Annotated in this window: 58 protein-coding genes (2 of these 58 running past the window's edge); 31 read left to right on the plus strand and 27 right to left on the minus strand. The window is 60.0% G+C overall.

Annotated features, from left to right (window positions below; all coding sequences use genetic code 11):
* Together QRN46_RS26280 and QRN46_RS26285 are read right to left on the minus strand one after the other, a co-directional pair.
* Window positions 1-1,185: the 5' portion of an FAD/NAD(P)-binding protein gene (locus tag QRN46_RS26280; protein ID WP_285358223.1), read on the minus strand. Its footprint begins 231 nt before the window's first position; only the first 1,185 of its 1,416 coding nucleotides appear in the window; its start codon is at window positions 1,183-1,185; its stop codon lies beyond the left edge, outside the window.
* Between the two features lie 124 nt (window positions 1,186-1,309).
* Window positions 1,310-1,873 carry a helix-turn-helix domain-containing protein gene (locus QRN46_RS26285; protein ID WP_221614493.1) on the minus strand — a complete coding sequence of 188 codons (564 nt, stop codon included), beginning with the start codon at window positions 1,871-1,873 and terminating at the stop codon, window positions 1,310-1,312.
* Between the two features lie 85 nt (window positions 1,874-1,958).
* On the opposite strand from QRN46_RS26285, the gene QRN46_RS26290 reads away from it, so the two are divergent.
* The 7 genes from QRN46_RS26290 to QRN46_RS26320 all read left to right on the plus strand — a co-directional run bounded on the left by QRN46_RS26290 (window position 1,959) and on the right by QRN46_RS26320 (window position 9,043).
* A complete protein-coding gene (locus QRN46_RS26290) occupies window positions 1,959-2,897 on the plus strand; it encodes a DMT family transporter (RefSeq protein WP_085602922.1) in 939 nt (312 codons plus the stop codon).
* 106 nt (window positions 2,898-3,003) lie between these two features.
* The gene (locus QRN46_RS26295; RefSeq protein ID WP_221614492.1) at window positions 3,004-5,904 is read left to right on the plus strand and encodes a monovalent cation/H+ antiporter subunit A; all 2,901 of its coding nucleotides are present in this window, start codon (window positions 3,004-3,006) and stop codon (window positions 5,902-5,904) included.
* Window positions 5,904-6,248: a Na+/H+ antiporter subunit C gene (locus tag QRN46_RS26300; RefSeq protein WP_003192163.1), complete on the plus strand. Its 345-nt coding sequence runs from the start codon at window positions 5,904-5,906 to the stop codon at window positions 6,246-6,248. Before QRN46_RS26295 ends, QRN46_RS26300 begins: the two co-directional genes overlap by 1 nt.
* Window positions 6,245-7,924: a monovalent cation/H+ antiporter subunit D gene (locus QRN46_RS26305; protein ID WP_201819153.1), complete on the plus strand. Its 1,680-nt coding sequence runs from the start codon at window positions 6,245-6,247 to the stop codon at window positions 7,922-7,924. The genes QRN46_RS26300 and QRN46_RS26305 overlap by 4 nt, the downstream gene beginning before the upstream one ends.
* Entirely contained in the window at window positions 7,921-8,409 is a 489-nt protein-coding gene (locus QRN46_RS26310; protein ID WP_201819151.1) for a Na+/H+ antiporter subunit E, read from the plus strand. Before QRN46_RS26305 ends, QRN46_RS26310 begins: the two co-directional genes overlap by 4 nt.
* Window positions 8,406-8,684, plus strand: a complete 279-nt coding sequence (locus QRN46_RS26315; RefSeq protein WP_011334688.1) for a K+/H+ antiporter subunit F — start codon at window positions 8,406-8,408, stop codon at window positions 8,682-8,684. Before QRN46_RS26310 ends, QRN46_RS26315 begins: the two co-directional genes overlap by 4 nt.
* Entirely contained in the window at window positions 8,681-9,043 is a 363-nt protein-coding gene (locus QRN46_RS26320; RefSeq protein WP_011334689.1) for a Na+/H+ antiporter subunit G, read from the plus strand. The genes QRN46_RS26315 and QRN46_RS26320 overlap by 4 nt, the downstream gene beginning before the upstream one ends.
* Here QRN46_RS26320 and QRN46_RS26325 read toward each other — a convergent pair.
* Window positions 9,040-9,480 carry a DUF3995 domain-containing protein gene (locus QRN46_RS26325; protein WP_007950535.1) on the minus strand — a complete coding sequence of 147 codons (441 nt, stop codon included), beginning with the start codon at window positions 9,478-9,480 and terminating at the stop codon, window positions 9,040-9,042. The two genes, QRN46_RS26320 and QRN46_RS26325, sit on opposite strands and share 4 nt — an antisense overlap.
* A 93-nt stretch (window positions 9,481-9,573) precedes the next feature.
* Here QRN46_RS26325 and QRN46_RS26330 point away from each other — a divergent pair, with 93 nt between their 5' ends.
* Window positions 9,574-9,960, plus strand: a complete 387-nt coding sequence (locus tag QRN46_RS26330; RefSeq protein WP_285358231.1) for a DUF2946 domain-containing protein — start codon at window positions 9,574-9,576, stop codon at window positions 9,958-9,960.
* A gap of 93 nt (window positions 9,961-10,053) precedes the next feature.
* Complete coding sequence (locus QRN46_RS26335; RefSeq protein ID WP_285358233.1) at window positions 10,054-12,186, plus strand: TonB-dependent receptor; 2,133 nt, start codon at window positions 10,054-10,056, stop codon at window positions 12,184-12,186.
* Window positions 12,187-12,222: 36 nt separating this feature from the next.
* Here QRN46_RS26335 and QRN46_RS26340 read toward each other — a convergent pair whose 3' ends face one another.
* From QRN46_RS26340 to QRN46_RS26350, 3 genes are all read right to left on the minus strand, one after another.
* A complete protein-coding gene (locus QRN46_RS26340; protein ID WP_285358235.1) occupies window positions 12,223-13,236 on the minus strand; it encodes an ABC transporter substrate-binding protein in 1,014 nt (337 codons plus the stop codon).
* A gap of 128 nt (window positions 13,237-13,364) precedes the next feature.
* Window positions 13,365-13,562, minus strand: a complete 198-nt coding sequence (locus QRN46_RS26345; RefSeq protein ID WP_011334693.1) for a hypothetical protein — start codon at window positions 13,560-13,562, stop codon at window positions 13,365-13,367.
* Window positions 13,559-14,029, minus strand: a complete 471-nt coding sequence (locus tag QRN46_RS26350; protein WP_011334694.1) for a hypothetical protein — start codon at window positions 14,027-14,029, stop codon at window positions 13,559-13,561. Before QRN46_RS26350 ends, QRN46_RS26345 begins: the two co-directional genes overlap by 4 nt.
* 407 nt (window positions 14,030-14,436) lie before the next feature.
* On the opposite strand from QRN46_RS26350, the gene QRN46_RS26355 reads away from it, so the two are divergent.
* Both QRN46_RS26355 and QRN46_RS26360 read left to right on the plus strand, forming a co-directional pair.
* Complete coding sequence (locus QRN46_RS26355) at window positions 14,437-14,700, plus strand: hypothetical protein (protein ID WP_011334696.1); 264 nt, start codon at window positions 14,437-14,439, stop codon at window positions 14,698-14,700.
* 39 nt (window positions 14,701-14,739) lie between these two features.
* Window positions 14,740-14,976: a DUF2789 family protein gene (locus QRN46_RS26360; protein ID WP_011334697.1), complete on the plus strand. Its 237-nt coding sequence runs from the start codon at window positions 14,740-14,742 to the stop codon at window positions 14,974-14,976.
* A gap of 6 nt (window positions 14,977-14,982) precedes the next feature.
* Here QRN46_RS26360 and QRN46_RS26365 read toward each other — a convergent pair whose 3' ends face one another.
* The 4 genes from QRN46_RS26365 to QRN46_RS26380 all read right to left on the minus strand — a co-directional run bounded on the left by QRN46_RS26365 (window position 14,983) and on the right by QRN46_RS26380 (window position 19,283).
* Window positions 14,983-15,186, minus strand: a complete 204-nt coding sequence (locus tag QRN46_RS26365; RefSeq protein ID WP_011334698.1) for a hypothetical protein — start codon at window positions 15,184-15,186, stop codon at window positions 14,983-14,985.
* A 113-nt stretch (window positions 15,187-15,299) separates the two neighbouring features.
* A complete protein-coding gene (locus tag QRN46_RS26370) occupies window positions 15,300-16,904 on the minus strand; it encodes a methyl-accepting chemotaxis protein (RefSeq protein WP_201819148.1) in 1,605 nt (534 codons plus the stop codon).
* Window positions 16,905-17,132: 228 nt separating this feature from the next.
* A complete protein-coding gene (locus tag QRN46_RS26375; RefSeq protein ID WP_011334700.1) occupies window positions 17,133-17,537 on the minus strand; it encodes a TraR/DksA family transcriptional regulator in 405 nt (134 codons plus the stop codon).
* 381 nt (window positions 17,538-17,918) lie between these two features.
* Window positions 17,919-19,283, minus strand: coding sequence for a hypothetical protein (locus tag QRN46_RS26380; RefSeq protein WP_285358241.1), 1,365 nt, complete (start codon window positions 19,281-19,283; stop codon window positions 17,919-17,921).
* Window positions 19,284-19,634: 351 nt separating this feature from the next.
* Between QRN46_RS26380 and QRN46_RS26385 the strand changes: the two genes are divergently transcribed.
* From QRN46_RS26385 to QRN46_RS26395, 3 genes are all read left to right on the plus strand, one after another.
* Window positions 19,635-20,240: a glutathione S-transferase gene (locus QRN46_RS26385; RefSeq protein ID WP_285358243.1), complete on the plus strand. Its 606-nt coding sequence runs from the start codon at window positions 19,635-19,637 to the stop codon at window positions 20,238-20,240.
* A 2-nt stretch (window positions 20,241-20,242) separates the two neighbouring features.
* A complete protein-coding gene (locus QRN46_RS26390; protein WP_285358246.1) occupies window positions 20,243-21,346 on the plus strand; it encodes a DNA alkylation repair protein in 1,104 nt (367 codons plus the stop codon).
* 72 nt (window positions 21,347-21,418) lie between these two features.
* Complete coding sequence (locus tag QRN46_RS26395) at window positions 21,419-21,658, plus strand: hypothetical protein (RefSeq protein WP_011334704.1); 240 nt, start codon at window positions 21,419-21,421, stop codon at window positions 21,656-21,658.
* 143 nt (window positions 21,659-21,801) lie between these two features.
* Here the strand turns inward: QRN46_RS26395 and QRN46_RS26400 are convergent, their stop codons facing one another.
* From QRN46_RS26400 to QRN46_RS26410, 3 genes are all read right to left on the minus strand, one after another.
* Window positions 21,802-22,116, minus strand: coding sequence for a hypothetical protein (locus QRN46_RS26400; protein ID WP_064597421.1), 315 nt, complete (start codon window positions 22,114-22,116; stop codon window positions 21,802-21,804).
* 133 nt (window positions 22,117-22,249) lie between these two features.
* The gene (locus QRN46_RS26405; protein WP_011334706.1) at window positions 22,250-22,903 is read right to left on the minus strand and encodes a DUF2931 family protein; all 654 of its coding nucleotides are present in this window, start codon (window positions 22,901-22,903) and stop codon (window positions 22,250-22,252) included.
* Window positions 22,903-24,444 (minus strand): phospholipase effector Tle1 domain-containing protein, encoded by a 1,542-nt coding sequence (locus QRN46_RS26410; protein ID WP_285358251.1) that lies wholly within the window; start codon window positions 24,442-24,444, stop codon window positions 22,903-22,905. Before QRN46_RS26410 ends, QRN46_RS26405 begins: the two co-directional genes overlap by 1 nt.
* 172 nt (window positions 24,445-24,616) lie before the next feature.
* Here QRN46_RS26410 and QRN46_RS26415 point away from each other — a divergent pair, with 172 nt between their 5' ends.
* Window positions 24,617-24,973, plus strand: a complete 357-nt coding sequence (locus tag QRN46_RS26415; RefSeq protein WP_285358253.1) for a hypothetical protein — start codon at window positions 24,617-24,619, stop codon at window positions 24,971-24,973.
* 69 nt (window positions 24,974-25,042) lie between these two features.
* On the opposite strand, the gene QRN46_RS26420 is transcribed toward QRN46_RS26415, so the two are convergent.
* The 5 genes from QRN46_RS26420 to QRN46_RS26440 form a co-directional block, all read right to left on the minus strand.
* Window positions 25,043-25,366 (minus strand): antibiotic biosynthesis monooxygenase family protein, encoded by a 324-nt coding sequence (locus tag QRN46_RS26420; protein ID WP_011334709.1) that lies wholly within the window; start codon window positions 25,364-25,366, stop codon window positions 25,043-25,045.
* On the minus strand, window positions 25,363-26,358 hold the full coding sequence (locus QRN46_RS26425; protein ID WP_221614480.1) for a zinc-dependent alcohol dehydrogenase family protein: 996 nt from the start codon (window positions 26,356-26,358) through the stop codon (window positions 25,363-25,365). Before QRN46_RS26425 ends, QRN46_RS26420 begins: the two co-directional genes overlap by 4 nt.
* Before the next feature lie 63 nt (window positions 26,359-26,421).
* Complete coding sequence (locus QRN46_RS26430) at window positions 26,422-26,724, minus strand: ArsR/SmtB family transcription factor (protein WP_007950555.1); 303 nt, start codon at window positions 26,722-26,724, stop codon at window positions 26,422-26,424.
* 89 nt (window positions 26,725-26,813) lie between these two features.
* Entirely contained in the window at window positions 26,814-27,698 is an 885-nt protein-coding gene (locus QRN46_RS26435; RefSeq protein WP_221614479.1) for a universal stress protein, read from the minus strand.
* Window positions 27,695-28,642 carry a universal stress protein gene (locus QRN46_RS26440; protein ID WP_011334712.1) on the minus strand — a complete coding sequence of 316 codons (948 nt, stop codon included), beginning with the start codon at window positions 28,640-28,642 and terminating at the stop codon, window positions 27,695-27,697. The genes QRN46_RS26435 and QRN46_RS26440 overlap by 4 nt, the downstream gene beginning before the upstream one ends.
* Before the next feature lie 204 nt (window positions 28,643-28,846).
* On the opposite strand from QRN46_RS26440, the gene QRN46_RS26445 reads away from it, so the two are divergent.
* A complete protein-coding gene (locus QRN46_RS26445; protein ID WP_285358263.1) occupies window positions 28,847-29,410 on the plus strand; it encodes a GNAT family N-acetyltransferase in 564 nt (187 codons plus the stop codon).
* Window positions 29,411-29,459: 49 nt separating this feature from the next.
* Here QRN46_RS26445 and QRN46_RS26450 read toward each other — a convergent pair whose 3' ends face one another.
* The 3 genes from QRN46_RS26450 to QRN46_RS26460 form a co-directional block, all read right to left on the minus strand.
* Window positions 29,460-30,377 (minus strand): universal stress protein, encoded by a 918-nt coding sequence (locus tag QRN46_RS26450; protein WP_285358265.1) that lies wholly within the window; start codon window positions 30,375-30,377, stop codon window positions 29,460-29,462.
* An 88-nt stretch (window positions 30,378-30,465) separates the two neighbouring features.
* A complete protein-coding gene (locus QRN46_RS26455) occupies window positions 30,466-31,716 on the minus strand; it encodes an MgtC/SapB family protein (protein WP_201819141.1) in 1,251 nt (416 codons plus the stop codon).
* A 189-nt stretch (window positions 31,717-31,905) separates the two neighbouring features.
* The gene (locus tag QRN46_RS26460) at window positions 31,906-32,826 is read right to left on the minus strand and encodes a universal stress protein (protein ID WP_201819140.1); all 921 of its coding nucleotides are present in this window, start codon (window positions 32,824-32,826) and stop codon (window positions 31,906-31,908) included.
* A 323-nt stretch (window positions 32,827-33,149) separates the two neighbouring features.
* Here QRN46_RS26460 and fnr point away from each other — a divergent pair, with 323 nt between their 5' ends.
* Window positions 33,150-33,893, plus strand: coding sequence for a fumarate/nitrate reduction transcriptional regulator Fnr (gene fnr / locus QRN46_RS26465; protein ID WP_011334717.1), 744 nt, complete (start codon window positions 33,150-33,152; stop codon window positions 33,891-33,893).
* A gap of 25 nt (window positions 33,894-33,918) precedes the next feature.
* On the opposite strand, the gene QRN46_RS26470 is transcribed toward fnr, so the two are convergent.
* Window positions 33,919-34,992: an NAD(P)-dependent alcohol dehydrogenase gene (locus QRN46_RS26470; protein ID WP_011334718.1), complete on the minus strand. Its 1,074-nt coding sequence runs from the start codon at window positions 34,990-34,992 to the stop codon at window positions 33,919-33,921.
* Between the two features lie 220 nt (window positions 34,993-35,212).
* Here QRN46_RS26470 and QRN46_RS26475 point away from each other — a divergent pair, with 220 nt between their 5' ends.
* Entirely contained in the window at window positions 35,213-36,136 is a 924-nt protein-coding gene (locus tag QRN46_RS26475) for a universal stress protein (RefSeq protein ID WP_011334719.1), read from the plus strand.
* Between the two features lie 15 nt (window positions 36,137-36,151).
* Here QRN46_RS26475 and QRN46_RS26480 read toward each other — a convergent pair whose 3' ends face one another.
* Entirely contained in the window at window positions 36,152-36,703 is a 552-nt protein-coding gene (locus QRN46_RS26480) for a cytochrome b (protein WP_011334720.1), read from the minus strand.
* A gap of 205 nt (window positions 36,704-36,908) precedes the next feature.
* Between QRN46_RS26480 and QRN46_RS26485 the strand changes: the two genes are divergently transcribed.
* The 7 genes from QRN46_RS26485 to QRN46_RS26515 are packed head-to-tail and all read left to right on the plus strand — an operon-like array spanning window position 36,909 to window position 43,203.
* Window positions 36,909-37,586, plus strand: a complete 678-nt coding sequence (locus QRN46_RS26485) for a thermostable hemolysin (protein WP_011334721.1) — start codon at window positions 36,909-36,911, stop codon at window positions 37,584-37,586.
* Window positions 37,576-39,057: an AMP-binding protein gene (locus QRN46_RS26490; RefSeq protein WP_221614476.1), complete on the plus strand. Its 1,482-nt coding sequence runs from the start codon at window positions 37,576-37,578 to the stop codon at window positions 39,055-39,057. The genes QRN46_RS26485 and QRN46_RS26490 overlap by 11 nt, the downstream gene beginning before the upstream one ends.
* On the plus strand, window positions 39,054-39,728 hold the full coding sequence (locus QRN46_RS26495) for an iron-containing redox enzyme family protein (RefSeq protein WP_039767068.1): 675 nt from the start codon (window positions 39,054-39,056) through the stop codon (window positions 39,726-39,728). The genes QRN46_RS26490 and QRN46_RS26495 overlap by 4 nt, the downstream gene beginning before the upstream one ends.
* Window positions 39,715-40,524: an SDR family oxidoreductase gene (locus QRN46_RS26500; protein ID WP_221614475.1), complete on the plus strand. Its 810-nt coding sequence runs from the start codon at window positions 39,715-39,717 to the stop codon at window positions 40,522-40,524. The genes QRN46_RS26495 and QRN46_RS26500 overlap by 14 nt, the downstream gene beginning before the upstream one ends.
* Window positions 40,521-41,165, plus strand: coding sequence for a tetratricopeptide repeat protein (locus QRN46_RS26505; protein ID WP_011334725.1), 645 nt, complete (start codon window positions 40,521-40,523; stop codon window positions 41,163-41,165). The genes QRN46_RS26500 and QRN46_RS26505 overlap by 4 nt, the downstream gene beginning before the upstream one ends.
* An 11-nt stretch (window positions 41,166-41,176) precedes the next feature.
* Window positions 41,177-41,839, plus strand: coding sequence for a response regulator (locus tag QRN46_RS26510; protein ID WP_011334726.1), 663 nt, complete (start codon window positions 41,177-41,179; stop codon window positions 41,837-41,839).
* Entirely contained in the window at window positions 41,836-43,203 is a 1,368-nt protein-coding gene (locus tag QRN46_RS26515) for an ATP-binding protein (protein ID WP_221614474.1), read from the plus strand. The genes QRN46_RS26510 and QRN46_RS26515 overlap by 4 nt, the downstream gene beginning before the upstream one ends.
* A gap of 21 nt (window positions 43,204-43,224) precedes the next feature.
* Here QRN46_RS26515 and QRN46_RS26520 read toward each other — a convergent pair whose 3' ends face one another.
* A complete protein-coding gene (locus QRN46_RS26520; RefSeq protein ID WP_285358276.1) occupies window positions 43,225-44,487 on the minus strand; it encodes an MFS transporter in 1,263 nt (420 codons plus the stop codon).
* A 98-nt stretch (window positions 44,488-44,585) separates the two neighbouring features.
* Window positions 44,586-45,473 (minus strand): LysR family transcriptional regulator, encoded by an 888-nt coding sequence (locus QRN46_RS26525; RefSeq protein ID WP_285358278.1) that lies wholly within the window; start codon window positions 45,471-45,473, stop codon window positions 44,586-44,588.
* A 133-nt stretch (window positions 45,474-45,606) separates the two neighbouring features.
* On the opposite strand from QRN46_RS26525, the gene QRN46_RS26530 reads away from it, so the two are divergent.
* From QRN46_RS26530 to QRN46_RS26540, 3 genes are all read left to right on the plus strand, one after another.
* Window positions 45,607-47,256, plus strand: a complete 1,650-nt coding sequence (locus QRN46_RS26530; protein WP_285358280.1) for a GMC family oxidoreductase — start codon at window positions 45,607-45,609, stop codon at window positions 47,254-47,256.
* 81 nt (window positions 47,257-47,337) lie between these two features.
* A complete protein-coding gene (locus QRN46_RS26535; protein WP_285358282.1) occupies window positions 47,338-48,960 on the plus strand; it encodes an MFS transporter in 1,623 nt (540 codons plus the stop codon).
* Between the two features lie 164 nt (window positions 48,961-49,124).
* On the plus strand, window positions 49,125-50,111 hold the full coding sequence (locus QRN46_RS26540; RefSeq protein WP_011334732.1) for a hypothetical protein: 987 nt from the start codon (window positions 49,125-49,127) through the stop codon (window positions 50,109-50,111).
* Window positions 50,112-50,219: 108 nt separating this feature from the next.
* Here the strand turns inward: QRN46_RS26540 and QRN46_RS26545 are convergent, their stop codons facing one another.
* Window positions 50,220-50,588, minus strand: a complete 369-nt coding sequence (locus QRN46_RS26545) for a DUF427 domain-containing protein (RefSeq protein ID WP_011334733.1) — start codon at window positions 50,586-50,588, stop codon at window positions 50,220-50,222.
* A 180-nt stretch (window positions 50,589-50,768) separates the two neighbouring features.
* Between QRN46_RS26545 and QRN46_RS26550 the strand changes: the two genes are divergently transcribed.
* Entirely contained in the window at window positions 50,769-51,983 is a 1,215-nt protein-coding gene (locus tag QRN46_RS26550; RefSeq protein WP_011334734.1) for an MFS transporter, read from the plus strand.
* 81 nt (window positions 51,984-52,064) lie between these two features.
* On the opposite strand, the gene QRN46_RS26555 is transcribed toward QRN46_RS26550, so the two are convergent.
* A complete protein-coding gene (locus tag QRN46_RS26555; RefSeq protein ID WP_285358286.1) occupies window positions 52,065-53,471 on the minus strand; it encodes a serralysin family metalloprotease in 1,407 nt (468 codons plus the stop codon).
* Window positions 53,472-53,749: 278 nt separating this feature from the next.
* Between QRN46_RS26555 and QRN46_RS26560 the strand changes: the two genes are divergently transcribed.
* Together QRN46_RS26560 and QRN46_RS26565 are read left to right on the plus strand one after the other, a co-directional pair.
* Window positions 53,750-55,690, plus strand: coding sequence for a DNA topoisomerase III (locus QRN46_RS26560; RefSeq protein WP_285358288.1), 1,941 nt, complete (start codon window positions 53,750-53,752; stop codon window positions 55,688-55,690).
* A 47-nt stretch (window positions 55,691-55,737) separates the two neighbouring features.
* Window positions 55,738-55,969, plus strand: the beginning of a protein-coding gene (locus tag QRN46_RS26565; RefSeq protein WP_221614466.1) for a GNAT family N-acetyltransferase. It continues 272 nt past the right edge of the window; 232 of the gene's 504 nt are visible here — the first part of the coding sequence; its start codon is at window positions 55,738-55,740; the stop codon falls past the right edge of the window.

Consider the following 55,969-nt stretch of genomic DNA (forward strand, 5'->3'; position numbering starts at 1 on the left):
CCGGCGCCAGTCGTATTCGATGCCGCTGGAATTGATCAACGCCGCGCCCTGCACCACGCGGGTTTCGGCCTCGCCGCGAGGGCGAATACGGATACTCACCCCGCCATCCGACGCCAATTCAAGACCCTTGTAGGACGCAGCATGAATGCGCAATCGCCCTTCCCGGTGCAGACGCTCGACCAGTTCCGCGCTCAGCGGCGGTGAACGATGGTGATGACTTTCCCACCACGGCCGCACATGCCGCACGAATTGCCGGCGCTGCAGATCGCTGGCCTGACTCCATAACCGACCGATGTGCGCACGCACGGTGTCGAGCGGCGCCTGCCAGTCGATGCCTTGGGCGATGGCGTCGCGGCAATGCCGGCGCAATTCGCGCAGTAACTGGCGCGGCGTGCGGATGCTGTGATCCTCGGCGAGGAAGTCCACCCACGCCGGCGGCTGCCGACGCACATGGGGCAACAGCCCGTGCCGGGAAAACACCTCGATCGGCCCGCGATGCCCGGCCTGCTGCAGCGACACCACGGCATCGACCATGGTCAGGCCGGAACCGATGATCAGCACCGTCGAGTGCGGATCGAGCTGGCGCATGGCCGCGACATCCCACGGATCCAGCGCCGCCGCGTTGAGGCCACTGGATTGTTTTTGCGGGGTGCGCGCCGCAGGGAACATCCCGGTCGCCAGCACTGCGAAAGCGCCTTGAAGTTGCTGGCCGTCACTCAAGGTGAGCTGCACGGAATCGCCGCAGTCCTGCAAATCGACCACTTCGGCGCGCACATGCTCGACCGTCGAACCGTGTTGCGCGCCCACCTGCTGTGCCTCCGCCAGACGCTGTTGCACGTACACACCGAACAAGCCTCGTGGCGGAAACAGTTCGCTGACCGGTACATGTTGCTGGTCCGACTCCGGCCAGCCACCGCCAGCGATGTGATCGGTGAGCCATTGGGTCAAGTCATCGGCATTGTCCGGATCGACGCTCATCCGCGCCGCATTGCCGTTGAGCGTGTGGCCCAGTTCCACCGCGCTGTACGCTTCGCCCCGACCCAGTTCGGCCCGGGACTCGATCACCAGAATCTTTCTGCGCCCCGGCAAACGCAGCAATTGCACCGCCAGCATCGTGCCGCTGAGGCCGCCGCCGACAATCAGGATGTCGGCGTGACGCAGTACGGTCGTATCGGTTTGAGTCATGCCGTTCTCGCAGCTGAGGATATGCCCGGGCCAGTGTCATTCAGACGCCGCGGAGGCGTCTAGATGGACGCCATTTTTTATCATGCCGATGCGACTTGCAGCGTGTTTCATTCCGTTGCGACTGTCAGATCACCACATTACGCACAAAACGCGCCGCCACTTCCCCATCATTGCGATAGGTGTGCGGCTGATTACTGGCGAACATGTAAAACTCCCCGGCGGCAATGTGCTGTGGCTGGTCGCCGAGCATCAACGTCAGGCAGCCTTCAAACACGAAAATCTGCTCGCTCCAGCCGTCGGCGTCCGGTTGCGAGGGATAGACCTCGCCCGGTTGCAGGCACCATTCCCACTGTTCCACCGCACGGGTGGCATTGGCCTTGGACAGTAAAACGGCTTTGCTGCCGGGGATGCTGCCAGCCCAGGCCAGTTCGTTGATACGGCCCGGATCGCGATTGTCCGGGGCCTGGATCAGATCGCTGAAGGCCACTTCGAGGGCTTCGGCGACGCGGTCGAGGGTGGTCAGGCTGACATTCTTCTCGCCGGCCTCGATGGCCACCAGCATTCGCCGGCTGACCCCGGACTTTTCCGCGAGGGCTGTCTGGCTCATGTCGGCGGCGTGGCGCAGGCGCCGAACGTTCTGGCTGACGTGTTGCAGGACCGAAGCCCGCTGAACAGAATCTTTGTGCACTATATTGCTCACTGGCTGGGGTTGGGCAGTATACTGCGCACCATTTGGCGCATTGTGCGTCTCCTTCTTAAAAGTGCGCAAGGTCATGACGTCAGCCAACTCCCCTCAAACTCCCCTGCGGTTTTCCCGGTTCAGCAAAGCCGAGTGCGTGCTGGTGTTGATCACCATGCTGTGGGGCGGCACCTTTTTGCTGGTGCAGCACGCCATGACCGTCAGCGGCCCGATGTTTTTCGTCGGCCTGCGCTTTGCCGCCGCAGCTGGCATTGTTGCGCTGTTCTCCTGGAAACACCTGCGGGAACTGACCCTGTTCGAATTAAAGGCTGGCGCCTTTATCGGCGTGGCGATCCTGCTCGGTTATGGCTTGCAGACCGTTGGGTTGCAGAGTATCCCAAGCAGTCAGTCGGCGTTCATAACCGCGCTGTACGTGCCGTTCGTGCCGCTGTTGCAATGGCTGGTGCTGGGCCGGCGCCCGGGTTTGATGCCGAGCATTGGCATCATGCTGGCGTTTACCGGGCTGATGCTGCTTTCCGGGCCTTCGGGGGCTTCGCTGAATTTCAGCCCCGGTGAAATCGCCACGCTGATCAGCGCCATTGCGATAGCGGCCGAAATCATCCTGATCAGCAACTATGCCGGGCAAGTCGATGTGCGCCGGGTAACCGTGGTGCAGCTGGCGACGACTTCGGTGCTGTCGTTTTTGATGGTAGTGCCGACCGGCGAGGCGATTCCGGACTTCTCGTGGCTGTTGCTGAGTACGGCTCTGGGCCTGGGCGCGATGAGTGCGGCGATTCAGGTGGCGATGAACTGGGCGCAGAAAAGTGTTTCGCCGACCCGAGCGACCTTGATCTACGCCGGTGAACCGGTGTGGGCCGGGATCGTCGGTCGTATTGCGGGTGAGCGCCTTCCGGCCATCGCATTGGTGGGTGCGGGACTGATCGTGGCGGCGGTGATCGTCAGTGAATTGAAGACCAAAGGCAAAGAGACACAAACGGTCACGGAAGAATTGGAGCACGAGACCGAAGGCTAAACGGGGGTTTTACGGCTACTTTGTAGGATTCAGAGACATCCTCGCGTTTGGCGATCCGGGAGCTGGCACGTATGATGCTTCACAAACTTCCGCAGATTAGAAGCCTATGTCCCTGATAGTTCTACTGCTTCTGCCTTTTCTGGGCAGTTGTCTGGCAGCCGTGCTGCCGCACAACGCACGTAACGCCGAATCCCTGCTCGCAGGTCTGGTCGCACTGATCGGCACTGTCTCGGTCGCGCTGCTGTACCCGCAGATCGCCCACGGCGGCGTGATTCGCGAAGAATTCACGTGGCTGCCCAGCCTGGGCCTGAACTTCGTCCTGCGCATGGACGGCTTCGCCTGGCTGTTCTCGATGCTGGTGCTGGGCATCGGCACCCTCGTTTCCTTATATGCCCGTTATTACATGTCGCCGGACGATCCGGTGCCGCGTTTCTTTGCGTTCTTTCTGGCGTTCATGGGCGCCATGCTGGGGCTGGTGATCTCCGGCAACCTGATCCAGATCGTGTTCTTCTGGGAGCTGACCAGCCTCTTCTCGTTCCTGTTGATCGGCTATTGGCACCACCGCCACGACGCGCGCCGCGGCGCCTACATGGCGTTGATGGTCACCGGTGCCGGGGGATTGTGCCTGCTGGCGGGGGTCATGATCCTCGGCCATGTGGTCGGCAGCTATGACCTGGACAAGGTCCTGGCCGCCGGCGATCAGATTCGCGCACATGCCCTCTACCCCATCCTGCTTCCCCTCATTCTTATCGGCGCCCTCAGCAAAAGCGCCCAGTTCCCCTTCCACTTCTGGCTGCCGCACGCCATGGCGGCGCCCACACCGGTTTCGGCGTACCTGCACTCGGCGACCATGGTCAAGGCCGGTGTTTTCCTGCTGGCCCGTCTGTGGCCGTCGCTGTCCGGCAGCGAAGAATGGTTCTACATCGTCAGCGGCGCCGGTGCCGCCACGCTGTTGCTCGGCGCGTACTGCGCGATGTTCCAGAACGATCTCAAGGGACTGCTGGCCTACTCGACCATCAGCCACCTCGGTCTGATCACGCTGCTGCTGGGCCTGAACAGTCCGCTCGCCGCTGTGGCGGCGGTGTTCCACATTCTCAACCACGCGACCTTCAAGGCCTCGCTGTTCATGGCCGCCGGGATCATCGACCACGAAAGCGGTACCCGCGATATCCGCAAGCTCAACGGTCTGTTCAAACTGATTCCCTTCACCGCCACCCTGGCGATGGTCGCCAGTGCCTCCATGGCCGGCGTGCCACTGCTCAACGGTTTCCTGTCCAAGGAAATGTTCTTCGCCGAAACCGTGTTCATCAACGCCACCGCGTGGGTTGAAACCAGCCTGCCGATCGTCGCGACCATTGCCGGTATGTTCAGCGTGGCCTATTCGCTGCGTTTCACCGTTGATGTGTTCTTCGGCCCGACTGCCACCGACCTGCCGCACACCCCGCACGAGCCCCCGCGCTGGATGCGTGCGCCGGTGGAACTGCTGGTGTTCACCTGCCTGCTGGTGGGGATTTTCCCGGCCCAGGTGGTCGGACCGTTGCTGGCCGCTGCCGCGTTGCCGGTGGTGGGTGGCGTGCTGCCGGAATACAGCCTGGCGATCTGGCACGGCCTCAATGCACCGATGATCATGAGCCTGATCGCCATGTCCGGCGGCATCGTGCTGTATCTGCTGCTGCGCAACCAGCTCAAGCGCGGCCGCTTCAAGTATCCGCCGCTGGCGGGCCGCCTCAACGGCAAGCGAATGTTCGAACGCAGTCTGGTGGCGATGATGCGTCTGGCCCGGCGGCTGGAGCGGAGGATCGGCACCAAGCGTCTGCAAACCCAGCTGTTCCTGATGGTGTTGGCGGCAGTGCTGGCCGGCCTGATCCCGATGCTGCACAGCAACCTGAGCTGGGGCGACCGGCCGAAGATCCCGGGCTCGATCGTGTTCGTGACCCTGTGGCTGCTGGCAATCGCCTGCGCCCTCGGCGCCGCGTGGCAGGCCAAGTATCACCGTCTCGCCGCCCTGACCATGGTCAGCGTCTGCGGGCTGATGACCTGCGTGACGTTCGTCTGGTTCTCGGCGCCGGATCTGGCCCTGACGCAGCTGGTGGTCGAAGTGGTGACCACGGTCCTGATCCTGCTCGGCCTGCGCTGGCTGCCACGGCGGATCGAAGAGGTTTCGCCGCTGCCAAGCAGCCTGCGCAAGGCGCGAGTACGCCGTCTGCGCGACCTGCTGCTGTCGATTGCCGTCGGCGGCGGCATGGCGCTGCTGTCCTACGCCATGCTGACCCGGCAGACGCCGAACGACATTTCCTCGTTCTACCTGAGCCGTGCTCTGCCCGAGGGCGGCGGCAGCAACGTGGTCAACGTGATGCTGGTGGATTTCCGTGGTTTCGACACCCTCGGCGAAATCACGGTGCTCGCCGCCGTGGCACTGACCGTATTCGCCCTGCTGCGTCGTTTCCGCCCACCGAAAGAAAGCCTGCAACTGCCGGCCCAGCAACGCCTGCTCGCCCCCGATGTGGTCACCGATCTGGTCAACCCGCGCTCGGCCAGCGACACCGCGCTCGGCTTCATGATGGTGCCGGCGGTGCTGGTGCGCCTGCTGCTGCCGATTGCGCTGGTGGTGTCGTTCTACCTGTTCATGCGCGGGCACAACCAGCCGGGTGGCGGCTTCGTCGCCGGTCTGGTGATGTCGGTGGCGTTCATCCTGCAATACATGGTCGCCGGCACCCAGTGGGTCGAGGCGCAAATGAGCCTGCGGCCGCTGCGCTGGATGGGCACCGGCCTGCTGTTCGCCACCGTCACCGGCCTCGGGGCAATGGCGGTCGGTTATCCGTTCCTGACCACCCACACCTGGCATTTCAGCTTGCCGCTGCTGGGTGACATCCATATCGCCAGCGCGCTGTTCTTCGATATCGGCGTCTACGCCGTGGTGGTCGGCTCGACCTTGCTGATCCTCACCGCCCTCGCCCACCAATCGGTCCGGGGCCACAAAACCGCTGCCGCCAAAGGAGCCGTCTGATGGAAGAAGTCATCGCAATCGCCATCGGCGTGCTCGCCGCCTCCGGGGTCTGGCTGATCCTGCGGCCACGGACGTTCCAGGTGGTGATGGGCCTGTGCCTGCTGTCCTACGGCGTCAACCTGTTCATCTTCAGCATGGGCAGCCTGTTCATCGGCAAGGAGCCGATCATCAAGGATGGCGTGCCGCAGGACCTGCTCAACTACACCGACCCGCTGCCCCAGGCGCTGGTGCTGACGGCCATCGTCATCAGCTTCGCCATGACCGCATTGTTCCTGGTGGTGTTGCTCGCCTCACGAGGCCTGACCGGTACCGACCACGTTGACGGAAGGGAGCCCAAGGAATGACGGCGATGACTCACCTGATCGCCGCACCGATCCTGCTGCCGCTGCTGACCGCCGCCATCATGCTGATGCTCGGCGAGAAGCACCGTCCGCTGAAGGCGAAAATCAACCTGTTCTCCAGCCTCCTCGGCCTCGGCATCTCGGTAATGCTGCTGCAATGGACCCAGACCACCGGCGTTCCCGGTTCGATTGGGGTTTATCTGCCGGGCAACTGGCAGGTGCCATTCGGCATCGTGCTGGTGGTCGATCGTCTGTCGGCATTGATGCTGGTGCTGACCGGGATCATCGGCGTCAGCGCCCTGCTGTTCGCCATGGCCCGCTGGGACGGCGCCGGGTCGAGCTTCCACGCGTTGTTCCAGATTCAGTTGATGGGACTCTATGGCGCGTTCCTGACGGCGGACCTGTTCAACCTGTTCGTGTTCTTCGAGGTGCTGCTCGCTGCGTCCTACGGCCTGCTGCTTCACGGTTCGGGCCGGGCGCGTGTGTCGTCGGGGCTGCATTACATCTCGATCAACCTGCTGGCCTCGTCGCTGTTTTTGATCGGCGCGGCATTGATCTACGGAGTGACCGGCACGCTGAACATGGCGGATCTGGCCCTGAAGATCCCGCTGGTGCCGGAGGCCGACCGTGGCCTGCTGCACGCCGGCGCGGGAATTCTGGCCGTGGCGTTCCTGGCCAAGGCCGGCATGTGGCCGCTGAACTTCTGGCTGGTACCGGCCTACTCGTCGGCCAGTGCGCCGGTAGCGGCGATGTTCGCGATTATGACTAAAGTCGGCGTCTACACCCTGCTGCGCCTGTGGACGCTGCTGTTCTCGGGCCAGGCCGGCGCTTCGGCGTATTTCGGCGGCGACTGGCTGATCTACGGCGGCATGGCCACCATGGCCGGCGCAGGTGTGGCGATCATCGCCGCGCAGCGCCTGGAACGCATGGCCAGCCTGAGCATTCTGGTGTCGGCGGGAATTCTGCTGTCGGCCGTGGGGTTCGCCCAGCCGAACCTGATCGGTGCGGCGCTGTTTTATCTGGTCAGCTCGACCCTGGCGCTGAGTGCGCTGTTCCTGCTGGCCGAGTTGATCGAACGTTCGCGCACCGCCATCGAAGTACCGCTGGAAGACGAGAACGAACTGCTGCCGCGTCCGCAGGAATGGCAACGCCCCGTCAAAGGCATCAACCTCGACGACGAGCAGAAAGCTGTGGTCGGCCAGGTGATCCCATGGACCATGGCGTTCCTTGGTCTGAGCTTCATTGCCTGCGCGCTGCTGATCATCGGCATGCCGCCGCTGTCCGGGTTCATCGGCAAGCTCAGCCTGATCGGCGCCCTGCTCAACCCGCTGGGACTCGGTGCCGGCGAACCGATCTCGAATGCTGCCTGGGCGTTGCTGGCCCTGCTGATCCTTACCGGCCTCGGCTCGTTGATGGCATTCTCGCGCCTGGGGATCCAGCGCTTCTGGTCGCCAGAGGAGCGCCCGTCGCCCGTGCTGCGCAAACTGGAATGCACGCCGATTTTCCTGCTGCTCGGCCTGAGCATCGCCCTGACCTTCAAGGCTGAACCGCTGCTGCGTTACACCCAGGCAGCGGCCGATGCCCTGAACAATCCGCAGCAATACGTAATGGCGGTGCTCGGCACCCGCGCCGTGCCGAGTCCGGAAGCCAAGGCTGCGCTGCTGGAGGTGCAACCATGAAGCGTCTGTTTCCTGCTCCTTGGCTGTCGCTTGCGCTGTGGTTGCTCTGGCTGGTGCTGAACCTGTCGGTCAGCCCGGGCAACCTGCTGCTGGGTGCCGTACTCGGTTTCTGCGCCCCGCTGATGATGCGCAAACTGCGCCCGCAACGGATTCGCATCCGCCGCCCGGGCACGATCCTGCGATTGTTTCTGCTGGTCGGGCGTGACGTGATCGTCTCGAACCTGCAGGTGGCCTGGGGCGTTCTCAACGCCGGTCGCCGGCCGCTTCGTTCACGTTTCATCAAGGTGCCGCTGGACCTGCGCGATGCCAACGGTCTGGCGGCGCTGTCGATGATCTGTACGGTCGTGCCCGGCACGGTGTGGTCGGAGCTGGCGCTGGATCGCAGCATTCTGTTGCTGCACGTCTGGGATCTGGATGACGAGGCGCAGTTCATCCAGCACTTCAAGGTCACTTACGAGCGGCCGTTGATGGAGATTTTCGAATGAGCCCGCTGCTGTCGAACGCGATACTGCTGACGCTGTTCCTGTTTTCCTTGGCCATGGTCCTTACGCTGGTGCGCCTGTTCAAAGGCCCGTCGGCACAGGACCGCGTACTGGCGCTGGATTACCTGTACATCGTCGCCATGCTGATGATGCTGACCCTGGGGATTCGTTATGCCAGTGACACCTACTTCGAAGCGGCGCTGCTGATCGCGCTGTTCGGCTTCGTCGGCTCGTTTGCCCTGGCGAAATTCCTCCTGCGTGGCGAGGTGATCGAGTGAACGCTGAACTGTCTCTCTGGGTGGAAATCCCGGTGGCGATCCTTTTGGTGCTCAGCGGCGTGTTCGCCCTGATCGGTGCCATCGGCCTGCTACGGATGAAAGATTATTTCCAGCGCATGCACCCACCGGCGCTGGCCTCGACCCTCGGTGCGTGGTGCGTGGCGCTGGCCTCGATCATCTGTTTTTCCGCGCTCAAGTCCGGGCCGGTGCTGCACGCATGGCTGATTCCGATTCTGCTGTCGATTACCGTGCCGGTGACTACCTTGCTGCTGGCGCGGGCGGCGCTGTTCCGCAAGCGCATGGCCGGGGATGATGTGCCGGCCGAGGTCAGCAGCCGGCGCACTGAAACCGGCAGTTAAATCCAGGCAACAGCCAACAGCCCGGCTCCCAATATCAGACACAGCGGCGAGTAAACCCAAGTGTCGAGCCGGGCGAACCGCGACCCCTTCACTTCCTTGAAAAAACCCACCAGTTCCGAATCGCCAATCGCCCGCGCAAACATCAGCAGCGCAATCGCGCTGATCACCCATTGCAGCGCCCAGTGATGCACGGCGGGCAGCCACCATCCCACTCGCATGCACACCAGTGCGGCAATCAGTAGCAGGGCTGCCGCCACCACCAGCGTGATCCAGCCTGACGGCTTGAACGCCGGCCTGAGTGTCAGCCCGCCGTTGTCCACCGGGACCTGCGGCACCACCGCCACGGCTGCCCATTGCCCACCCATCGCCCAATACACATGCATCAGGCTGATCACCGCAAATATCGTCACCAGCCATTGAGCCAACACAAAGGTCATGGTCGAGAATCCTTTAAAGGGATTTGAACAAAACATCCTAGTCGGCATTTTTCCATGTGCACGACCGGTCGGCGGTGCGGTAAAGTGCGCCCCATGAAATTCACCCGTACCGATCGTTCACTGCTGGCCTGGATGCTCTATTGCTGCGTCCTGTTCAACGTGTTCGCCTGCAGCATCGGTCACGGACAAATGGTCGGCATGCAGCTCAACGGTATCGGCGGCCAGTTCTGCGCCGTTGACCCGAGCACCCTGGCACCGCTCGCCTCGAATCCCGCCGAAGAAAAGCTGCCGACCCTGGCAAAAGCCTTCGGCTGCCCGCTGTGCTCCACCGGCGGCATGGGCCCGGCGTTCAACTCCAGCCTGACCCTGGCGATCCTGCCGGAACAACACAGCCCGCCGCTGCCGGTCATCGTCAGCGCCGACCTTCCTGCCCGCTTCATCTGGCCTTCGGCCAATCCTCGCGCCCCGCCGCGCGCCTGAGTGTCCTTGCCTTTTTGAATTGTCAGCCCACTGCGCCAACGCGCGGCGTTCGCCTGTGCGCTGACGCCTAGACAAGCATTCAGGATTCAAACGATGAAACAACTTACCTTGCTGGCGAGCCTGTGCGGCTGCCTGTCCGTCAACGTCTGGGCGCAATCCACCGTGGATCTGGCGCCGATTACCATTGACGGCGAATCCGGCGCCGAACCGGGCCTGAGCCTCGACCAGTCCAGTGGCATGGCCTCGCGCCTGGGCCTCAGCGTGCGCGACACCCCGGCTTCGGTGGCCATTGCCAACCGCAACGACATTGAACGTCACGGCTCGCAAAACTTTCAGGACGCGGCCAACACCTTGCCGGGGGTGAACGCCAGTGCGCCGCCCGGCTTTGGCGGGTTCGTCTCCTATCGCGGCTTCACCAGCAGCCAGATCACCCAGATGTTCAACGGGGTCAACGTTTCCGGCGGACTCGCACGCCCCGTGGATTCGTGGATTTATGACCGGGTGGAGCTGGTGGGCGGCCCGTCGTCACTGATCAACGGCGCCGGCTCGGTCGGTGGCTCGCTGAACTACGTTACCAAACTGGCCACCCACGACGAGCAAGCCATCGATGGCCGAGTCAGTTATGGCACCTACGACACCACCGAAACCGCATTCGGCCTCAATCACGCGCTGACCGAACCCGGCGTCGACGCGCAACATTACGCGCGCCTCGACGTCAGCCACAACACCAGCAACGGCTACATCGACCGGCAGGAACGCGATGCCTGGAGCGTGGCGTTCTCGCTGCTCAGCGATCTGACGCCGAACCTGTCGCACACCCTGGCCCTGGAATATCAGGACGAACACGAAGACAGCCCGTACTGGGGCACGCCGGTGCTCAACCCCAAGGCCGGCGAGTTGAAGATCGACAAGCACAACCGCTTCAACAACTACAACGTCGAGGACGGCCGCTACGAGCAGCGGACGATCTGGGTGCGCTCTATCATCGATTACCGGATCAACGAGAGCACCACCCTGCGCAACACCCTCTATCACCTCGACAGCCAGCGTGATTACCGCAACCTGGAAACCTATCAATACAACGCCGACAACAGCGCGGTGAACCGCTCCACCGCGTATCAGGTGCGGCACCAGGGCGAGCAGAACGGCAACCAGTTCGAACTGCGCCACGACAACACCCTGTTCGGCCTCGACACCACCTGGTCCGGCGGATTCGAGTACAAGGTCAACCAGACCACCAACTCGCCGCTGAACGTCAAAGGCGCCAGCGCGGTGAACCCGAACAACTACCGACCGGGGCATTTCTATGACATCCCCGGAACGATGCCGGGTTTTGTCAGCGACAAGACCAACGAAGTCACCACCAAAGCGCTGTTTGCCGAGAATCGCCTGGCACTGACCGACAAGCTTTCGCTGCTCACTGGTCTGCGCTATGACGACATCGACCTCGACGTGACCAACCATCGCACGGTAACGGCAAGCAACCCGCACCATCTGAAGCGCAGCTGGGATCCGGTCACCGGGCGCATCGGCCTGACCTATCAGTTCATTCCGTCAGCCAATGTATACGTGCAATACAGCACTGCCGCCGAGCAACCCAGTGGCACCCAGGACTTTGATGTCTCGACCGGCAAGCAATGGGAAATCGGCAGCAAGTTCGACTACCTGAACGGACGCGGTTCGGCAACGGTGGCCGCCTACACCATCGAGCGCAAGGACTTCGCGGTGACGGATCCACTGGACCCGACCAGCAGCATTCCGGTCGGCCAGCAGACGTCGAAGGGTATCGAGATTGCCAGCTCGTTGCGGATCACCGACAAGTTGCTGGCCGAAGGCAACTTCGCCTGGGTCGATGCGCAATACGATGAGTTCAACGAAAAGAACCCCGCCGGCGTGGTGGTTTCGCGCAAGGGCAACACACCGACCAACGTGCCGGACCGGGTCGGCAATCTGTGGCTGACCTACGATTTCTCGCCAAAATGGCAAGGCGGGGTCGATGCGCGGTACGTGGCGTCGGTGTTCGCCGATAATGCCAACACCATGACCGTGCCGTCGTACACGCTGTTTGGCAGCTTTCTCAGCTACAAGGTGGATTCGCACACCACTGTGACCGGACGGGTGCGCAACCTGACGAATGAGGTGTACGCCGAGTTCGCCCATGTATCGCCGGCGTATTACCTCGGCACACCGCGTACATTCGAGCTGGCTGTACAGACGCGGTTCTGATTCATCCTGGCGAGGGCCTCGCCCCTCGCCACTTCACTACAGACCTGCCTGAACCTTCTGCGCCACATCCTTCGGCAGCCACACCTGCCACACATCCGGATGCGCCTTCATGAACGCCACCGCCGCGTCCCGAGGCGCCGTGTGTTTCTCGCTCATTTCGGCCAGCGCCTTGTTCAGGTCATCAATCGGAAAATCGACCTTGCTGAAGAACTCGGCAATCTCCGGATGCTGTTTCTGGAACGGCGTAGACACACCGATCGACAGCTTCGAGGCCAGTGACCGGGTCGGTTTTGGATTGGGATTATCGGCGTCGGTCAGGGTCTTCCAGGCCTCGGCATCGAACGGCGGCTCTTCCAGTTGAATCAGCTTGAACTTGCCGAGCAATGGCGTCGGCGACCAGTAATAGAACAGCACCGGTTTACCGCGGCGGATCGATGAGCTGATTTCGGCATCGAGTGCCGCACCGGAGCCGCTGCGGAAATTGACGAAATCGTCCTGCAAGCCGTAAGCCGTCAGTTTCTGTTTGTTCACCACCTCCGACGTCCAGCCGATCGGGCTGTTGAGAAACCGTCCCTTGCTCGGGGTTTCCGGGTCCTTGAACACGTCCTTGTACTTCTTCAGATCGCTGACACTGCGCAGGTCCGGTGCCAATGGCTTGATGCCTTTGGCCGGATCGCCCTTGATCACGTATTCCGGTACCCACCAGCCTTCGGTGGCACCTTTGACCGTATCGCCCAGGCTCGCGACCTTGCCTTCGGCTTCGGCCTTGACCCAAACCGGACTGCGCCCGGCCCATTCTTCGCCGATGACCTGAATGTCATTGTTGGCCAATGCGGTCTCCAGCGTGATGGTGGTGCCCGGCAAAGTATCGGTCGGAAGCCCATAGCCCTTCTCGACAATGATCCGCAGGACATCGGTAATCAGGCTGCCGCTTTCCCAGTTCAGATCGGCGAAGTGGATCGGCGTCTGCGCCGCGCTCACCGCAGGCATCACCGTCATCAAACCGAATGTGGTCAACCCGGCGGCAAGCAACCGTCGAAATCCGTTCATGCTTTTGCACCTCGTGCTGTTCACAGCAATAGCAGGATGGCCTGACAGAAGACCGCAAGCCTCTGAATACTCAGTCAACTGACTGTAGACGAGGTTCCTGCTTTTTCAGGGGCATGACACGGACAAGGCTACTTTTCAGACATTTCCTGCAGGCTCTTCAGCTCGCGTCTGACCATGCTGGCGTATTCCGCAGGCTGCAAGGCGTAGATTTGCGAAGCGACCCAACCCAGCCACGCGCCCTTCAGTTCGGCCTTTGCAACGAACAACCGACGTGCTTCTTCGCGGGCACTGTCGAGGTTCTGCAAATGGAAATCGGCGCGACTCACTCGCTGGCCTTGAAGGTCACCAGCTCGCCCTTGCGCCACTTGGCGGCTTTGGCGGTGACGGCTTTCAGGGTCTTGGTCAGGCCTTCCTGCAACTGCTCGTTGGCTGCGAACACGGTGACCGCGCTGTGGCCTTCCTTGAACACGATGGCATGGCCGTCGCCCGTGCTGACAAACGCGTAGTCGCCCAGACCGTACACAGTCATTTTGATTTCGCGAAAGCGGATGTCCATCTTGCCGCCTTCTCGGCTGGGCAGCACCGACGCGCTGAAATGATCGCCGACCTTGAGCTTGAGGCCAGGTTTGTCATCGACCACCAAGGCGCTTTCGGTGTCGATCTCGGCAACGTAAATGCCTTCGGCGTTCTGCTCGGTGATGTAAACAAAACGCGATTGAAACTGCTTGACCAGCTTTGCCCGCAAATCACCCAGCACGAACAAAGCATGCATATCGAGGTTACTGACTGCCAAAGAAACATCCCCACACTTGAAAAGAGTGCCGTACGCGAAAAGCGCCCACGGCAGAAAAAGTCGGCCCGGCCGAAGTGTTGCGCGATGACTCGAATATACGCCTGAGCGAGCGAAGTGCTTATTCAACGCGAGTTGCACAAGACTACTGGAATGCCACTCGCGAAACCTGCAAAGACGTTCTCCAAATGTTGAAGGAAAATGCGTCACGCCCGCCCAGAGAAAGCTGATTACGAACTTTAGGGAAAAAACTCACCAAGAAAATCACTTTTCCGACATATCGCACGCAAAAAATTGCTTTAGATAGCGCCATGCCGTCGACAGGTGTTGGCGATTCTAGAGCAGCGATGCTGTTCTCGACTACCCGCAGTGGCCAGTAAATGCGGGTCAATCCATGAAAAGGACTTCATATGTGCACTTTGACGCATTTTGCCGTGGCCCACGAGCCCGCCTTTGTCTTGAACAATTCTGGTTTCGAGAATGTTCCTACAATGCAGCCTTGCACTCAGGAGCCGTTATTTCAGGTGATCCCTGCAGGCAATGCCTTTTTCCATATTAGAGAAAAGTCGACGGGCCTTGTCAGAGGATTCCGAGAGGATCACAACGCCGCCTGCGCCCTCGCCCGCTCACTGGAATCGCGAATCGAACTCCTGGCCAGCGCGCACCTCAGATAAAGAGAGTCATCGACCCCGCCATCCTTCAAGGAGCACACCATGGAACTGCCTGCCTACAACCTGACAACTCTGTTCGATCAATTAGGGCTGCCTTCGGAGGAAACAGCGATTGACGACTTCATCGAAGCCCATCCACTGGATGCCAACACTAAATTGATTGATGCCGAATTCTGGAGCCCGCAACAGGCGCAGTTGCTCAAGGAGTGGCTGCGTGCCGATGGCGAGGAAGCCGTGATGGTCGATGAGCTGAACGTGCGCCTGCACCGGGGCAAATGATTTCGATCAGTGCAGGCAGTCACTGGGTTCAGCGCTCAACTGCTCAAGCCACGCGGCCCTGCACTCTTCCGCTTCATTACGACTCGCGAAAGCGGTGCCACGGCGTTCGCCATTGAGCAGCACCACCCAGCAGACACTTTGCCCCATCGCGCGCAGCCCGGCGGGTACGCCGCTGCCGATCATCACCGCGACATCGACTCTGCATTGCATGCTGACCTCCCAACTTCATTAGCAACCTAACTATGTAGGCATGTTAATGATCTGGATCAGGATGAAACAGCTGCGCGTCTGTACAGCTTAATTGCAGTTCCGGCAACAATGCCTCAGCGCGGATTCTCCGGTTTGTAGCCCAGACGCAACCCGCCCCAGTGGCGGCCCTTGACCATGATCGGCACCGACAGATCGTGCATCAGCTCGCCGGTATCGCGGGTGTAGGTCTGCAACAGCACGGGTTGCTGATGGCTGCCGCAGCGGATACCGGTGCGGTCGGCGAATTTGCGTTTGGTGCGATTGTTGACGGTATCGACCTGCACATCCCCGGTCAGCGGCTGGCTGAATGCCTGATTGTGGGTCGGCACGTAACCCTGCTGCGTGCAGGCAATGGCGAACACCAGGCCTTCGTGGCGCGGCAACAACGGTTCCTGAATCGCCGGGAGTACCTGATCGGTGTAGCGGTCGAAACGGGTCTGGAACTTGGCAGGTTGTGTATCGGGAATCGGCTGATACTGGCGGTCAAACAGATCTTCAAGGCTGATGCGCCCTTGCTCGACATCGGCCTCGAACCGCGCGGCAATCTGGCTGGCGCCTTCGCGGGCAAGGTCGTAGATGCGTTGGTGATAGTCATCCAGCCCGACTTCGGCCAGGCGTTCGCTGATGGTTTCCGCCTGCCCTTCCATCTGTACGGCCGCGTCGGCCAGACGACGAGTCTGCTGGTCGCTGATAGCCAAATCGCTGCGCATCTGCTCGATGGCAGCGAACAGACTGTCGAGCTGTTCGCGATTGGTTTCCGCGCCTCGGGCGATTTCGCCCACCTGGCTTTCGACCCCGGCCGCCAGTCGCGCGATGTTTTCCAGGTGCTGACCGGTGTGCTCAACCTGCTCGACACCCGTGTGTAAATCGTCGGAGAGCTGGCGGATCTGCTCCACCACCTGCGCCGTGCGTTGCTGAATGTCGGCGACCATTTCCCCCACTTCACCGGTGGCCGTCGCGGTACGAGCCGCCAGGCCGCGCACTTCGTCCGCCACCACTGCAAATCCACGACCGTGCTCGCCGGCCCGGGCCGCTTCAATCGCGGCGTTCAATGCCAGGAGGTTGGTCTGGCTGGCGATGGACTGAATCACCAGCGTCACGCGCTGAATATCATCGCTGCGCTGGCTCAAGGCTTCGATCAGTTCGCGGCTCGCATTGGCGCGCTGGCTGAGCTGGTGCATGCGCGAGATCGAATCCACCAGTTCGGTGCGCCCTGCTGCGCTGCTGTGATGGGCTTCGCTGGCGGCGCCCAATGCCTCGCGGCTGAGCTGCGAAGTGGCCTGTTCAGTGGCGATCATGACTTCAGCGTTGTTGACGATCTGCGCGGCGGCGTCGAGTTGCGATTGCAACTTGCCGGCCAGCTCCTTGACGGAAAACGCCACGCCAGCGGCTGACAGCGCGTTATGGCTGGTGGTGTAGGAAAGGTCGCGAGTCAGCTCGGACATCGCGCTGCTGCTGTCGACCGGTTGAGCATCGGGGACCGCCCGAGAACGCAGGCGCGGCAGCCAGACGATCAGCACCGCCAGCGGCATGCTGACGTACAAGGGCCATTCGCCCAGGCTCATCCCGGCCAGCAACAGCATCAGGGCGATGCTTTGCAGGGTCGGCGTCAGCCAGCGATTCTTCGGCAAAACAACTGGTGCAGGCAGAGCCGCAACCAGAGATCCATCTCTCGTCATTTCGTTACCCCACGCTTGTTCTCATTGTTGTGACTGCATTAAACGCCACTACAACGCCATTATCCATGGTCCGTTAGTCGTGGGTCTGTGGCAGGTCAATGGAATGGCAGGGAGACTTTCCGGCAGACGAGAAAAAGCAAAGATCGCAGCCTTTTGCAGTTCCCGATGGAGCTGCAAAAGGCTGCGATCTTTTCGCGACGACCCATATTGAAGGGGTCGCCTCAGGAATCAGGCCTGACGCTGGTGCTTGTCGATCTGCTCGTGCCGCTCTTGAGCTTCGATGCAGTACTTGGTGGTCGGGCTGATCAGCAGGCGTTTCAGGCCAATAGGCTCGCCGCTGTCGTCGCACCAGCCGAAGCTGTCTTCCTTGATACGCTCAAGGGCCTGCTCGAGTTGCGGCAGCATGCGCTGGTCGCGATCGATCGCGTTTACCAGCCAGGTGCGCTCTTCTTCCACCGATGCGGCGTCCGCCGGGTCAGCCGGGGTGTCCAGGCTTTCGATGGCAATACGGTTCTGCTCAATGCGCTCATGGGTTTCGACTTTCATGTTCTGCAACAGCTCTTGAAAGAAAGCTTGTTGCTCGGCATTCATGTAGTCATCTGCCGGCATGGCCAGCAACTTGTCCTTTGTCATTGATATCTCTATAAAAAACGTGCATTAAGGCGAATTAGGGAGCGTTCCGGCGAACCGTCTGCGTTCATCGGAAAGGCATCGTTTATTGCAAACGCCACCCGGCACTCAATTTACGAAGGGGCGGCAGTCTAAGGCTCGTTTGAGGCCTCAGCAACTGTAAATACCGGGAATTTGTCCGACAAGGCCCGGAAACTGCTCTGACACAGGCTTCACAGCGCTCATCGGAGTGCGTTTATAGCAAGAAATTCAGTCGAGCGGCTGTATATAGAAGACAAACGTCGGACGAGCGGCGCTTTGTCGCATTTTCTGACGGCAGAATCCCCAAATTTGTAAGCGCCAACCAATGCCTCGCAAGGGCTGGCGTTGTGCATGAGCAGAAACTCAAGGTTGGCGAATCTGTGGCTGCGGTAGACTTTCCTCCAATAAATCGCGAACGGACTTGGGAAGGAGTTTCGGGTCTACATTTTCCTTGATCAACACCACGACTCTGTCGTTCGATGGTTCCAGTTCTCCGAGGTTCTGTGCAGTTACTGGAGGTGGAAGCAACGACTCAATGCTGTAGTTGATACCCCGGTACCCGATAGCAACCGGCCGAGCAAATGCCTGACGCAAGGTCACACCCAACGCGGAGGACCTGACTACCGACCCCGTAACGCCCGGCAAATCAGGAGCAACTTTGTTCACCCGGTCACGCAGTTGAGAATTGACCTGCTCCAACTCAGCCTCCAACTCGTCGATTCTGGCTTGACTGGTTGTCGACACTGCCGCGGTTGCGGTTTTTACCTCAGGCTGGGGCTTATCAGGCTTTTGAGGATCAGCCGGTTTGGTTTCCTTGTCTTCTTTTGTTTGAACCTTGCCTTCAGCACCAGCACCAGCACCAGCACCAGCACCAGCATTTGGCTCCTTGCGGAGTTTGAGCAACTGCGCTTCGATGCTTTTCTTCTTGTCACTCAGATCAACCATCGCCATGGTCAATGCCGAGAACGTGGCACTCATGCCCTCCTCAGAAGAAACACTCACATCAATGGCTCGGGCCAGGTATACGTCCGTGATCAAAACCAATACCGACTGCGCCCCCTCAGAACCTCTTCCGCTCGTACTTAATGCCTGCGCGGCCTCCTTTAACATTTGACGATCCTTTATGGTGTAACGCGTCGGCGCCACCTCGTTGAACCGGCGTCGTGCCTCCAGATAGCTCACACCATAGGTCTCCGCCGCCGGAACCGAGTAGGAAACGCTGTATTGTGATCGACGTCCCAACCCGATAAGCGCACCGATAGCATTGCTGGTGACATTGACGCCAACATCACTTTCAGCCAGTGAAGCAAAGGTAAATCCTGGGAAAGCTACCAAGCTATTTATCACCCGGTCACGAACCTTCAATGGTAAAACCTTTCTGGTCTGAACAGTACCAATGCCCGTGCCATCATCATAGGTATCCGAAGACTCGAAGGTCACTGTTGGTGCAGACCGGTACAACTCCTCACTCAGATCGATGTGATCGACGCGGATCGATCCCAACACATAATCGGCAGTCTTGCTTTTCTGGCCTTTCCCAACAGAACGCGCAACAAAAACATCACCGACCTCAAACTGTGCCCGAGGTGGGTATATCGCCTGAATGCCTAATTGCTCTGTATTGGTTGCCCAGTTTTCGGCGACCACGCCGGGAGTCGGTCTCGAGCCACATCCTGTTAATGCGCCCGCCCCTACCAGACACCAAATTAAATAACTGTGCTTGTACATGCTTTAACCCTCCCTTGAGTTTCCATAGCACGCCTTTGCGCATCGATCGCGCGCAGGTCGGCGCCTCAACGATCGAGGGGGTCATGGACTACAAGGGAGTAATACAAACGAGTACTGATTCAGAGGGCCTGAACTCGCTTAACTTTTCCATCCCTGGTCGGTGCTGGCACTTTGACTATAGATCCGGCACAAACCTCCGCAAGGGCCGTCCCGGCCTTTATTTTCGGGTGTTTCATCGGTGATACGCTCAGCAACGACCGTCGACCCGTTGTCACGAAGTAGTCAGCCCACAGACTTTGCCGCTACATTCGTCACCCACATCACCAGATCGTCGCCTCCAGGGAAGTGCACATGAAACTGATCGGAATGCTCGACTCACCCTATGTCCGCCGCGTGGCGATCTCCGCCAAGTGCCTGGGTATTGAACTGGAACACGACCCAGTGTCGGTGTTTCGCCACTTCGAACGCTTCCAGCAGATCAACCCGGTGGTCAAGGCGCCGACCCTGATGCTCGATGACGGCGAAGTGCTGATCGACTCGACCCTGATCCTCGACTATCTCGAAGCCCTGTCCGGCAAAACCCTGCTGCCAACCGACCTGCCGCAACGGGTCAAAGCCCTGCGCCTGATCGGCCTCGGCCTCGCCGCCTGCGAAAAAGCCGTGCAGCTCTACTACGAACGCAACCTGCGCCCGGCCGACATTCAATATCAGCCGTGGGTCGAACGCGTCGAAGGCCAACTCGCCGCCGCCTTCACCGCCCTTGAACATGAACTCGAAAAACACCCGCTGCCCACCGACGGCCCTCTCCAGCAGGACGGCATCACTCTCGCCGTCGCCTGGAGCTTCACCGGCCTCGTCGTCCCCGACCAGATCGACGCTCAACGTTTCCCGCGCATCGCCCAATACACCGAGTACGCCGAAAGCACCCAGGCGTTCATCAACACCCCGATGACCTGACCATGAGCACCACCGAAACCGCCGCCCCGGCCCTCAAAGAAATCTTCAACGCCGAACGCCTGCAACACATCGCCACTGAAATGAGCGCCGTGTACCCGGCGTTCAAGGCCAAGGCATTTCTCAAGCACGCCAACGAAGGCCTCGCCGACCTCTCCGTCATGCAACGCATGGCCCGCGTCAGCGAAAGCCTGCACGCTGTGCTGCCGCTGGATTACGCAGATTCCCTCGTTATCCTGCGCGAACTTGCCCCACGCCTGAACAGCGGCTTCGTCAGCATGTGCCTGCCGCACTACGTCGCGAGCTACGGCGCGCACGCGTTCGACACCTCGATGGAAGCCCTGAAGTACTTCACCACCTTCGGCTCCTCCGAATTCGCCATCCGCCACTTCCTGCGCAGCGACCTGGAACGCTCGCTGGAACTGATGCACGACTGGACCCGAGACGAAAACCACCACGTCCGAAGACTCGCCAGCGAAGGCAGCCGCCCTCGCCTGCCGTGGTCATTTCGGCTGGAACCGTTGCAAGCGGATCCGCTGTTGGCTGCCGGGATACTTGATCGGTTGAAAGCCGATGAAAGTTTGTACGTGCGCAAGTCCGTGGCGAATCATTTGAATGACGTGACGAAAGAACATCCGGAGTGGGTGCTGGATACGGTTGAGGGGTGGTCGCTGGAGAACAGGCACACGGCGTGGATTGCCAAACATGCGCTACGAAGTTTGATCAAACAGGGGAATTCTCGGGCGCTTACGGTTATAGGCGCTGGGGCGAAGGCTGAGGTTGAGTTGCTGGATGTGAAGGTGGAGCCGGCGGTTGTGCGGCTTGGGGATACGATTACCTTGTCATTTACCGTTCGATCGTTGGTGCCAGTTGAACAGCGGCTGGTGATTGATTATGCGATTGACTATGTGAAGGCGAATGGCGGGACGTCGGCCAAGGTTTTCAAGTTGAAGACGTTGGAGCTGGAGGGGTTCGGGAGTGCGGTTGTGGCGCGGCGGCAGGTGATCAAGGATTTCACTACGCGCAAGCACTATGCGGGGGTGCATGCGGTGCATGTGGTGGTTAATGGGGAGCGGTTGGGGAGTACAGCGGTTGACATCGATTTTTGACGGACTGAAAGATTCTCTCTGACGTTGCTCTCGTACGTGGACTAGCCAACAAAAAAATCCAAGGACCTGGCCATGAAGCTTAAACAAATAGTCGATTGCTTTTTTAAATATGCGATTGAACGGAGAAATCCGTACAGCAGCTTCCCCCTTACCACTGAAATCGATGAGTTTGGCGGGCCGTATGTTGAAATTTCCGACTCAGGAAAACTGGCTATCGTTGCGCGAGATCGCGGTTATGAAGTGTTGAGAAAAGAGACAACATCACCAGAGGAGCTGGCTAAATGGGTGTATGAAATGTTCAACAAGAGATAAAACTTCACACCTATGCGTCATTTCGACTAATCCAACTCGACGCTTTCAACTTTTCGCAACCGATCAAAAATTTACGACTTTACTTTCTGACTGATTTTGACCAAAAGTATCTAAACACGCTTGGCACCCCTTCACAGCCGGCTTCAGGCGGGAAGGAAGGTCAAACTGTCAAGATTGATCTCGGCGTAAGAACCTATATCCCCCTTGTAAAGCGAGACCCTGGACACGCCCAGCTCGGACTGTAAAAGCTCGACTAACGTTCTTAGCTTTTTGTTTTTAGACATCGACGTCGGACGCACTACCGCTGCCTGTCCGGGTTCGTCATCGTAAATCCTGATCAGAAACATATCCTCTTCGCTCTGTATTTCGTAGTTATAACCACGATACTCATACCCGAGGTCGTGGTCGACGTCATCAAAGCGAGTAGCTTTTATTATCTTCAAAGTGGCATCCAGCATTTGATCACCATAGAAGGATCGTTTCAAAGAAATGCTAAAAAAATGGGGACGTGCAAAAAATCGAAAAATGGGGACGCATCTATTTATCAAAAGACCCGCTCTATTTTTTCCGACTCCCCCCCGTTTCCAAGAATTACCAACTGCCATATGGAATGCCGAACTGGTCGATATAACGCTTGGATTTTTCACTGACCGGATATGCGTAACGCCCCTGGTTTTTGCCTTGGCTTGGCCCCAACGGTTCAATCTCAGCTTGCGCCCTAGCCACTTTGATCGGGTGATGACAAGAGTCTCTAACCCACACTTGCACAACTCCGCCCGGCGCCAACCCTAAATAAACGGAAGAAATATAGGTGGCCGTTTCCTCCGGAGTTTTCGCACATCGCTGATTGACCGACGTCAGCATCAGCTGCCTGGCTTCTTCCGGTATATCCACCCAAGCACGATAGGTCTGAGGCTCCACAATAGATTGCCAACGAACAAAGATTCGTTTGGGAAGATCGGCGCCTACTACTGCTTTTGCAGAGCCGCCTACGCCATGCCAACCTCGGGCTGACTCTGTGCCATCCTCTGGTTGCCCGCCCGAGGCGGATCCCCCGCCGGTGCGTAGGAACGTTCTTCCTTTGATGTCTTCCACCGAAGTATCTTCCACCCAAACCTTCATGTAGTGAGGCTCTGTGAAACCCAGCTCCCACCATGGGGATTTTGGGTCGTTTTTCGCTGAAAGCGGGTCTGCGGAACAACCGGTAGTGAGCAGTGTGCACAACAGGGTTACAAGTAGCTTCATTACCAAAGCGTCCAATCAGGTACGTGCGGGTGTTTTACTCGAATTGCATCTGACGTGGGAGCGTTGATGTAAACCGCTTTCACGCCACTTCCATCCCTTCGGCCGAGTGGGTGGTTCCAGTTGGCGGATGTATGAATGTACTTGAGTTTCAGGATTTGCTCCTCTTGCGGGGTGGTGCTGTAGTCGCCAGAGACAAAACGATCACACAAAGCTTGAAGCTCCGCAGGAATGGAAAACTCGGGAGTCTCAGGAATATCGTTGAAGCGAACTCCCTTGGCTTTCGCCTGTTGATGCATCACACGTAGACATACTCTGGAAAGCATCCCGCTCACAGGGCGTTTGAGCTGAACGGCGGCATAGACGCGCTTGATCTGTGGACTAGATCGATCCTGTGGACTATTGGGCATAAGGAGTGGCGGTGGCGTGACGATTTCCAGCATTTCAGAAGGCCAGCCATTGGCGAGCCACTGATTTTTCACGGTTAAAGCATCCTGATAAATCGAGGTGGTTACGACATCAGTGTTAAGCGACACCTCAAGTGTCTGCATCGGGCTGACGAGTACGCACTCATCCGCCTCCTCGAGGTAGCCCCCACCAATATCGGAATGAACACCGGGCAAAATGATCTCCTGATGATCTGGCGTTACACAGCTGAGGGCGAAATTTCCCCTGCACTCATCGCGTGCGACCAATTGGAGGACATCAGTGAAATAGCGTTGATCCAGATAAAGCTTGATGCCTGTTGCAACGGGGCTTTTGATGTTGCCCAGATTGGACCAGCCAGCAATGGAAGGAACGGTATCGAACAGGCCTATAAAGCCCATATTGATATCGCTTTTATATTGATCGCTGAAAGTCGAACTCAAGGAAGCTGCGTTATTTCGAAGGATTTCTCCTAAAGGACCCTGTTTGCCGCGCACGACTTCATTTGCAAAATGCCGAGCGGCTGCCGCACCACGGCTGAAGCCGAAGGTGTCGAATGTCAGGGAGACAATTTCACAGCCCGGATTTTCGTCCAGCGCCTCCTTGATCCGCTGCTTGATCAATACGAACGAAGATTGAACACGACCGGCAACTCCGGTTTCGCCACGCCCAGTACCTGCTCCCAAGGTGCTGTCTTTTTCACCTGAACGGGTGCCGATCCCTTCGACATACACCATGCGAAAAGCACGTTTTCGCGTGCCCTCACCTTCGGCTGCCTCAGGCGTGTCATACAGCTCACTCAGCTTTTTTATATTGCTGACATCATTGCCATAACTACTATCCGGATCACTCATATACGGCTTGCAACTCGCATCAATATCTTGAGCCGCAATCGGATGATGAGCACCACACAGAAGCCCGGCCGCTGCGTTATTCGCATTATTCCCCGTCCCATCGAAGAACACTCCGATCTGCAGGGCAATGCCGATTTTTTCACGTGCCGATGCCGGTTCCTTCCCGTGTTTCTCATATTCAGCCCAACGCTGGGCATGAATATCGACGGGGTCGGTTCCTTTGTTGCGATAGTTTTTAGGCGGGTTGGGAATGTAGCCACTCAATCCTTGATTCCTTCTTCTGATCCTTGAAGAACGGGCCGAAGGGTGACAGCGGAAATCGGGGGATGCAAGGCGTGGCCGCGTGCCAGCACCTGGCGCTCTTTCTCCCTGCCTGCAATGGTGGCGCCGAGCCACGAATGATATGGTTCAGCCTCAAAACCAGGGACGACACCTCGTGCACAAACAATGTCTGGCAGCAGCAGTAACCTTCGCCATCAGTTTTTCCGCTCTTGCCTCTCCCGTACCGCAGGAAGAGCTCGAAGAGTGCCAACGAATAGAAAACTCGGCCAAACAGGTCATGAAAACCAGGCAGCAAGGCGTGCCTATGGCTTCGGTGTGGGAATTGGCCGAAGCGGCAGGTAAGCAGAACGAGTATGTGGGTGAAGTGTTCAAGTCGCTGATCCGCGAGGCGTACGAGATTCCTCAATACTCAAGCGAGAGCTTGCAGCAGAAAGCGATCAGCGATTTCCATTCCAATTTCTACAAGGCTTGCATCGTGACGGCGGAAAAGAGAGCAAACGCAAACGGCTGAGCTCAACGAACAAAAAAGAGAGCAGATTCAGGTAATGAATCTGCTCCCTTTTACTGAAGGACTCCTGATTCAGGGCCAGGGAGCTCCATCACCTTCGCGGGCATTAAAAGCCGCCCCCTCAATGTGATAAACCTGCGGCTCCTCCGAAAAATACCTCTCAAGTCCCAGCATAAAGACCCTGTGATCCTCCCCCGCCTCAAAATCCGTGTGAGCCTCAAGCGAGTCCCACCGCACAATCAGATTGAACCGCTCCGGCGTTTCAATCCCCTGCGCAAGCATGTGCCCGCCGTACCCGTTCGCGCGGCGGAGCAAAGGCGCAACCTCGGCAAATGCACGCCGGAACTCATCAACACGTTCTGCGTGAACAGGCAGCAAAGCGATCTCGTAAATCATGACGCATCCCCCACAGAATCCACACGAAGCGCCGGCTCGACCGCAATCGCAATCTTCCCTTGAAGACCGTTGTTGGGACTTTCCAACCGAGCATGGGCCAGCGCAATCTCCGCAAGCGAATACACCGCGCCAACATGTGGTCGCAGTTGACCGCGCTCCACCAGGACACTCAATTCATCGAGCTTGCCGCGGTTCTGGCGGGTGAAAACGAAGTGATAGCTCGCGTTCTTGCCCCAGGCCTGAACGAGGTTTTGTGGTTTGGCGATGTCAACGATCGAGACCACGCGGCCAAGTTGCGCGAGTGCGTCGGGGCTGCGCGACAGGGTGTCGCCGCCGATGGTGTCGAACACTACGTCCACTCCGAGGCCATTGGTTTCCCGCAGGATGGCGTCGACGTAGTCTTCCTTTTCGTAGTCGATGATCACATCGGCGCCCATGCGGCGGACGAACTCGGCATTTGCTTCACGCGCGGTCGTGAACACTTTGGCGCCCATCGCTTTGGCGAGCTGGATGGCGACATGTCCGACGCCGCCTGCGCCGCCATGGATCAAGATGCTCTCCCCTACTCTGAGCGCTGCCCGCACGATCAAGGCTTCCCATGCTGTCCCGCCCACCAGGCTCAAGCTGGCAGCTTCGAGGTGGCTCAGTGAGGAAGGCTTTTTGCCGATGATGCTGGCGGACGCCACGTGGTACTCGGCATAGCTGCCGGGGCCGTCGAAGATTTGCGGCGTGTACCAGACTTCGTCTCCGGGGGCGAAAGCCGTCACACCCGGGCCGACCGCTTCGACTACGCCGGAGACGTCATGTCCGGTGATGGCCGGCAGTGGCACCAGGTCGGAATAGTCGCCGCGTCGGACTTGATAATCCAATGGATTGATCGAGGTGGCGTGTACCCGGACCAGCACTTGTCCCGTTTCCGGCACAGGCTTGGGCACGTCGCAGAGTGTGAACGATTCCGGGTTGCCAAATGATTCAAGCAGCATCGCTTTCATGGTGAATCCTCGTATCGACAATAAGGGATATCGAGATATCTCGATACATTGCGGTAAATTTTTTTACAGCTCTTTCCCTATGACCTCGGCCAAGGCGCTGATGTTGGCTTCATTGCGCTTGTAGTAGGTCCACTGACCGATGCGCCTGACTTCAACCAGGCCCACACGCTGCAGCGTTGCAAGATAACCGGACACCGTTGACTGCGAGAGTCCGATGCCCTCTTGAATACTGCTCACACACACGCCCACCGTGTGAACGTCGCCCTCGTCCTGCGGGGGAAAGTTCTTTACGGGGTCCTTCAAGCCTTTCAGGATTTCAAGCCGTACCGGGTTTGAGAGTGCTTTGAATACTTCGATCAGGTCCATGCGGCGAGGATATCGAGATTATTCGATATGTCAATACGCTGTTTGACCAACGGAAAGCATCTCGCCTGCCGAGAGCCCGGCAACGCTCGTCAAACCGCCAGAACGCAGCAAGGTACCTGGTAAAGAATGTGCTCGGTGGTACTGCCCAACCATTTGCTCAAGCCCCGGTTGCGAACTCTTCCCATCACGATGACATCGACATGCTGCTCGTCGGCGAACTCGCTCAGCACAGTGACTGGCCGGCCTTCAACGAAGTGGCGCTGACTGGAGGCCACACCGAACTGCCCGGCCAGTCGAAGAAACGATTTTTGCAGGTCCTCGCGCAGTGACCGAGTCAGCTCGGCCAGGGGTAATCCCCCCATGTCCGCCAGGTACGCGGCGGAAATATCGCAGGCATAGAGCAAGTGCAACTCGGCGTCGCACTGAATGGCCAAGGCACTGGCCTGCCGGATGATCTGCTCGTTCAACGAGTTGTCGGCGGACTCGATATCCGACACCTCGACCGCCGCCAGCACTTTACGAGGCAATACATAGCCGCTTCCGCCCACCAGATACACAGGTACTGGACAATCGCGCAGCAATTGCCAGTCCAGCGGCGTGTAAAACGCGCGCCTGAGGGCCGACACCTGTTCGATTTCCTTGATCAGCAGATCGGGCCCATACGCTTTGACGTGATCAAGGATGCGCTGCTCCACATCAGCGGCCCATTCCACTTCGGTGGTCACCTCGATCCGCCTGCCGCGCAGATTGACCGCCCGGGCTTCCAGCGTCCGCCGGTGTTCCTCAAGAAATGCTTCGCGTGCCTGTGACCGGTTGCCTGTTTCCAGCAGCGACAAACCGTCGAGCGAGGGAATCAGCGCCAATATGTGCAAGCGCGCGCCACTGGCCTTGGCCAGCGCCGCGGCATGGTTGATCGCAGCGGACTCGCGCAGGAGCGGATTGATGATCAGCAACAACCGTTGATACTGGCTCATAGAGACCTCTCGTCAGATCCAGGACTTTGCACTTCGGTTCGAACGACCGGCCCCACCGCCAGGATGCTGCCGGGTACCGAATACAGCGCCCGCTCGGTATTGCTACCCATCAACCGGTCAATACCTGCGCGGTGCACCGTGCCCATCACGACCACATCCGCCAGGTATTGCTCGACAAACTCGCTGATGACCGGCACTGGCAGCCCCATCACAAAATGGCGTCGCTCGGGCGGGATCCCGTAGCGATCGGCGAGGTTGATGAAAGCCTGGTGCAGGGACTGCCGCAGCTCCTCGACAAAATCCACTCCCCATCCGGCACCGATCAGCGGCGCGTCGCCATTGAAGGCCGGTGACAGGTCATAAGCGTAGAGCAGGTGCATGGGCGCGTCACATTGCGCGGCCAGCGCGTTGGCGGTCTGAATGATGGTGTCATTCAGACCGCTGATCTGGGTCTCGGGATCGAACGGATCCACGGCCGCCACGATCCGATGCGGCAGGCTGTAACGGACCTCGTTGACCAGATGCACGGGCACCGGACATTCGCGCAGCAAATGGCAATCCAGCGGCGTTATGAAAACCCGCTTCAGGAGGGGTTCGAGCGTCACATCCTTGATCAGCAAATCAGGTTTAAGGTCTGCGACAGCCCGCAGGATATCCAGCAGCGCGTGGGTGGTGAACACCACGTTCACCGTCACCTTCAGTCCCTGTTCCGAGAGTTGCTCAAGCTGATCGGCTACCCAGCGACGGTGGTGGCGCAGATAGCGCTGATACCCGACCTCATCGATTTTGTCCTCCCACAGGTGAACCACGGGTGCCGGTTCAGCGAAGACCCGAACGTCCAGCGCCGCCCCGCTCGCCTTGGCCAGCGCCACCGCGCGCAGCATGGCGGGCGTCTGATGCAGAGTCTGGTCGGCGACCAGCAGCAAACGTTGATATTGCCCCATCACACACCTCCGCAAGACAACCGCAGGCTTTGAGACTGAGCCTGCGCCAATGGCACGCAGTTGATTTACATCAACTTCGGACCATTCAACATCGCCGGTCTCTGACCCAGATCAGATTCCTGCCCATTGAGCGGCGTAGAAAGAAAGCGACTGCAGGGCGTTGTGTCCCGCACCCGTCTTTAAAACCGCAAGGAGGGTCTCCTCATGCTCACCGTCAAAGACCACAACGAACGAGCCGCCAATGCCTATGCCTCGATCGCCGGGCAACACTGGATCGAAGCACTCAGGGACGGTCGCCATGTGCTGATCCGGCCCCTTTCGGAAAAGGATCGGGAACGCGAGTATGCGTTCATCCAACGCTTGTCTCCGGAGTCGCGACACACGCGTTTTCTGGCGCAGATAAACGAACCGTCGGGCACGATGCTGGATCAATTGATGGATACCGATAATCGCCTGCGCCTGGCCTACGTGGCGCTGGTGCACGACAACGGCCAATTGATCGAGATCGGCGTAAGCCGCTATGCCGCCACGGGTGAACACGAGTGCGAATGCGCCGTTACCGTTGCCGATGAATGGACGCATCTGGGGCTGGGGACCTTGTTGATGGAACACTTGATCACGGCGGCGCGCAAGAATGGAATGCATCGGATGTATTCGGTCGATGCCGCCAGCAATGCTTCCATGCGCGATCTGGCGCGGGCGCTGGGATTCGAACGGCACAATGACCCCGACGATCCCCGCCAGGTCATTCACAGCCTGTACTTGTAGCCTCTGTCGCCGGCGAACGTCCGTACGGGCGATCGCCGGTGCTCCAACGCTAGAGCCCCCTGCCCGGCTTGATCGCCAACACACTGCACGGTGCCCGGTGCAAGAGCTGTTCGGCCGTGGTGCCCAAGAGTTTGTTCATCCCTTTGTTCTGCACCGTCCCCACCACGATCACGTCGACGTTTTGCTCTTCGACAAATCGGCAAATGGCCGGCACCGGCACACCTTCGATGAAATGACGACACTCCTTCGACACGCCATGACGCTCGGCCATCGCGGCAAACGCCTCATGCTGTGCTGTGCCCAGCGCCTCGTAGATACCGGTGGCCAGCGGCAACGCACCAAACCCGAAGTCCTGCGCATAGGCGGCGGTCCAATCGTAGACGTGCAACAACTGCAGCCGGGCATTGCACACCTCGGCCAGCTTCGATGCGGCGTCGATAATCCGGTCATTGAACACCAGATCCTGATCTTCGCTGCGAAGCACGTCGATGATCGCCAGAACATGACGGGGGCGTGGGTTCAAGGCGTTGGTCACGAGGTGTACCGGGATCGGGCAATCGCGCAGCAGTTGCCAGTCCAGCGGGGTAAAAAACACTCGTTTCAGGACCGACTCTTCGTGGGCATCCCTGATGATCATCACCAGCGGTATTTCATTGATGAATTGCAGAATCTCCGCGTAAGGGTCCTGAACCCAGACCACTTCGCTCGTGACAACGATCCCGTGTCCACGCATCCGTGTTGCCTGTTCTTCAAGCCAGTGGCGATGCTTCTCCAGGTAGGCGTCACGGGCCACGGCCACCTGTTCGGGGGCAAACAGCCCGACCACGGCCAGCGCCTGTAAATAATCGAATGCCACGATATGCAGCGGTCTTTGCAGCGCCTGCGCCAATGCCAAGGCACGATCGAATGCCGGCGTGTGGTGCATGGAGGGCGGAGCGATCAGCAGCAGGCGGGGTTCCTGTGACATGGTGCACCTCGACATTGAGCGATGGCAGGGAATGAGTCTCAGGCTGTCCCTTTTACCGACGAGCACTTTGATTTTTGTCAGTGTCCGGTCAAATCGTCGCTCGATCCACCAGCAGACCGGCCCACATGGCAGCGGTCAGCAGAATCTGACCGGGTATGACATACGCGGCGAAACGGCGTCCGCCACTGATCCAGGCCACCAGGCATTTGCTCAATGCGTTACTGCTGACCGCCAGCAGCACGGGCGGCGCAATGGCGGCGTAATCCAACAGTCCACCCTTGGCGAGGGTGGCAATCGACGCCGTGGAAGAATGAGCATCGGCGAATCCGCTGAGTACGGCAGTCAGCATCACGCCCGCCTCGCCAAAGTGATCGAGCATCAGCGAAGACAAAAACGTCACGCCGGCCATGGTCAACGTGACCGCCAGCGCGAGCTTGAGATTGAACGCCCCGCCGACCTTGATCGGTTGGTTCGCAGCGACCGCAGGCCTGGGGAACAGCAGGCCCAGGCTGAACAGCAGCGTTACGCCGAATCCGGCCAGCAACGGCCCCCACAGGTGCCGCAGCAGCGCGGTGTCGACCGCGCCGAGGATCAGCGCGACCTGCGCCGCCGTGGCCAGGTTCGACAGCAGGGCCGCCGCACTCAATACCTTGAGGTGCTCCGGGTCTTTGCGGGCGATATGGCCCATCGCCGCAATCGTCATGGTGCTGGAGGCGAAACCGGACGCGATGGCGCTGACCGCGTAGCCGTAGCGCACACCCAGCGTGCGCACGGCGATATGCCCGATGGCGCCGACGGCCATCAGCAACACGGTCAATGTACAAAGGGTGCGCAGGTTGAGTGCCGAGTAGGGACCGATGAACCGGTCAGGCGTCAGCGGCAACACCACCAATGCTGCGATCAGCAGCACCAACCCATCGCGCATCTCCGCTTCGCTCAACTGGCTGCGGGCGAAGTGATGGAGTTTCTGCCGGTAAGCCAGCAGCCCCGCCATGACCACGCCAATGGCGATTGCCAGTTCCGGCGCTGTGCCGCATAGCGCACCCAGTACCAGCACCGTGAGCAAGGCCACTTCGCTGGTCAGCCCCGGATCAGTGCTCAGGCTGCGCCAGTAAGCCACGCCGATCAGCACCGCCAGACAGCCGCCCACAATGCCCAACAGCAGTGAGCCGCCCACTTGCATCGCGACGTAACCCAGCAGCGCCGTGATCGCGAACGTGCGCAACCCGGCACAGGCACGGCTGTCGCCGCGCCCTTTGTGCCGCTCGCGCTCCAGACCGACCAGCATGCCGATACCCAGCGCCGCGGCGGCCCCCGCCAGACCCAGTGCGTCACTCATAAAGGGATCGGACCATCGGCATACGTGATCCCGGGACGCTTATTGACCGGTGCCTTTTCGGCAATCGCTGGCCACACGTGGGCCGCATCGATCCGTGACTTGAGTTGATCGATAACATCATTGAAATACCTCCTCCGGCCGCAACCACCGTTGTTTCTCATCCAGTGCAAACTCGGCAGTACCCCGCATTCACTCGCAGGGCTGCGGCGGTTTGACGATCATCAGACTGCAGGGAGCCTGGTTCAACACGCTTTCGACGGTACTGCCGATGAATCGGTGTGTACCGTCGGGATACAGCGTGCCCAGCACCACCATGTCGAAAGCGTGCTGCCGGGCAAACAGGCCGATGACCTTTTGCGGGATGCCGGTCAGCAAGTGTCTGCATGAACTCTGGATGCCATAGCGTTCAGCGAGTGCTTCGAAAGCTTCTTGCTGGGCGTCCTCGATGGCGTCTTTCAGACTGCCATCCAGGCTGCCTGTCGACACGCTGATAGCCCCGTCGTCGATGACCGCCCAGCAACCGACATTGAGCAGATGCAGCGCCGCGCCGCAACCGGCCGCCAGCGTGCAGGCAAGGTCAAGTATCCGGTCGTTCAACCCTTGCGTCAGTTCTTCCAGATGCGACAGATCGACCGCCGCAAGAATTTTCATTGGCCTGGCATGCCCGGCGCTTGTCACCAGGTGAAGGTGTGCCGGACATTCGCGCAGCAAGCGCCAGTCCAGCGGGCGATGGAAAGCCCGGTCGAGTGCAGGGACGTAATGGGTATCCTTGATGACCAGGTCCGGATGAAAGTCTTGCACGTACTCAAGCACGTGCGCCAGGTTCGATCTGGCCCAGACCACTTCAGTGGTCACGTTCAGGCCGATGCATCGTTTGAAGCGGGCCTGCTGCTCCAGCCAGTGCCGATGCACTTGCAGATACCCTTCCCGCGCCTGGGCCATTGCCTCGGGTGCAAACAGCCCGGCCGCTGCCAGCACCGGGACATAATCGAACGCGACGATATGCAACAGTGCTCCGTTTGCAAGAGCCAGCGCACAGGCGCGTTCAAAAGCCGGGGTCTGGGTCATTTCGCCAGGGGCTATCAATAGAATGCGTTTGAGTTTGAGCACCACGTGCCTCTCCCTGAAACGTTTACCTGGATGATTGAAAAGCTGATTTCCTGAAGAGCGACATGAGCGGGGATTTTTCTCTCAGCCTGATCACGATCAGGAATTCTGCTGCTCAAGTATCGGCAGGCATTCTTCTGGCTCACTGATTTTTATCAACTTGATCGCAGTGATGTGCCCCCGGTCACTCACAACTTGTTTCTGATGCGCGAGGACGTTTTGACTGCCTCGGATCCATTCGTCGTTTAACGGCGGCCGACAAGGCTTTTTCCGTGTCAATGGCGACCCGAGAACTATGATCAACAATTCATGGTGAGGGCTTTGCGGTGGCAGAAACTCGCTCGTATCGCGATCAATACCTCAAAACGGCGTGCTCCCGGTGCAGCGTGCTGGAGCTGTGTCTACCGCTCGGCTTGAACGGTGGAGAAATCGAGCGTCTGGACACGCTGATCGCCCAGCGACTGAAGGTCAAAAAAGGCGCGGCACTCTACCGTGCCGGTGATCCTTTGCGTTCCCTCTATGCCGTGCGGCTGGGGTCATTCAAGACCAGCGTGCTGTCGATCGATGGTCGCGAGCAAGTCACCGGGTTCCAGATTGCCGGTGAAATGCTCGGTCTGGATGCCATCAGTTCGGATCTGCACACCTGCGACGCGTTCGCGCTGGAGGACAGCGAAGTCTGCCCCATCCCTTTTGGCCAGCTGGAAAAACTGGCCCGCGAGCTGCCGTCACTGCAGCACAACCTGAACAGGATCCTCAGCCGGGAGATCGTTCGCGATCACGACATGCTGATGATCCTGGGCAACATGAGCTCGGATGAACGCCTGGCAGCGTTTCTGTTGAACCTGTCGCAACGCTTGAGCGCTCGTGGCTATTCGTCGCGCAGCTTTGTGTTGAAGATGCGTCGTGAGGAAATCGGCTCCTACCTGGGCCTGCGCCTCGAAACCATCTGTCGCGGCATCGCCCACCTGCGCGACCAAAAACTGGTGGAGATTACCGGCCGCGACGTCACCATTCAGAACATGGACGGCCTCAAGCAGTTGATCGTCGGCTGCCATCGTCACCCGCAGTGAGCGTGCCGACGGGCCGGACGCGCCTTCACGGGGTAATCGCCACCTTCATCACACCGTCACGCTGGTGTGCAAACAAATCGTAGGCTGCTTCAATGTCATCCAGTTTGAACCGGTGGGTCACCAACGGTGAAAGGTCAACCATGCCGCTCTGCACGACCGCCATCAAACGCCGCATACGCTCTTTCCCGCCGGGGCACAGGGTGGTGACGATGCTGTAATCGCCCAACCCGGCCGCAAAGGCGTCGAGCGGAATGCGCAGGTCGCTCGAATACACGCCCAGGCTCGACAAGCGGCCGCCCGGACGCAGCACGCGCAACGCCGATTCAAAGGTGCCTTGCGTGCCCAGTGCCTCGATCGCGACATCGACACCGCGCCCATCGGTGAGGGCCATGATCTGCTCGACCACGTCGCCCTCGCGAAAATTGACGACATGGGTGGCGCCCAATCGACGTGCTACCGTCATGCGCTCGGCCACCGCATCGACACCGATGATCGTGCTGGCGCCTTTGAGCCGGGCACCGGCGACTGCACACAGACCAATGGGGCCGAGGGCGAATACAGCGACGCTGTCGCCGATGCTCACCTCGCCCCGTTCGGCACCGGAGAAACCGGTGGACATGATGTCCGGACACATGAGTACCTGCTCATCACTGAGGCCATCAGGAATCGGACAAAGATTGGCCAAGGCATCGGGCACCAGTACGTATTCGGCCTGGCAGCCATCGATGGTGTTGCCGAACTTCCACCCGCCGATGGCCCGGAAACCATGGCGAGTGTCCGGCCCGTCCTGGGAACCACAGCCACACAGGCACGCATAACTTTGCCCACTGGGAGTGATGGCGCCGGCAATCACGCGCTGCCCCTCTACAAACCCGCGCACCTGCGACCCCAGACGTTCGATGATCCCCACCGGTTCGTGACCGACCGTCAAACCCTTCGCCACCGGGTATTCGCCGCGCAGGATGTGCACATCCGTACCGCAAATTGTCGTGGTGGTTATCCGGATCAAAGCGTCCAGCGGGCCGACTTCCGGGATCGGTTTGTCATCCAGCACGATGCGATTTTTTTCGACAAAAATGGCAGCTTTCATGGTGGCCATGAGCATTCTCCTGAAGGATTCGACTCGTAGTCAGCCTGCGCCGCGCTGCCAGACCGGCACTTGATAATGATCAACAATCGACGACATCCGCGACGATTGACCACCCGTCTGACGGCGCTCTGGCGACCACCGGTTGTTTGACAAAGATCAAACGTCCACCGTACGCCGGGCGCAGCCTGTAGCCATCGGTTCAACGCTTCCTGTCCCAAGGAGAGTCGTCATGTCAGAACAACCGCGTTACATGCTGGTCGCCTCACCCCTGATGGAAAACAACCCTGCCTTCGACCGTGCAGCGGCACTGGCCAAGGCGGCGGGCGCGGCCCTGCACATCGTGGCTTTCGATTACCTGGAAGGTCTGGCGACCGCCAGCATGGTCAACGAGCAAGCACTGGAACAGATGCGAATCGGCTATATCGAGCGTCATCGTCAGTGGCTCGAAGAACGGGCGCATTCGATGCGCAAGCTCGGGGTCACCGTCACCACGGAAGTGGTGTGGGTGGAACGACCCTTACAGGAAATCCTCATTCACCTCAAAGAACAGCCCATGGCGGCGCTGATCAAGGCGCTGGAGCCGGAATCGTTCCTGTCACGCTTGATGTTCACCCCGCTGGATATTCACCTGCTGCGCGAATGCCCGGTGCCGCTGCATTTCGTCAGCCATGTCGGGCATGCCCTGCCGCGCAAGATCCTGGCCGCCGTGGACCCGTTCCACCGTGACGGGCAGTACGCCGGCTTCAACGACCGGATCCTGCGTGAGGCCGCCAAACTGGCCAGCCTGTGCAATGCCGAACTCGACGTGCTGTATGCCCATGATCTGTCATCGATCAGCGCCAATGAATTCGGCTTCGACAATGCCTCGGCGTTCTTCTCCTCCAGCGCCGCCAAGTCCCTGTTCGATGCCCAGGCTGCGGCGTTCCGCGAACTGGCCGAACGCAACGGGATTGCGGACGAGCGTCAGCACATGGTCATGGGCAACCCGGCCAAGGTGCTCTGCAGCTACGCGAGCGGGTATGACATCGACATGATCGTCATGGGCCGCGTCGGCCATCGCGGCGCAGACCGGCTGGTCGGCAGCACGGTAGAACAGCTGCTGTACAAGATTCCGTGCAGCGTATGGGTAGCGCCGGAGAACCTGCCTGACTGAGTAGGCTCCCGCGCCTCAGGAACGAGTGCGTCCTCCCAGCATCCGGTCCAGGGTGTCGTCGCCGACCCAGTAATGATGGAACAGCCCGGCAGCGGCGTGCAGGCCGATCAGCCAGTAACCGGCATTGCCGATCAGCTCGTGCCAGTGCTTGATCTGCTTGGCCAGGTCCGGATCGACCGCCACCGGCGCCGGCACATGAAAGCCGAAATACGGAAAAGGTTTGTCGCCAGCCGCGAGCATCAGCCAGGCCAGCACCGGTGTGACGATCATCAGCCCATACAGGGCCAGGTGCATCAGGTGCGCGATTGCCGTCTGCCAGGCAGGCGGTTTCGGGGTGATCGGCGGACGCGGCGTCAGGCGGCCAAACAGGCGCACCCACACCAGGACGAAAATGCTCGCGCCGAACATCCCGTGCAATCCCATTAACAGGCCTCGCGCTTCGCTGCCTCGGGGCATGAAGCCTTTGATTTCAACGCAGGCATACACGCCGACGAACAGCGCCAGCATCAGCCAGTGCAAGGTGATCGACAGTTTTCCATAACGGGGTGCGGCCATGTCGCGGGTCATAAGTGCCTCGTGATTGTTGTGAGCGACGGCCGACTCGTTCGGCTGTCTCGATCCGGTTGCCGGGCGAACCGACGATGTCACCCTGCCGGGGAAGTCTTAAGACAATCTGAAGATCCGTCGTTCGTTAACCTTTTTTCACCTTCAGACTTCGTTAAGAAATGGTCCGGATACTCCACTCAAACCTATTGAGGGAGGCGTTCAGCCCATGCCCGATTCTGACTGGAATATTCCCCTGCCCCTGCATTTTGGCCAAGGCGAAACACCGCAGATGCAGCTGTCGAGCGCCCAACCCGGCGATGCTCAACGAGCGGCGTTCGAAGCGTTCATTCAACAACGCTTTCGCAAGGCCCACGGCGCCGATATCCGCCATTTCATGCCTGAACTGTTTGGTGTGCACAACGACTCCGGCGACTTGTGCGCGGTGGCCGGGGTACGTCGTGCGCACCTTGAACCGCTGTTTCTTGAACGCTACCTGGACGAGCCGATCGAGCCGTTGATCAGCGCAGCCGCCGAGCGTCCGGTGGAGCGTAGCGCGATTGTCGAAGTCGGCAACCTTGCCGCGAACGACACCGGCAGCGCACGCCTGAGCATCATTGCCATCACTTACCTGTTGGCCATGGGCGGTCTGGAATGGGTGACCTTCACCGGCAATATCGGCCTGGTCAACAGCTTCCATCGCCTGGGTCTGAAACCGGTGACGCTGTGCGCCGCCGACCCCGAACGTCTGGGCGATGACCGTCACCACTGGGGCAGTTACTACGAAAGCAAACCCTGGGTGCACGTGGGCAATATCCGCGCCGGTTTCATCCATCTGCGCAACATCGGTCTGTTCAGTCGGCTGGGATTGCCGACTTCTGTCGAAGGAGCCTGCCATGTCGCTTGAACGTCAACGATTCCAGGAAACCCTGCGCAGCCATGCAGGGCGCAATGACAACGCTTTGGCATTGTGGGGCGACACCCTGAAAGTCAGTTACACGACGCTGTACGCCGAAGTAATGTACCGCCAGCAACGCTTGCGCGATGAAAACGTGAAGGTTATCGCCCTGGCGCTGGACAACGGCGTCGAAGCCATACTCTGGGATCTGGCGGCGTTGTTTGAAGGCTTGACGTGCGTGACGCTGCCGCCGTTCTTCAGTCCGGCACAACGTGCCCATTGCCTGGAACAAAGCCAGGCCGAACGGGTGATCGCTGAACCGGAGTTGGAGAGCGAACTGCTCGCCGCCGGTTATGAACGACGCGGTGAATTCTGGTGCCGCGCTTTTGAAGGCCCGAACCGCCTGCCAGTCGGCGCCGCCAAACTGACGTTTACCTCCGGCACCACCGGTACACCGAAGGGCGTGTGCCTGAGCGCCGACAGTCTGCTGCGGGTCGCACGGGAGCTGGAAGAGGCCAGCAAACCCACGGCCCCCCAACATCACGTGGCGCTACTGCCGCTGGCGATCCTGCTGGAGAACCTCGGCTGTTACGCCGCACTGTACGCCGGTGCGACGCTGAGCGTGCCGAGCCAGAAAACCCTGGGCATCCAGGGCGCCAGCGGCGTCGACCTGCCGCGCTTGCTCGGCTGTCTGGCCAGCCGGGCACCCGAGAGCCTGATTCTGGTGCCGCAATTGCTGCTGTTACTGGTCAGCGCTGCCGAACAGAAAGCCTTCGATCCGCAATCGCTGCGTTTTGCCGCCGTCGGTGGCGCACGGGTTTCCGAGGATCTGCTGCACCGCGCGCAACGGGTCGGCCTGCCGGTCTACGAAGGCTACGGCCTGTCCGAGTGCGCCTCGGTGGTTTGTCTCAACCGACCCGGTGCTCGGCGTCCGGGGAGCGTCGGGCGGCCCCTGCCTCACGTCGAAGTGCGCCTGGCCGAGGACGGAGAGGTACTGATCAAGGGATCGACCCTGCTCGGCTACCTTGGCGAACCAGCGTACAGCGATGAGTGGTGGCCCAGCGGCGATCTGGGCGAGTTCGACCCGGAAGGTTTTCTCTACCTCAAGGGCCGCAAGAAGCATCAGTTCGTCACCAGTTTCGGCCGCAACGTCAACCCGGAATGGGTCGAATCCGAACTGACCCAGCGTCAACACATCGCCCAGGCCTTTGTGTATGGCGAAGCCTTGCCACACAACCACGCCCTGCTCTGGCCGCACCGTCCGGACTGCACCGATGCCCAGTTGGCGGCCGCCGTCGCCGCTGCCAACGAGGCCTTGCCCGATTACGCCCAAGTGCATCACTGGACACGCCTCAAACAACCTTTCACGGCCGCCAACGGCCTGCTCACCGCCAACGGTCGCCCGCGCCGCGAGGCAATCGTCGCGCAGTACCGCGCCGTGCTTGCCGAAGCCACCCTTTCCGAGGAGTCCGCACCATGAGTTTTTTCGACACCCTGCAAGAAGCCACGCACCAGGAACGCCACGAGCTGTTCAATCTGCCGATCATCCTCGATGCGCTGCAAGGCAAGGTCAGCCTTGAAAGCTATCGCGCGTTTCTCGCCCAGGCCTACTACCACGTGCGCCACACCGTACCGCTGATGATGGCCTGTGGTGCACGCCTGCCGACGCACCTGGAATGGCTACGCAAAGCCGTGTGCGAATACATCGAGGACGAATACGGCCACGAGCAATGGGTGCTCAACGACATCGAGGCCTGTGGCGGTGACCGTAACGCGGTGCGTGATGGCCAGCCGTCGCTGCCGATCGAGCTGATGGTCAGTTTTCTTTACGACCTGATCGCCCGAGGCAATCCGGTGGGTCTGTTTGGCATGGTCAACGTGCTGGAGGGCACCAGCATCGCCCTGGCCACCCACGCCGCGGGCAGTATCCGCGAGCGTCTGGCCCTGCCGGAAACGGCGTTCAGCTACCTCAGTTCCCACGGCTCGCTGGACATCGAGCACATGCAAACCTATCGCCGGCTGATGAATCAGCTGGAAGATCCGGCCGACCAGGCGGCGGTGATCCATGCCTCGAAAGTCGTCTATCGGCTCTACACCGACATGTTCCGCGGCCTGCCCCGTGACGCGGAGGCTCAACATGCAGCTGCATGAAGCCCGTGTGGTGTTGACCGGTGCCAGCGGCGGCATCGGGATAGCGATCACGCGTGCCTTGTGCGCTGCCGGTGCGCAGGTCCTGGCGGTCGCGCGGCATCAGGAATCGCTGCGCCCGTTGCTCGACCTTTACCCGCAGAACCTGTGCTGGGTCGCCGCCGATCTGACGTTCCTCAGCGACCGGCGCAAGGTGTTGGCCGCCGCCGAGGCCATCGGCGGCATCAACCTGCTGATCAACGCCGCCGGGGTCAATCACTTCGCAATGCTGGAACAGCTCGACGACAGCGACATCAACGCCATGCTGGCGGTGAACATCAGTGCGCCGATCTGCCTGACCAAACTGTTGCTGCCGCTGCTCAAGCAGGCCGACAGTGCCATGGTGGTCAACGTTGGTTCGACCTACGGGTCGATCGGCTATCCCGGTTATGCCAGTTATTGCGCCACCAAGTTTGCCTTGCGCGGATTTTCCGAGGCCTTGCGCCGAGAGTTGGCGGATACCCGGGTCGGTGTGTTGTACGTGGCGCCGCGCGCCACCCGCACCGCCATGAACAGCCCCGCCGCCCAAGCCTTGAATGACGCACTCAAATCCAGCGTCGACGACCCGCAAGCCGTCGCGAATGCCGTAATCCATGCGATTGCCGGCGATCGCCGCGACCTCTATCTGGGCTGGCCGGAGCGCTTCTTCGTACGCCTCAACAGCCTGCTGCCCAATCTGGTGGATCGCGGTCTGCGCAAGCAATTGCCGTTGATCCGTCGCCTGAGTGAAAAACCCGAGAACGAGACGCCGAAACCATGAAAAAACTTCTCGCCTGTGTGCTGCTGGGCGCCCTCAGTCAAAGTGTCTGGGCGCTGGACGCTGCCGATCAACAACGCCTCAACAGCATCCAGCAGAGCTGGGCGCACATCCAATACGAGACCCCGGAAAAACAGCGGGCCGCTGCGTTTGAACAGTTGGCCGCCCAGGCAACGCACTTCGCCACGGAACGGCCGGCCGTCGCCGAGGCCTGGATCTGGAAAGGCATCGTCACCAGCAGTTGGGCCGGTGCCGAGGGCGGGCTCGGGGCCCTGGGCAAAGCCAAGGACGCCAAAGCCGATCTGGAAAAATCCCTGACCCTCGACCCCAAGGCATTGCAAGGTTCGGCCTACACCAGCCTCGCCGCGCTGTACGACCGGGTGCCGGGCTGGCCGATCGGGTTCGGCGACAGCGACAAAGCCGAACAACTGCTCAAACAGGCCCTGCAACTCAACCCCGAGGGAATCGACAGTCTGTACTTCTGGGGCGATCACCTTTACCGTCAAAAACGCTACGCTGAAGCCAAAGCAGCGCTGCTCAAGGCCCTGCAAGCCGCTCCTCGCCCAGGCCGGGAAAGTGCCGATGCCGGACGCCGCAAAGAGATCGCCGCGTTGCTGGTGGACGTGAACAAGAAACTCGACTGACAGGAGTCCGTGTGCGTTTATTACTGATCGAGGATGACGTGGCCCTCGGCGAGGGCATTCATCAGGCGCTGGGGCGCGAGGGCTACACGGTCGACTGGCTCAAGGACGGCAGCAGCGCCCTGCACGCCCTGCTCAGCGAAAACTTTGATCTGGCGGTGCTCGATCTCGGCCTGCCGCGCATGGATGGGCTCGAAGTCCTGCGTCGTCTGCGTGGCAGCGGTTCGAACCTGCCGGTGCTGATCCTCACCGCCCGCGATGCCACCGAAGACCGCATCGCGGGACTGGACGCCGGCGCCGACGACTACCTGATCAAGCCCTTCGACCTGGCCGAGCTCAAGGCCCGTCTGCGCGCCCTGCTGCGACGCAGTGCCGGACGCGCGCAGATGCTGATCGAACATGCCGGCATCAGCCTCAACCCCGGCACCCAGCAAGTCAGCTATCTGGGCCAACCGGTGGTGCTCACGCCCAAGGAATATCAGTTGCTGCACGAACTGCTCTCGCCGCCGGGTCGGGTCATGACACGCGACCACCTCACACAGCTGCTCTACGGCTGGAACGAAGAAGCCGAAAGCAACACGCTGGAAGTGCACATTCATCACCTGCGCAAGAAATTCTCCACCGACCTGATCCGCACCATTCGCGGCGTGGGTTATCTGGTGGAGGAGCGCCGATGACCTCGATCCGGCGCCGCACCCTGACCCTGATCATCGGCCTGATGCTCGCCGGTCTGACCGTGCTCAGCCTGTTCAATCTGCACGACAGCAACCACGAAATCGCCGAAGTCTACGACGCGCAACTGGCGCAGAACGCACGGTTGCTGCAAGGCGTGATGCGCATGCCGTTGCCGGGGCAGGAGCACGCGGATCTTTATCGGGCGTTCAACTCGGCCCTGGCTGAAGCCGTGCCCAAGGGTGACGGCCATCCCTACGAAAGAAAGCTCGCCTTTCAGGTCTGGAATGCCAAGGGAGAGGTCCTGGTGCATACCGCCAGCGCGCCCTCCTTCAGCACGCCGCCGATCCAGCCAGGCTTCAGTGATGTGGTGGATTTGAACAAGCGCCACTGGCGGGCTTTTGTCCTGGAAGACAAACAGAACGGTTTGCGCATCTGGGTGGGTGAACGCGGTGACGTGCGAGCGGATCTGGTTGACCGGATCGTCCGCCATACCCTGTGGCCGAACGTGATCGGCAGTCTGATCCTGGCGGCGATGATCTGGCTGGCCATCGGCTGGGGGCTCAAGCCCCTGGCCAACATGGCGGCGACCCTGCGCGCCCGTCACAGCGGCTCCCTCGAACCGCTGCAATTGACACCGCTGCCCAGCGAACTGGAACCGATGCAGGCCGCGCTCAACCGCATGCTTGCGCAAATCCAGGAAGTGCTCGGTCGCGAGCGCCGGTTCATCGCCGACGCCGCCCACGAAATGCGCACGCCACTGGCGGTACTGCGGGTGCATGCGCAAAACCTGCTGGAGGCCGGCACCGAACAGGAGCGTCGCGAGTCACTCGAATTTCTGATCGCCGGGGTGGATCGCACCAGCCGACTGGTCAATCAGCTACTGACCATGGCCCGCCTCGAACCCAAGGCCAGCGCGCCTGCCAAACAACGCATCGACCTTGGCGACACCGTGCGCAACAGTCTGGTGCAACTCACGCCATGGCTGCTGAGCAAGCATCTGGAATTGGCCTTCGACGTCAACGACCAACCTTTCCCTGTGCTCGCCGATGCCGCCACCATCGACATTGCCCTGAACAACCTCATCACCAATGCCGCCAACTTCTCCCCGGAGCAAGGCGTGATCAGCGTGCAATTGACCAGGGCCGACGGGCTTTACCATTTGAGCGTTGAAGATCAGGGGCCGGGTATCGATGAAGCGGATCGGGCTCGATTGTTCGAGCGGTTCTACAGCCGGGGCAATCCCCAGGGTGCCGGGCTGGGACTGACCATCGTCAATACCATCGCAACCCGTCTGGGTGGGCGGATCACACTGGAAAACCGGGTCGAGGGCGGCCTGCGGGCGACGTTGTCGATTCCCGCCGGTTGAACAGGTCTTGCGAGCGTTGAGTCATGGCGCAACCATCGGCGGCGCCTTGCCTTGCAGGGCGATCGAGTCGGTATCGGAGCGCTGCACCGTCTCCGGCACTGCCAACCAAAGCAGCACCAGCGCCGCCATTGCCACCGCCGCCAGGGTCAGGAACGCAGCGCTGTAACCGGCCTCCTGAACCACAATCCCCGCCAGACTGTTGCTCAATGCCGCGCCTAGTCCGAACACTGTCGAAATCGCCCCCAGACTGACGTTGAAATGCCCGGTCCCCAGCGTCAGGTCTTTCACCACCACCGGAAACAGCGCGCCGAAAATCCCAGCGCCGATGCCATCGAGCAACTGCACCGAAACCAGCCACCACGGATCGTTCGACAGTACATACAACACGCCACGCAACGGCAAAATCAGAAACCCCGCCAACAGCAACGGCTTGCGTCCCCAAAGATCGGCCTTCGCCCCCACCAGCAGCGCGACCGGCACCATCACCAGTTGCGCCGCGACGATGCAGGCGGACGTGAGTGGCGTGGCCATCTGCAGATTGGCCTGCGCCAGTTTCTGACTCACCAGCGGCAACATCGCCGCGTTCGCCAGATGAAACAGCGCACAACAAATCGCGAACATCAGCAACGGTCGGTTGGTGAGCAATACGGAAAAGCCCGAAGGCTGCTTGCTCTGCCCCGTTTCGCTGGGTGAAAGACCTCGGGCGAGATCGTGGTCAATCGCATCTGCCGACACAAAGGAGACGGCAATCACGCTGGCCAGCGCCATGACCGCCATCAAATAAAACACCGCCACCGGGCCGAACAGGTACGCGGACAAACCGGCCAACAACGCAGCGCAGGCATTGCCCGCGTGGTTGAAGGTTTCATTGCGCCCGGTTCTTCGCGTAAACGCGCGAGGCCCGGTAATGCCAAGGGTGATCGCGCAAATGGCGGGCGCGAAGATCGAAGCGGCAGCAGCGCTGATGGCCTGCGTCAGCGCCACCAAGCTGAACGATGTCACGAACGGCAGCAACAGGCAGCTTGCGGTGACCACCAGCGCGGCAATCGCTATCAGCGCCCGTTTGAAGCGTGTGCTGTCGACCAGCGCGCCTGCCGGGGTCTGGGTGATGAGCGCGGCGATCCCGGCAATCGTCATCACCAGACCAATGCTCGCCGGCTCCCAGTGGTGAACCGCCAGCAGGTAAATCGCCAAATAGGGCCCCAGGCCGTCACGCACGTCGGCGAGGAAAAAATTCAGGCTGTCGAGAGACAGGTTATTACGGCGATCGAGGTGAGTGGCCACGGGTAACGTCTTCGTTGTCGAGGTTCTGCGAGATGACTCAACCTCCGCAAATCGAATGACCTTTTGCCAAGCGTTTTAGTTGCATGAAACAGCCGTCTTTACTGGCCCATCAACAACTTGCGCTCGCCTTCGCACAAGCCCACGACGTAATCCCAGACCACCCGCAACCGCACCGATTTGTGCAACTCGCGCCGCGTACTGATCCAGTAACTGCGCTCAATGCTCTCATCCGGCAACAGCGCCACCAGATCCGGGTCCGACGCTGCCATGTAACAAGGCAGCACCGCAATCCCCAGCCCCGAGCGCGCGGCTTGTTGCTGGGCGATCACGCTGGTGCTGTGAAATACCACCCGAGGGTTGCGACAGAAACTGTTGAGGAACATCAGCTCCTGACTGAACAGCAGATCATCGACGTAGCCGATCCACGCGTGCCGGCCGAGATCTTCGCGACTGCGCAGCGGCGGTGCGTTGTCGAGATAGGCGCGGCTGGCATAAAGCGCGAGCCGGTAATCGGTGAGTTTGCGGGTGACCAGCATGTCCGCCGCCGGTCGTTCAAGGTGAATGCTGATTTCCGCCTCGCGGTTGAGGATGCTGACAAAGCGCGGCACCGCCACCAGTTCCACTTCCAGCCCAGGATAGCGTTCGAACAACCCGATCATGCGGCTGGCCAAAAACATGATGCCCAGCCCCTCCGTCACGCCAACGCGAATCTTGCCCAACGGTGCGGTGGATTGAGTGATTTCCTCCTGAGCCAGCAGCGCGACGTTCTCCATGGCTTCGGCATGCTTGAGCAGCGCCTCCCCCGCCGGGGTCATTTCGTAGCCCTGGGCATGCTGGACGAACAACGCGGTGCCGAGGCTTTTTTCGATGGCCTCGATATGCCGGGCCACGGTGGCGTGCGTGGTGTTCAGGCGGCGGGCGGCGGTGAGCAAGCGCCCGCTGCGTTGCAACTCGAGAAAGAACCGCAGGTCGTTCCAGTCGAACATGGCTTGTCCTTGTCGGCTATCGTCAGGAAGCGCTGTTTGAAAACGCACAGCGGCTGCGCAAAAACTAACATTCTTTTGACGAAAGCTAACAACTAGGATGACCGACAACAAAAACAATAAGCGAGGTCAGGGAATGCAGGCTTCCCTTGATGAATTCGATTACATCGTGGTCGGTGCCGGGCCGGCCGGATGTTTGCTGGCCAATCGGCTGTCGGCCGATCCACAGCAGCGCGTGCTGTTGCTGGAGGCCGGCGGGCGCGACAACTATCCGTGGATTCACATCCCCGTGGGTTACCTGTTCTGCATCGGTAACCCGCGCACCGACTGGTGCTTCAAGACCGAAGAACAACCGGGCCTCAACGGCCGCGCGCTGAGTTATCCGCGCGGCAAGGTGCTGGGCGGCTGTTCGTCGATCAACGGCATGATCTACATGCGTGGCCAGGCCAACGACTATGACGGCTGGGCCGCCGAGGGCAATCCGGGCTGGGCCTGGAATGACGTGCTGCCACTGTTCAAGCAGAGCGAAAACCACTTCGCCGGCGCGGCGGATTTTCATGGCGACAAGGGTGAATGGCGAGTCGAACGCCAGCGTCTGTCGTGGCCGATTCTCGATGCCTTCCGCAGCGCTGCCGAACAGAGCGGCATCGCCAGCATCGACGACTTCAACCAGGGCGACAACGAGGGTTGCGGCTACTTTCAGGTCAATCAGAAGGCCGGGGTGCGCTGGAATGCGGCGAAGGCGTTTCTGAAGCCGATTCGCGATCGGGCCAATCTCACCGTGCTGACTGAAGTCGAAGTGGATCGCGTGTTGTTCGAAGACGGTCGCGCCTCGAAGGTCAGCGCCCGTTGGCAAGGTCAACAAAAGAGCTTCAAGGCGCGCAAGGAGATCGTGTTGTGCGCCGGCTCCGTGGGCTCGCCGAGCATTCTGCAACGCTCCGGAATCGGCCCGCGCCCGCTGCTGGAAAAGCTCGGCATCGGCGTGGTGCATGAATTGCCGGGCGTCGGCGGCAACCTGCAGGATCACCTGCAACTGCGCCTGATCTACAAACTGGAAAACGCCCGCACCCTCAACCAGATCGCCGGTAGCGTGTGGGGCAAGATGGGCATGGGCCTGCGTTATCTGTATGACCGCAGCGGGCCGTTGTCGATGGCGCCGAGTCAGTTGGGCGCGTTTGCCCGCTCGGGGCCGGAACAGGCCTCGGCCAACCTCGAATATCACGTGCAGCCGCTGTCGCTGGAGCGTTTTGGCGAGCCGCTGCACAGCTTCCCCGCATTCACCGCGTCGGTGTGTGATTTGCGGCCGCAGAGCCGGGGCCGAATCGAAATCCGCGCCGCCGATCCGCAAACCGCGCCGCTGATTCAACCCAATTACCTCAGCCATCCCGAAGACCTGCGCGTGGCCGCCGATGCGATTCGCCTGACCCGGCGCATCGTCAGCGCCCCGGCCCTGCAAGCCTTCAATCCGGTGGAGTACCTGCCGGGCGCCAGCCTGCAAACCGAAGAACAACTGCACGCAGCGGCGGCGAAGATCGGCACGACGATTTTTCACCCGGTCGGCACCTGCCGCATGGGCAACGATGCGGACGCGGTGGTCGACGCACAGTTGCGCGTGCACGGTGTGCCGGGTCTGCGAATTGCCGATGCGTCGATCATGCCGCGCATCACCTCCGGCAACACCTGTTCGCCTACGCTGATGATTGCCGAGAAAGCGGCACAGTTGATTCTCAACCCAACCGCCCGGAGTTTTCCCGCCGAAGAAAAAGCACTGACCGCACTCTCTTGACCAAAGGAACAGCGGCGCCTGCCCACAGGCTCGGCGCCGACAGTGGAAACAACAAAAACAATCACTGTGAGGGATACCGATATGCCAGAACACGTTCAGCCTCTGGACGCCGTGCGCAGCACGGACGCCAGCCCCGATACCCGAAAGGTCATCTTCGCCTCGTCCCTGGGGACGGTGTTCGAGTGGTATGACTTTTTTCTCTACGGCGCCCTGGCGGCGGTCATCAGCAAGCAGTTCTTCGCCGGGGTCAACGACACCACCGCGTTCATCTTCGCACTGATGGCGTTCGCCGCAGGCTTCATCGTGCGGCCGTTCGGGGCGCTGGTGTTCGGGCGGTTGGGAGACATGATCGGGCGCAAATACACCTTCCTCGCGACCATCATCCTGATGGGTGTAGCGACGTTCGCCGTGGGCCTGCTGCCGACCTACGCCAGCATCGGCATCGCCGCGCCGATCATTCTGGTGGTGCTGCGCATGCTGCAGGGCCTTGCCCTCGGCGGCGAGTACGGCGGCGCCGCGACTTACGTGGCGGAACACGCGCCCATCGGCAAACGTGGTTTCCATACGAGCTGGATTCAATCCACCGCAACCCTCGGTCTGCTGCTGTCATTGCTGGTGGTGCTGGGTTGCCGCTACTTCACCGGCGATCAGTTCGAAGTCTGGGGCTGGCGCATTCCGTTCCTGCTGTCGATCGTGCTGCTGGGCATCTCCACCTGGATTCGCCTGAGCCTGCACGAGTCGCCGGCCTATCTGAAAATGAAAGAGGAAGGCAAGGCCAGCAAGGCGCCGATCCGCGAATCCTTCGGCAAATGGGAAAACCTCAAGGTCGTGCTGATCGCCCTGTTCAGCATCAACGCCGGCCAGGCGGTGACCTTTTATGCGGCGCAGTTCTACGTGCTGTTCTTCCTCACCCAGTTCCTGAAAATGGACCCGGCGGTGGCCAACAGTCTGCTGATAATCAGCGTGGTGATCGGCGCGCCGTTCTTCATCATTTTCGGCTGGCTGTCGGACAAGGTCGGGCGCAAACCGGTGCTGATGCTTGGCTTGCTGCTGGCCACCGCGCTGTACTTCCCGATCTTCAAATCCCTGGCCCACTACGCCAACCCGGCCATCGACCACGCCAGCCGACAGGCACCGATCACCGTGGTGGCCGACCCGGCGACCTGCACCTTCCAGTTCGATCCGGTGGGCAAGGCCAAATTCGACAGCCCGTGCGACAAGGTCAAGACCTTCCTGGTCAAGCAAGGCCTGCCCTACTCCAGCGTCGCCGCCCCAGCGGGCAGCACGGTGCAAGTGAGCGTCGGCGATGTGAAACTCGACGGCTTCGACGAGGCGGCACTGCGCGGCGCCATCACCCTCGCCGGTTATCCGCAACAGGCTGACCTGCAGCAGATCAACAAACCGATGATCGTGGCCCTGATCGTCGGCCTGATCATCATCTCGGCCATGTGCTACGGCCCGCTCGCGGCGCTGATGGTCGAACTGTTCCCGACCCGCATCCGCTACACCTCGATGTCCCTGCCGTACCACATCGGCAACGGCTGGTTCGGTGGTTTCCTGCCGACCGTGTCGTTTGCGCTGGTGGTGTACACCGGGGATATCTTCTACGGGCTGTGGTACCCGGTGTTGATTACAGGGGTGAGCCTGGTGGTGGGGATGATTTGCTTGCGTGAGACCAAGAATATCGACCTCGACAAGAACTGATACATCCACTAAGCCGCTTCAAGTTAAACCTTGAAGCGGCTTTTTTTGCTGCACTTTAGTAATCGACAAATTGATGGCACTTCAATACCATCTTGCTTCCAGCAGATACTCCAGCCTCTTCACTCGATCAGCGAAATATCGCCACAGCCATCAAGGACGAAAACGTGATTTCTACACCCCAGTTCGATGAAGCTGAACTACTAACCCTGATAGATAGAATGTTGCGCACACTTCCAGGCGGAAACGGAGGAAAAGCAAAAATCAGACAAGTTACGCAGAGGCAGGAACGCTACAGGGGTGGTTATGATGCTGTCGCAACAAGCGTCAAGCCTTTTTACATACAGGCTAAAACTTCAAGCTTCCATTCCTACAAATCAAGCAGCGAAATAATCTCTTCGCGAGAATCAATTCCGTTAAATACCAAACCAGGCGTTTTCACATTTTATCTACGCAAGCACAAGGGAACTGACGAGCCGCTGCAACACAATGCATTGTATTGGTTGTCACTTCGCTCTACTGCAGCCTATGTATGCCCAACTTTCGTTTCTGAAAACGAACTCGACACCCGAATTGATTTGGCCATTGTGTTAAAACGGCATCAGGTCTGGGAATATCTCAATAACGATTACACGGATGCCAGCACTGGCAAAACACAGTCTTTTTTTACTCGACACTTCAATGGGCTGATCACCATCGTTCCTCATCGTTTGGTAGATCATTACCTCCACCGCTATAGCTACGACAAATCCACCACGCCGAGTATCGTTTTTCACTCAGATCCAGAATCTGTCGGCTTCGCACAACCATGGAACTCATTTTTTAACGGTCTGACAAATTCAAGCCAGAGTCCAGACGTGACATCCGAGAATAAGGTATTTCAACCCGTCGGGATCGATACGCTCAGAAACATCCAGCTCAACTGGATAGATGAAGCGTTTGACACTGAGATCTCTGGTCTGATGATGAAACCCTCGGATGTTTCGCAGGCGCTCCACTCGGCCAACCTTTCAAACTCTACAAATTTCGACAGATCTACCAGTGCGATAAACTATTTGAGAAAACTGGACGGACTTGATCTTTCGGCTTTCTTTGGTTCGTTTCTCAAAGAAAAATATAGCATCCATCAAAATATCTTGTTCCAAAGCGAGTGATCGACTTCGTTACTCCATCAATCTCCAAGTCGACTCTTCTCCTGCTTTCATGAATGCATGACTATACAAGCCCGTTATCGATTTCCGACTGACGGGCACCTTTTACATTCATCCATCGACATCTATAACTTCAAACTTCACCTGATCGGGATAAAACGCCACATAGTCCTTGATCTGGCTCACAGAAATCTTCGGATGTTCGTACGTCCACACCGCATTCGCCCCCTCATGCCCCGGCACTTGCAGACTGAAATAGTTGGCATCGCCCTTGTACGGGCAGTAGGTGGTGTGGTCGGTGCGGGCGAAGTACTTCTCGTCGATGTCCTCGCGGGGGATGTAGTAGACCGGCGGGTAATTGGCTTCGAGCAGCACCAGCGCCCGAGCTGAGGCGGCGACCTGTATGCCGTGGAATTTCACAAGCAGGCAGCCTGGCTGCTCGGCGATGGTGATGACGGGACTGGGACCGGACGTTTTCATCGGTTTCTCCTGACGGCGGCGAGGGCACCGGTTCAGGTATAACCCATGCGGAGGAATCTCGTCGGGTTCGCAGCCGAACGGCCTTTCTTCAATCAGATATGACCGCCGCTTGCGGAGGCGACGGTTTCTGGTTTCATATCACGCGCAAAGCGGCCAAAACGCCGATCGACAGGAGTCATCATGCGTAAGGATTACCTGGCTTTTTTCATCTCGCTGTTCCTCTCGCGGCTGGCGGATCAGATCCTGTTGTTCATCGTGCCGCTGGTGGTATTCCAGACCACCAACAGCGCGTCTTGGGCGGGGCTTGCATTCTTCGTCGAGTCGCTGCCGCGCTTTCTCGCGTTTCCGTTGTGCGGGGCCCTGTGCGACAAGTTCTCGCCCATCAGAATTCTGCACATCAGTCAGGTCTACCGGGCGCTGCTCTGCGTGTTGGCGGTAGGGCTTTATGCCGTCTTCGGCGGTATCGCGTGGCTTGTGGTGCTGTCTGCGCTGTGCGGCGTGCTGACCACTCAGGGCATCATGGCCCGCGAAGTGCTGATGCCGCATATTTTCCAGCACTACAGCTACACCAAAACCCTGTCCTACTCGCAGATAGCCGACCAGACCGGACTGGTTCTGGGCCCCTTGGTGGCGGCATTGCTGCTGGAGGTTTCGGCCTGGCACTGGGTGGTGCTGTGGGTGGCCGGGCTGTTCTTGCTGGCCGACCTGAGCATGCGGGTGTGGCAACGTTTCAGTCGTATCACCCTCGAGGTTTTCGAGCAGCATCAGGACATCTGGCTGCAGCCTCTGCGCATCGCGTTCAGGCATATCCGCGAACGGGCGGAGCTGAAAAAGATCATCGCCCTGGCGGTCGGGGTCAACCTGATTGTCGGGGTCACTCTGGCCACTTCGGCGGCCATGGTGCTCGGTCAATACAGCGCCGGCAAGGACGATTATGCCGTGCTGCAAGCGGCTGGCGCGGTGACCACCATCGTGATTCTGTTTTTCCTCGCCCGGGTGGTATTGCCGTTGCGCGTACTGGGTGGGGTTGCCTGTTCGATGCTTGCCGCCGGCGCCTTCATCAGCGCCCTGAGCCCGAACCTGGCGGGTTATGTGCTGGGTTTCCTGCTGATCGTCGGCTTCGACAAGATGTTCAACGTCTACATGCGCAGCATTCGCCAGCGAGTCATTCCCCCGCAGGACTTCGGCAAGACCGTGGGCGTGATCACTCTGCTCAACAACTTGTCACAACCGCTGGCCGGTCTGCTGGTCGCACTGCTCGCCGCGCCATTGGGGACACAACGTGTGATTCTGATTCTGGCCGTGCTGGCGACGCTGCTGGGCGTAGCGGCGCTCTGGTGGTTTGCCAGAGTCCGTAACGCCCCCGTCACGTCGATTCTCGAGACCGAGCAGTAACGGATTTCACTATCGTGGAGCGATGTCCGAAAACAAAAAAACCGCAGCCTGTGAAGGACTGCGGTTTTTTTTGGACTCAGATCACGCGACGATATCGGTCGCCACCGCCTGCCCCACCACACCCACCGCGAAGTCCACCGAGCCCTGGCCTGTGAGGTCGATCATCAGGCTGGTCTGGTTGGTCTGTTCGAAGTACGTGAGGATTGCGTCGCCGGCGTGGCCAGTGAAGCCGCTGACGAAGTTCAGCGTGGCTGCGCCGGTGGCGAACCCGGCGATGCCCGACAGGTCGATCTTGTCCAGGCCGCTGGTGAAATCCATGATCCAGTCCGGCGCGGTCATGGTCGAGTCGCTGGCCGCGCCGAACACGAAGGTGTCTGCGCCTTCACCGCCCCACAGCGAATCACCGCCGCCACCGCCATAAATGATGTCGTTGCCGGCACCGCCGATCAGATCGTTGGCCGCCGCGTTGCCGATCAGCAGGTCACTGCCCGAACCGCCAATGGCATTTTCCACGGTCACACCGTGGGCGATGGACACGTTGCCCACCAGACCGCCGACATCGGAGAACGAGCCTTCGTTGAGGTTGATCTTCTGGTTTTGGTTGAAGCCGGAGAAATCCAGGGTGTCATTGCCGCCGCCGTCCCACACCGAGAACACCACTTTCGAGGTGTTCGAGGTGGCGCTGTAGAAGTCGCGATCAGCGTTGGAGTTGAAGCCGTACACGGTGTTGTCGGCACGGGTTTCGAAGTTGGCGCCGTAGAGTTTCTGCACCGCGACGATGTCGTCCATCAACGGTGCCGAGGCGTAGGCGCCGCTGCCGTCCTTGCTGAAGTTCTGGTCGGTGTTGGCTTCGCTCCAGTAGCTCATCAGGCTGTAGCCACGGGTGTCTTCGGCGTATTTGGCGTCGCCGTAGGTCGGGTTGCCGTTGCCGGCGTTGTAGGCGCCCGGGTGCGACAGGCCGAGGGTGTGGCCGATTTCGTGGGTCAGGGTCTGACGCCCGTAGTTGTTGGCGTCCGGGGTCTTGTTGACCTGGTACTGATCGTTGATCAGGTACCACGATTGACCGTCGTAGCTGCTGCCCTGCGGCAGGTAGGCGAACGCTGCGCCGCCGGTGCTGACGTCGTAGTTGCCGAAAGTCATGTGGCCGTCACCGCCCTTGCCTTCGGTGAAGGTCACGTTGGCCACGTCCGACCACGATTGCATCGCCAGCACGGCCTGGGCCTTTTGCTGGGCACTGAACTCGCTGAAGTTGCCGAGTTTGGGGTTGTAGTTCGACGGTTTGTCGGTCAGGAACGTGTAGGTCAGATCAATCTTGCCGTCGGCATTCTTGTCCTGCCACGACATGCCCTTGCGCAGGATTTCGTCAGCGGCCTGGTCGGCGGTGAACGACGGTTTGCCATTGACGGTGCCGGTGCCCCGGTCGTACAGGTGACTGAAGGTGTCGACGGCGGTGTAGGCGCTGCTGGCCTGGGAGGAAGGTTGAGACATGGTGTACGTCCTTGTTTCTGAAGAGTCAGTGTCAGACAGAAAAACGGCGATCTTCTGGCGAGATCGTCCTGTCACTCGCCTTGTCAGGCAGATTGAACCTGCCACAGCCGCCAACGGGGACGCTAATCAATTTCTCGATAGCGTCCCGGATTGCCCCGACGCGCGCTGTCATGACCGGCAATCCTTTTATCTGTATATCCATACAGATAAAAGTTGCCCGAACGCCCGAGTCAGGCCATCCTGTGCGCCTCTTCGGGCAATGATCGACGACGGTGGTTATGCGGCTGTACCTCTGTGAAAAACCCTCCCAGGCCAAGGACATTGCGGCCGTACTCGGCGCAAAGCGTCGGGGCGACGGCTGCTGGCTGGGAACGGACGTCACGGTGACCTGGTGCATCGGCCACCTGCTGGAAACCGCGCCGCCGGACGCCTACGACGCCAAATACAAGCGCTGGGTGCTGGCCGACCTGCCGATCATCCCCGACAAATGGAAAATGACTGTCAAGCCGCGTACCGCCAGCCAGTACAAGGCGGTCAAGCGCCTGCTCGGCAAGGCCAGCGAACTGATCATCGCCACCGACGCCGACCGTGAAGGCGAGATGATCGCCCGTGAGCTGGTCGAGCACTGTCGCTATCGCGGGCCGATCCGCCGCTTGTGGCTGTCGGCGCTGGACGAAGCCTCGATTCGCAAGGCGTTGGCGGCACTCAAACCGGGCGCCGAAACCTTCAGCCTGTACCACTCGGCATTGGGGCGCTCGCGGGCCGACTGGCTGATCGGGATGAACATGAGTCGTCTGTTCACCCTGCTCGGCCGGCAATCAGGCTATCAAGGCGTGCTGCCGGTGGGCCGGGTGCAGACACCGACTCTGCGACTGGTGGTGGATCGCGACCGCAGCATCGCCGATTTCGTGCCGGTCGCGTACTGGGCCATCGACGTGCAACTGCTGCACGGAGGCACGCCGTTCACCGCGCAATGGCGTGCACCGAACGATGCCTGTGACGATCAGGATCGCTGCCTCAATCAAGCCCTCGCCCAGCAAGCGGCCGCCGCAATCAGCAGCGCTGCCAGCGCCCGGGTGGTCAAGCTGCGCACCGAACGCATGCGCGAAGTGGCGCCCCTGCCCTTCGATCTGGGCACCTTGCAGGAAGTCTGTTCGAAGAAGCTCGGCCTCGGTGCCCAGGAAACCCTCGACATCGCCCAGGCCCTCTACGAAACCTACAAAGTCATCACCTACCCGCGCAGCGACTGCGGCTACCTGCCCCTGAGCCAGCACAACGAGGCGCCGGGGATTCTCGCAGCGCTGCGTCAGGCCGACCCGAGCCTCGAAGCGCTGCGCGAGCATCTGGAACCACAGCGTCGCTCCCGCGCCTGGAACGACGCCAAGGTCAGCGCTCACCACGGCATCATCCCGACCGCTGCCGCAAAGAATCTGGAACGCCTGACCGGCAAGCACCGCGCGGTCTACACGCTGATTCGCGCTCGGTATCTGGCGCAGTTCCTGCCCAATCACGAATACGATCGCACTCAGGCCGATTTCGATTGCGCCGGTGAAGCCTTGCGCGCGGTCGGCAAGCAGATCATCGAACCGGGCTGGAAACGCGCGTTGCCCGAAGCGCTGGCCCCGGCCAAGGGCCGTGAAGCCCCCGCGCCACAAACACTACCGACATTGACCCAGGGTGCCGAATGCGCCGTGGCGGACGTGAAGCTCAAGGACCTGTGGACGCAACCGCCCAAGCCCTACACCGAAGGCGACCTGATCAAGGCGATGAAGAACGTCGCCAAACTGGTGGAAGATCCGCTGCTCAAGCAGAAACTCAAGGACACCACCGGCATCGGCACCGAGGCCACCCGCGCCTCGATCATTCAAGGGTTGCTGGATCGCGGCTATCTGGTGAAAAACGGCAAGGCGCTGTCCGCCACGCCCGCCGCGTTCAGCCTGATCGACGCCGTTCCGCGCGCGATTGCCGACCCCGGGACCACGGCGATCTGGGAGCAGGCGCTGGACATGGTGCAGAACGGCGAGATGAGTCTTGAAGAGTTCGTCACCAAACAGGCCGCGTGGATGAGTAAGCAAGTCACCCGATGCGCCGGGCTCAGTCTGACCATCAGCGGCCCGCCACCTGCCGGCAAGGCCGCTGCGCCATGGAAGAACAAACGCAAGTCCACTCGGCGCAAAACCACCGGAACCAGCAAACGCTCGGCAAAACCAGCCAAATAGCCCGCTGCACGCTACTGTTTCTGCAGTGATGGTCAGGAGGCAGCCGCATGTCGGTCATCGAACTGCGTGTCGCCCGGCGCGACGAACTGGAAACCCTCGAAAACCTGATGCAGTTCTACACCTACGACTTCAGCGAGTGGCTGCCGCTGAAGCTGGGCGGACATGGTTTCTTCCCGATCCATTTGAAAGACGATTACTGGCGCCAACCGGCGACCCGACCATTCCTGATCCACGTCGACGGTGAACTGGCGGGGTTCGTGACCGTGGATGACCACCTCC

The organism is Pseudomonas sp. lyk4-R2A-10 (assembly GCF_030209075.1).
Classification (GTDB): domain Bacteria; phylum Pseudomonadota; class Gammaproteobacteria; order Pseudomonadales; family Pseudomonadaceae; genus Aquipseudomonas; species Aquipseudomonas glycinae.

Coding starts and splice junctions, on each gene's coding strand:
- QRN46_RS26500 (WP_221614475.1), top strand. CDS start 39,715: ATGCAGCTGCATGAAGCCCGTGTGGTGTTGACCGGTGCCAGCGGCGGC.
- QRN46_RS26505 (WP_011334725.1), top strand. CDS start 40,521: ATGAAAAAACTTCTCGCCTGTGTGCTGCTGGGCGCCCTCAGTCAAAGT.
- QRN46_RS26455 (WP_201819141.1), bottom strand. CDS start 31,716: ATGAGTGACGCACTGGGTCTGGCGGGGGCCGCCGCGGCGCTGGGTATC.
- QRN46_RS26545 (WP_011334733.1), bottom strand. CDS start 50,588: ATGAAAACGTCCGGTCCCAGTCCCGTCATCACCATCGCCGAGCAGCCA.
- QRN46_RS26550 (WP_011334734.1), top strand. CDS start 50,769: ATGCGTAAGGATTACCTGGCTTTTTTCATCTCGCTGTTCCTCTCGCGG.
- QRN46_RS26440 (WP_011334712.1), bottom strand. CDS start 28,642: ATGGGGCAATATCAACGTTTGCTGCTGGTCGCCGACCAGACTCTGCAT.
- QRN46_RS26385 (WP_285358243.1), top strand. CDS start 19,635: ATGAAACTGATCGGAATGCTCGACTCACCCTATGTCCGCCGCGTGGCG.
- QRN46_RS26470 (WP_011334718.1), bottom strand. CDS start 34,992: ATGGCCACCATGAAAGCTGCCATTTTTGTCGAAAAAAATCGCATCGTG.
- QRN46_RS26515 (WP_221614474.1), top strand. CDS start 41,836: ATGACCTCGATCCGGCGCCGCACCCTGACCCTGATCATCGGCCTGATG.
- QRN46_RS26555 (WP_285358286.1), bottom strand. CDS start 53,471: ATGTCTCAACCTTCCTCCCAGGCCAGCAGCGCCTACACCGCCGTCGAC.
- QRN46_RS26475 (WP_011334719.1), top strand. CDS start 35,213: ATGTCAGAACAACCGCGTTACATGCTGGTCGCCTCACCCCTGATGGAA.
- QRN46_RS26390 (WP_285358246.1), top strand. CDS start 20,243: ATGAGCACCACCGAAACCGCCGCCCCGGCCCTCAAAGAAATCTTCAAC.
- QRN46_RS26450 (WP_285358265.1), bottom strand. CDS start 30,377: ATGTCACAGGAACCCCGCCTGCTGCTGATCGCTCCGCCCTCCATGCAC.
- QRN46_RS26290 (WP_085602922.1), top strand. CDS start 1,959: ATGACGTCAGCCAACTCCCCTCAAACTCCCCTGCGGTTTTCCCGGTTC.
- QRN46_RS26325 (WP_007950535.1), bottom strand. CDS start 9,480: ATGACCTTTGTGTTGGCTCAATGGCTGGTGACGATATTTGCGGTGATC.
- QRN46_RS26535 (WP_285358282.1), top strand. CDS start 47,338: ATGCCAGAACACGTTCAGCCTCTGGACGCCGTGCGCAGCACGGACGCC.
- QRN46_RS26560 (WP_285358288.1), top strand. CDS start 53,750: ATGCGGCTGTACCTCTGTGAAAAACCCTCCCAGGCCAAGGACATTGCG.
- QRN46_RS26305 (WP_201819153.1), top strand. CDS start 6,245: ATGACGGCGATGACTCACCTGATCGCCGCACCGATCCTGCTGCCGCTG.
- QRN46_RS26405 (WP_011334706.1), bottom strand. CDS start 22,903: ATGAAGCTACTTGTAACCCTGTTGTGCACACTGCTCACTACCGGTTGT.
- QRN46_RS26340 (WP_285358235.1), bottom strand. CDS start 13,236: ATGAACGGATTTCGACGGTTGCTTGCCGCCGGGTTGACCACATTCGGT.
- QRN46_RS26370 (WP_201819148.1), bottom strand. CDS start 16,904: ATGACGAGAGATGGATCTCTGGTTGCGGCTCTGCCTGCACCAGTTGTT.
- QRN46_RS26430 (WP_007950555.1), bottom strand. CDS start 26,724: ATGGACCTGATCGAAGTATTCAAAGCACTCTCAAACCCGGTACGGCTT.
- QRN46_RS26525 (WP_285358278.1), bottom strand. CDS start 45,473: ATGTTCGACTGGAACGACCTGCGGTTCTTTCTCGAGTTGCAACGCAGC.
- QRN46_RS26495 (WP_039767068.1), top strand. CDS start 39,054: ATGAGTTTTTTCGACACCCTGCAAGAAGCCACGCACCAGGAACGCCAC.
- QRN46_RS26395 (WP_011334704.1), top strand. CDS start 21,419: ATGAAGCTTAAACAAATAGTCGATTGCTTTTTTAAATATGCGATTGAA.
- QRN46_RS26375 (WP_011334700.1), bottom strand. CDS start 17,537: ATGACAAAGGACAAGTTGCTGGCCATGCCGGCAGATGACTACATGAAT.
- QRN46_RS26355 (WP_011334696.1), top strand. CDS start 14,437: ATGTGCACTTTGACGCATTTTGCCGTGGCCCACGAGCCCGCCTTTGTC.
- QRN46_RS26485 (WP_011334721.1), top strand. CDS start 36,909: ATGCCCGATTCTGACTGGAATATTCCCCTGCCCCTGCATTTTGGCCAA.
- QRN46_RS26310 (WP_201819151.1), top strand. CDS start 7,921: ATGAAGCGTCTGTTTCCTGCTCCTTGGCTGTCGCTTGCGCTGTGGTTG.
- QRN46_RS26380 (WP_285358241.1), bottom strand. CDS start 19,283: ATGTACAAGCACAGTTATTTAATTTGGTGTCTGGTAGGGGCGGGCGCA.
- QRN46_RS26365 (WP_011334698.1), bottom strand. CDS start 15,186: ATGCAATGCAGAGTCGATGTCGCGGTGATGATCGGCAGCGGCGTACCC.
- QRN46_RS26360 (WP_011334697.1), top strand. CDS start 14,740: ATGGAACTGCCTGCCTACAACCTGACAACTCTGTTCGATCAATTAGGG.
- QRN46_RS26295 (WP_221614492.1), top strand. CDS start 3,004: ATGTCCCTGATAGTTCTACTGCTTCTGCCTTTTCTGGGCAGTTGTCTG.
- QRN46_RS26300 (WP_003192163.1), top strand. CDS start 5,904: ATGGAAGAAGTCATCGCAATCGCCATCGGCGTGCTCGCCGCCTCCGGG.
- QRN46_RS26435 (WP_221614479.1), bottom strand. CDS start 27,698: ATGAGCCAGTATCAACGGTTGTTGCTGATCATCAATCCGCTCCTGCGC.
- QRN46_RS26530 (WP_285358280.1), top strand. CDS start 45,607: ATGCAGGCTTCCCTTGATGAATTCGATTACATCGTGGTCGGTGCCGGG.
- QRN46_RS26490 (WP_221614476.1), top strand. CDS start 37,576: ATGTCGCTTGAACGTCAACGATTCCAGGAAACCCTGCGCAGCCATGCA.
- QRN46_RS26400 (WP_064597421.1), bottom strand. CDS start 22,116: ATGCTGGATGCCACTTTGAAGATAATAAAAGCTACTCGCTTTGATGAC.
- QRN46_RS26425 (WP_221614480.1), bottom strand. CDS start 26,358: ATGAAAGCGATGCTGCTTGAATCATTTGGCAACCCGGAATCGTTCACA.
- QRN46_RS26315 (WP_011334688.1), top strand. CDS start 8,406: ATGAGCCCGCTGCTGTCGAACGCGATACTGCTGACGCTGTTCCTGTTT.
- QRN46_RS26335 (WP_285358233.1), top strand. CDS start 10,054: ATGAAACAACTTACCTTGCTGGCGAGCCTGTGCGGCTGCCTGTCCGTC.
- QRN46_RS26445 (WP_285358263.1), top strand. CDS start 28,847: ATGCTCACCGTCAAAGACCACAACGAACGAGCCGCCAATGCCTATGCC.
- QRN46_RS26330 (WP_285358231.1), top strand. CDS start 9,574: ATGAAATTCACCCGTACCGATCGTTCACTGCTGGCCTGGATGCTCTAT.
- QRN46_RS26480 (WP_011334720.1), bottom strand. CDS start 36,703: ATGACCCGCGACATGGCCGCACCCCGTTATGGAAAACTGTCGATCACC.
- QRN46_RS26420 (WP_011334709.1), bottom strand. CDS start 25,366: ATGATTTACGAGATCGCTTTGCTGCCTGTTCACGCAGAACGTGTTGAT.